Origin of the sequence: Bacillus siamensis, from assembly GCF_051628075.1 — a bacterium.
Lineage (GTDB): Bacteria > Bacillota > Bacilli > Bacillales > Bacillaceae > Bacillus > Bacillus siamensis.
The window spans coordinates 3,710,166-3,767,836 of the sequence record NZ_CP155579.1 but is presented as its reverse complement, the minus strand read 5'-3'; the positions used below and the strand labels follow the sequence as shown (position 1 = coordinate 3,767,836).

The following is a 57,671-nucleotide window of genomic DNA, read 5'->3' as shown; positions in this document are numbered from 1 at the left end:
TTCGGCTCACTGCACGCAAACGGAAAAGACAGCGTCGACTTTTATACACGTAAAAAAGTCGTGACGGCACGATATCCGTCTCCTGATTTCAATTGACAGCCGGCCCGGACGGCTTTGTGATTCCGTCCGGGTTTTCTTTTACTATCAATTAAGGAGGAATACACATGAGTCATTTGCTGCGCAAACCGCAGGCCGATGAGATTTCTCAAGGCGTGAACATCATACATGACGTCACTTCAGCTAATTCAGACCTCAAATACGTCGGATTTAAAGTCGTTGATCTCGCTCCCGGCTCAACATATACAGAAGATTTGAAAAAGACGGAGTGCTGCATCGTGGCGGTCACGGGAAAAATCACCGTCACGGATCATGATCAGACATTTGAAAGCATCGGCACCCGTGAAAGCGTATTTGAAAGAAAGCCGACGGACAGTGTTTATGTGTCCAATGACCGCTCCTTTGACATCACAGCCGTCAGCGGGGCGAGGGTCGCGCTGTGCTACTCTCCGTCCGAACACCAGCTTCCGACAAAGCTGATTAAAGCGGAAGACAACAGTGTGGAACATCGCGGCAAGCTGGCAAACAAACGAACCGTTCATAACATTCTCCCCGATTCAGATCCATCGGCAAACAGCCTTCTCGTTGTTGAAGTTTACACGGACAGCGGCAACTGGTCGAGCTATCCGCCGCATAAACATGACCAAGACAATCTGCCGGCTGAGTCCTTTTTAGAAGAAACCTATTACCACGAAACAGACCCGCCCCAGGGGTTTGTCTTCCAGCGTGTGTACACGGACGACCGCTCGATTGACGAGACGATGACCGCAGAAAATGAAAACGTTGTCATCGTGCCGGTGGGCTATCACCCGGTTGGTGTTCCGGACGGGTATACCTCTTACTACCTGAATGTAATGGCGGGACCGACACGAAAATGGAAGTTTCATAATGATCCGGCCCATGAATGGATTCTGGAACGCTGACAAGTGAGGAGTGGCAGATAACGATGAAGTATACGTTTAATGAAGAAAAAGAGTTTGATATTGTCGCGATCGGGCGCGCGTGTATTGATTTGAACGCGGCGGAATACAATCGGCCGATGGAAGAAACGATGACGTTTTCTAAATATGTCGGCGGTTCCCCTGCAAATATTGCAATCGGCAGCGCCAAGCTCGGATTAAAAGCCGGTTTTATCGGCAAAATCCCGGACGACCAGCACGGCAGATTCATTGTTTCCTATATGCAGGGAAAGGGCGTTGATACGTCACAAATGGCCGTTGACAAAGAAGGGCGCAAAGCCGGACTCGCTTTTACGGAAATTCTCAGTCCCGAAGAGTGCAGCATTCTGATGTACAGAGATAACGTGGCGGATCTGTATCTTGAGCCGTCCGAAGTCAAGGAAGGCTACATCGCAAACGCGAAAATGCTGCTCGTATCAGGCACGGCGCTTGCGAAAAGCCCGTCGCGCGAAGCCGTCCTAAAAGCGGTGCATATCGCAAAAAAACATGACGTAAAAGTCGTTTTTGAGCTCGACTACCGTCCGTATACATGGCCATCGGCAGAAGAAACCGCCGTGTATTACACGCTGGCGGCGGAACAATCCGATATCGTCATCGGAACGCGTGACGAATTTGACGTGATGGAAAACCGCAGCGGCGGAGACAACGATGAAACCGTCCGCCGTTTGTTTGCGCATTCCGCCGATCTTGTCGTTATTAAGCACGGCGTTGACGGGTCATACGCATACAGCAGATCGGGAGAAGTTTTCCAGGCGCGCGCCTATAAAACAAAGGTGCTCAAGACGTTTGGAGCGGGTGATTCCTATGCGTCTGCCTTCATCTACGGACTTGTCAGCGGCCGGGATATTGAAACGGCCTTAAAATACGGGAGCGCTTCCGCTTCCATCGTCGTCAGCAAACACAGCTCCTCAGAAGCCATGCCGGCTGCCGGTGAAATCCTCGAACTGATTGAAGCACAGCACAGCCTGAATGGTAAATAGAACGTATAAAAGGTGGGATCGTTTGTGGGCAAGACAATTCGCTTAACGACAGCACAAGCGCTGATTAAATTCTTGAACCGGCAGTACATTCATGTTGATGGGAATGAAGAGCCGTTCGTTGAGGGCATTTTTACGATTTTCGGCCATGGAAATGTGTTAGGGATCGGGCAGGCGCTTGAGCAGGACGCCGGGCACCTGAAAGTGTATCAAGGCAAAAACGAACAAGGAATGGCGCATGCTGCAATGGCATACAGCAAGCAGATGCTGAGAAGAAAAATTTACGCGGTATCGACATCGGTCGGTCCGGGTGCCGCAAATTTGACGGCTGCCGCGGGTACGGCGCTGGCCAATAACATTCCGGTGCTGCTGCTCCCGGCCGATACTTTTGCGACGAGGCAGCCTGACCCGGTGCTTCAGCAGGTGGAGCAGGAATACAGTGCCGCCGTCACGACAAACGATGCGTTAAAGCCCGTGTCCCGCTATTGGGACCGCATCACCCGCCCCGAGCAGCTGATGAGCAGCTTAATCCGGGCCTTTGAAGTGATGACGGACCCGGCAAAAGCGGGCCCGGCGACAATCTGCATTTCTCAGGATGTCGAGGGAGAAGCATATGATTTTGATGAAAGCTTCTTTGAAAAGCGCGTTCATTACATGGATCGGATGCAGCCGAGCGAGCGTGAGCTGAGAGGCGCCGCGGAGAGAATCAAGGAGAGCAGCCGTCCCGTCATTTTAGTGGGCGGCGGCGCGAAGTATTCCGGCGCGCGCGAGGAATTGATCGCGCTTTCTGAAACATACGGCATTCCGCTTGTCGAAACGCAGGCCGGCAAGTCAACGGTTGAAGCCGATTTCGCCAACAATCTGGGCGGCATGGGCATCACGGGCACACTCGCCGCAAACAAAGCCGCCCGCCAGGCTGATCTGATCATCGGTGTCGGCACACGGTATACGGACTTTGCGACATCCTCGAAAACGGCGTTTGATTTTGATAAAGCAAAATTCCTGAATATCAACGTCAGCCGTATGCAGGCTTATAAGCTTGACGCGTTTCAGGTCGTAGCCGATGCGAAAGTGACGCTCAGCAGGCTGCACGGCTTATTAGACGGATATAAAAGTGCATTCGGCACGGCGATTAAAGACTGGAAAGATGAATGGCTCGCTGAACGGGACCGGCTCGGCAAGGTCACTTTTACACGTGACGCGTTCGAACCGGAAATTAAAAACCATTTCTCACAGGATGTGTTAAACGAGTATGCCGACGCGCTCGAGACTGAGCTGCCGCAAACAACGGCGCTGTTAACTATCAACGAGACGATTCCTGAAGACAGCGTCGTCATCAGCTCGGCGGGATCTCTTCCGGGAGATCTGCAGCGGCTGTGGCATTCCAATGTCCCGAATACGTACCATCTGGAGTACGGCTATTCCTGTATGGGATATGAAGTATCAGGCACGCTCGGCCTCAAGCTGGCCCACCCCGACAAAGAAGTCTATTCACTCGTCGGTGACGGAAGCTTTCTGATGCTGCACTCAGAGCTGATTACCGCGCTTCAATATAACAAAAAAATCAATGTCCTGCTCTTTGACAACTCCGGCTTCGGCTGTATCAGCAACCTGCAGATGGATCACGGCGGCGGCAGTTATTTCTGCGAGTTCCGCACCGGGGACAATCAGATTTTAAACGTTGATTACGCGAAGGTGGCAGAGGGCTACGGCGCTAAAACATACAGAGCCAATACGGTTGAAGAGCTGAAGGCGGCGCTTGAAGATGCGAAAACGCAAGACGTATCCACTTTAATTGAATTGAAGGTTCTGCCGAAAACGATGACGGACGGCTATGACAGCTGGTGGCACGTCGGCGTGGCGGAAGTGTCTGAGCAGGAAAGCGTTCAGCGGGCATTCGAAGCGAAAGAGATGAAGCTGAAGTCTGCGAAGCAGTACTAGAGGGGAGGCATCACGATGGGCAAACAAAATATTCTGTGGGGCATCGCTCCCATTGGATGGCGCAATGACGATATGCCGGAAATCGGAGCCGGGAATACGCTGCAGCATTTGTTGAGCGATATTGTCGTCGCAGGCTTTCAAGGAACGGAAGCGGGGGGATTTTTCCCTGAACCTTCCGTCCTGAATAAGGAGCTGGCTCTCCGGAACTTGCGGATTGCGGGGAAATGGTTCAGCAGCTTTATCATTCAAGACGGTATTGAAAAAACGGCTGAATCATTTACGGAACACTGCGATTATTTGCAGAAAGTCGGAGCGGATGTCGCCATCGTTTCTGAACAGACGTACAGTGTCCAGGGCTTGGACATTGATGTTTTTAAGAAAAAACCGCACTTCTCAGATGAAGAATGGGATACGCTGTGCAATGGCTTGAACCGTCTCGGGAAAATCGCGGAGGAATACGGGCTGAACCTCACTTTTCATCATCATCTCGGCACAGGCGTCCAGACGGCGGAAGAAGTTGACCGGCTGATGGAAGGAACGGACCCCCGGTATGTCCATTTACTTTATGATACCGGCCACGCCTATATCTCCGACGGAGACTGCATGACGATTCTCAACAAGCATATGGATCGGATCAGACACATTCATTTCAAAGATGCGCGGATTGACATTATGGAGCGGTGCAGACAAGAAGGCAAGTCATTCAGGCAGTCGTTTTTACAGGGCATTTTCACGGTTCCGGGAGACGGATGCATCGACTTTACCGAAGTGTACCGGACGCTCATCCGTCATGATTATTCAGGCTGGATCGTCATTGAAGCCGAACAAGACCCGGCAGTCGCCAATCCGCTTGAGTACGCGCTGATAGCGAGAAAGTATATCGACAGTCAACTGCTTGATCCTGCAAATTAGAGGGGGGCTTATATGAATCGTGCCAAGGCGGAATCAGCTTTCAGCAAAAGGACCATCTATGGCCGGTATTCTGCTCATATGCGTGACGGCCATCGGGCTTGTCTTCACACTGAATACGTCCGGCAATCCGCTTGAACAGATTCAGGAGGAACTATACGGTGCCCCTCAGGACGGCAGCGAGAAAAGAAAGACGAGAACCATTATTTGATTATCAGAAGGAGTGGCGATCAATGAACTTACGTATAGGTGTTATCGGAACCGGTGCTATCGGAAAGGAGCACATCAACCGCATCACAAATAAGCTGTCGGGAGCGGAGATTACCGCGGTAACAGATGTGAATCAGGAGGCTGCGCAGCAGACCGTTAAGGATTTCAATTTGAACGCCTCCGTTTATCCTGATGACGAAAGCCTCCTCGCTGCTGAACATGTGGACGCCGTCTTAGTGACAAGCTGGGGCCCGGCTCACGAGTCCAGCGTTTTGAAAGCGATTCAGCACGGCAAGTACGTGTTTTGTGAAAAGCCGCTCGCCACAACGGCAGAAGGCTGTATGCGCATCGTCAAAGAAGAAATGAAGACGGGTAAACGTTTAGTTCAGGTAGGCTTCATGCGCAGATATGACAGCGGTTACGTTCAGCTGAAAGAAGCGATCGACAATCGTGCGGTCGGTGAGCCGCTGATGATTCACTGTGCGCACCGCAACCCGACAGTCGCATCGAATTATTCAACAGACATGGCCGTTGTCGATACGCTCGTTCATGAAATTGATGTCCTCCACTGGCTCGTAAATGACGAGTATGAATCCGTACAAGTCACCTATCCGAAGAAATCAAAAAATGCGCTGCCGCATCTCAAAGATCCGCAGATGGTCATCATCGAAACAAAAGGCGGTATCGTCATCAATGCCGAAATCTACGTGAACTGCAAATACGGCTATGACATTCAATGTGAAATCGTCGGGGAAGACGGTGTCATCAAGCTTCCGGAGCCATCAAGCATCAGCTTGAGAAAAGAAGGAAAACTCAGCACCGATATCCTGATGGATTGGCAGCGCCGATTTGTGGCTGCGTATGATTCGGAAATTCAGGACTTCATCGATTCGATCCGAGAAAAAGGCGAAGTCAGCGGTCCGACGGCATGGGACGGTTATATTGCCGCGGTGACAACTGACGCGTGCGTAAAAGCTCAGGAATCCGGACAGAAAGAGCCGGTGGCGCTGCAAGAAAAACCGGCATTCTATCAATCCTTTACGACTGTGAACAAATAATAGATTTGGAGTGAAAGCAATGAAACTGGCCTTAGATCCATCCATGTACCGTGATGATTTAACGTTAGAGGAAATGGTCTATAAAACGGCGGAGCTCGGATACGAGTATATCGAACTGTCCCCGCGCGAGGATTTCTGTCCTTTCTATAAATATCCGAAAGTCGATTCAGCAAAAATCAAACATCTGAAGCGTCTTTTAAAGGATACAGGCGTGAAGCTGTCCTCTCTCCTGCCGCTTTACCACTGGGCGGGACCTGATGAAGACCGCCGCCAGGCCGCCGTGCGCAACTGGAAACGGGCGATCGAAATTGCGGTTGAGCTTGAAGTGGATTTGATGAACAGTGAATTCAGCGGTTCAAAGTATGATCCGTTGACAAGTGAAGAAAAATTCATCAAATCCATGGATGAACTGCTGCCCGTCTTTGAAAAAGAAGGCGTTAAACTCAATCTGCAGGCCCACCCGTACGATTTTATCGAGACGCACAAAGGTGCGATGGATATGATCCGCGCGCTTGATAAGGATTGGATCAATCTGGTCTACTCGACGGCGCATACGTTCTTTTACGATGACGGCAAAGGCGATATTGCGACTATGTTTGATGAAGCCGGCGGCCGCCTCACACATGTTTTATTTGCAGATACCTTTAATCATAAAGCGGCTCACGGCCTGCGTTACATCGTCAATCCGCCTGACGCGAAAGTAACGGTTCATCAGCATTTGGACATCGGGCAAGGCGAGGTCGACTTTGATACGATTTTCAAAAAAATGAGAGAGATGAAATTCGACGGAATTGCGACGAATGCCGTTTTCGCTTGGGTCGGCGAGAGAGCGGATGAATCAAGCCGGTTCATGCTTAAAAAATTAAAAGAAGAATTAGGTATGGCATAAGCTTTAGTACGGAGTTCGGCGGGGCGGAAAGGCTCCTCAGCTAAACGCAGATGGGAGAGGCTGACATGAAACTTTGCTTTAATGAAGCGACAACGCTGGAGAATTCAAACTTGAAACAGGATTTAGAGCTGTGCGAAAAGCACGGCTATGATTATATTGAAATCCGCACAATGGATAAGCTGCCGGAATACTTAAAAGACCATTCACTGGCCGATCTGGCGGAATATTTTCGAACCCATCACATTAAACCGCTTGCCTTGAACGCACTGGTTTTCTTCAACAACCGTGATGAGAAGGGCTATAGGGAGATCATTTCGGAATTCAAAAGCATGATGGAAACGTGCAGAACGCTCGGCGTGAAATATGTGGTGGCCGTGCCGCTGGTGACAGATCAGAAAATCTTAAAAGAAGAGATCAAAAAGAGCAGCATAGAGGTGCTGACTGAGCTTTCGGATATCGCGGAGCCGTACGGCGTAAACATTGCCCTTGAATTTGTCGGCCACCCGCAATGCACGGTCAATACATTTGAACAGGCGTATGACATCGTGAACGCTGTCGGCCGCGATAATGTCGGGCTTGTGTTTGACAGCTTTCATTTCCACGCGATGGGCTCCAATATTGAAAGCCTGAGGCAGGCGGACGGAAAGAAAATTTTCATCTATCATATTGACGATACAGAAGATTTCCCGATCGGCTTTTTAACGGATGAAGACCGCGTCTGGCCGGGGAAGGGAGCGATTGACTTAGACGCCCATCTGTCAGCGTTAAGGGATATCGGATTCAATGATGTTGTCTCCGTAGAACTGTTCAGGCCTGAATATTATAAACTGACCGCGGAGGAAACGATCAAAACGGCAAAGGAAACAACGGAAGCCGTCGTATCAAAATACTTCATGAAGGAGGCGTGAACATGGCTTTTGTCACCATGAAACATCTTCTTGCAGAAGCGAAACGGGAGCAGTATGCAGTCGGCCAGTTTAATATAAACGGTCTGCAATGGACGAAGGCGATTCTGCAAGCGGCGCAAAAGGAGCAATCGCCGGTCATCGCCGCGGCTTCCGATCGTCTGGTCGATTATTTAGGCGGCTTTAAAACGATTTCCGCCATGGTCAGCGCGTTAATGGAGGAAATGGCGATTACCGTTCCTGTCGTGCTTCATCTTGATCACGGAAGCAGTGCGGAACGCTGCAGACAGGCCATTGACGCCGGATTCAGCTCAGTGATGATTGACGGCTCCCATCATCCGATTGATGAGAACATCGCGATGACAAAAGAAGTCGCCGATTATGCCGCTAAGCACGGCGTCTCAGTAGAAGCCGAAGTCGGCACGGTCGGCGGCATGGAAGACGGTCTGATCGGCGGTGTCCGCTATGCCGATATCACGGAATGTGAGCGGATCGTCAAAGAAACCAGTATCGACGCGCTGGCCCCCGCCCTCGGCTCCGTACACGGCAAGTATCATGGTGAGCCGAATCTCGGATTTAAGGAGATGGAAGCGATCTCCCGCATGACTGATATTCCTCTCGTTCTTCACGGGGCATCCGGAATTCCGCAGGATCAGATCCAAAAAGCCATCACGCTCGGCCACGCGAAGATCAATATCAACACGGAATGTATGGTCGCCTGGACAGACGAAACACGCCGCATGTTTCACGAAACCCGCGATCTGTATGAGCCGCGCGGCTACATGACACCCGGCATTGAAGCCGTAGAAGGGACAGTGCGAAGCAAAATGAGAGCGTTCGGATCAGCCGGAAAAGCCGCTAAGCAGCAGGTCGGCTGAATGAAACCACTAACCGCCGGAATGGCGGTTTTTTTGTGCGGTGTTGCGTCCGTATGCCCGAAACGATTATGATGATGGCAGCAGCGTAAAAACGGGAGTGGTTCAGTTTGAATAAAATCATGATAGTAGAAGACAGTGAAGACATTCGCGGACTATTGCGGAATTACCTTGAAAAATACGGCTATCAAACCGTGGCCGCCGATGATTTTACAGCTGTTCTTGATGTCTTTTTGCGGGAAAAGCCTGATGTGGTGCTGCTTGATATCAACCTGCCGTCCTATGACGGCTATTATTGGTGCCGGCAGATCCGCCAGCATTCCACGAGCCCGATCATTTTCATCTCAGCCAGAAGCGGGGAAATGGATCAGGTGATGGCGATTGAAAACGGCGGAGACGATTATATCGAAAAACCGTTTTCCTACGATATTGTGCTCGCGAAAATCAAAAGCCAGATCCGCAGGGCATACGGAGAGTACGCCGCCAAGCAGGGAGAGAAAGTGGTTGAATATGCCGGTGTGCAGCTCTTTGTGGAACGGTTTGAACTGCACTTTCACGATGAAAAAAGCGAGCTTTCTAAAAAAGAAAGCAAGCTTTTGGAGGTGCTGCTGGAGCGGGGAGAAAAGGTAACGGGAAGAGACCGGCTCATGGAAAAAACGTGGGACACCGACATTTTCGTCGATGACAATACGCTTAACGTGTATATCACGCGGCTCAGAAAAAAACTGCGGGAGCTGAATGCGCCTGTTTCCATTGAATCGGTGCGGGGCGAAGGCTACCAGCTGAGGGCGCTGTCATGAAGCTGTTTCTCCGTTCTCATGCCGTGCTGATTCTGCTTTTTCTCCTTCAAGGGCTGTTTGTCTTCTTTTATTACTGGTTTGCGGGTCTTCATTCTTTTTCCCACTTGTTTTACATATTGGGCGTGCAGCTTCTTATTTTGGCGGGGTACCTGGCCTATCGCTGGTACAAAGACCGCGGCGTGTATCATTGGCTCAGCTCGGGGCAGGAAGGGACGGACATCCCGTATCTCGGTTCTTCAGTGTTTTGTTCAGAGCTGTACGAAAAGCAGATGGAGCTGATCCGGCTGCAGCACCAGAAGCTCCATGAGACCGAAGCCAAGCTCGACGCGCGGGTGACGTATATGAATCAATGGGTGCACCAAGTAAAGACGCCGCTGTCGGTCATTAATTTAATCATTCAGGAAGAGGATGAGCCCGTCTTTGAACAAATCAAAAAAGAGGTCCGGCAGATTGAATTCGGGCTGGAGACGCTCCTTTATTCATCACGGCTCGACCTGTTTGAGCGGGATTTTAAAGTCGAAGCGGTTTCCTTATCAGAGCTTCTCCAATCGGTCATTCAAAGCTATAAACGGTTTTTTATTCAATACCGCGTTTATCCGAAAATGAACATTCACGATGATCATCAGATTTACACCGATGCGAAATGGCTTAAATTTGCGATCGGCCAAGTGGTCACAAATGCGGTCAAGTATTCGGCAGGCAAGAGTGACAGACTTGAGCTGAATGTCTTCCGCGATGAAGACAGGACGGTGCTTGAAGTCAAAGATTACGGTGTCGGCATTCCCCCGCAGGACATCAAGCGGGTGTTTGACCCTTATTTCACCGGCGAAAACGGGCGGCGTTTCCAAGAGTCTACGGGAATCGGCCTCCATCTCGTCAAAGAAATTACGGACAAGCTCAATCATACGGCGGACATCAGTTCGTCCCCCGGTGAAGGGACATCGGTTCGATTTTCATTTCTTACAAAAATGTAAGACTGCGTTAAGAAAACAACATAGCTCGTTTTGCTTCCCCTTGATAACATGGATTCATGTCAAGGGGATTTTTTATGCTGAACGCCCCGGCACTACATGAAAGCAGCCCTGATCAACAAGAATAAAACCATAAGGAGGATTCTCATGGCGAATATGCTTGAAGTCAAACAGATAAATAAAACCTATAAAGGACAAGTATCCTATCAAGCCTTAAAACACATTTCATTTTCAATAGAAGAAGGCGGGTTCACGGCGGTGATGGGACCGTCCGGCTCCGGAAAGACAACGCTTTTGAATATCATTTCAACGATTGACCGTCCGGATTCAGGCGATATCCTGATTCACGGAGAAAATCCGCACCGGCTGAAGCGGACAAAGCTCGCTCATTTCCGCCGCAAGCAGCTCGGATTTGTGTTCCAGGATTTCAACCTTCTGGACACGCTGACGATCGGTGAAAATATCATGCTGCCATTAACGCTTGAAAAAGAAGCGCCGTCTGTCATGGAAGAAAAACTGCACGGCATCGCGAAAAAGCTCGGAATCGAAAATCTGCTCAACAAACGGACGTTTGAAGTATCCGGCGGACAGCGCCAGCGTGCCGCCATCGCAAGAGCGGTCATTCATAAGCCGTCACTCATTCTCGCCGATGAACCGACGGGAAATCTTGATTCCAAAGCGTCAAAAGACGTCATGGAAACGATGCAGAGCCTGAATCAGGATGATCATGTTACGGCTTTGATGGTGACCCATGATCCGGTTGCGGCAAGCTACTGCCGCCGCGTCATCTTTATAAAAGACGGCGAACTATTTAATGAGATTTACCGCGGGGAAAACCGCCAAGTCTTTTATGAACAAATTCTTGATGTGCTGTCTATGCTGGGGGGAAACGCAAATGACCTTTCTTCAGTTCGCTTATAAAAACGTCACGAGAAACAAAAGGGCCTATCTGGCATTCTTCTTGAGCAGCGCTTTTTCCGTTTTGATTTTCTTTACCTTTGCGATGTTCCTGTTTCATCCGGCACTAAAGGAAGGCTACCTGAATAACATCGCCAGAAAAGGGTTAACCGCAGCGGAATGGATGATCTTTGTTTTTTCTTTCTTATTTGTTCTGTATTCGGTTAATGCCTTTTTGAAATCGAGAAATAAAGAATTCGGCATCCTGCTGATGCAGGGCATCACGCCTGGACAGCTGAGAAAGCTCATTACGGCGGAAAACATGATCATCGGCGTCATGTCGATCGCAGCCGGGATTATCGGCGGATTCATTTTTTCGAAAACGTTCTTTACGGTCGGCGCTTATATTTTAGAAATGGACGCGCTGCCTCTTTATATGCCTTGGAAAGCGCTCGGCATGACGGCCGGCGGATTTCTGCTCTTATTTTTCCTTTTATCGCAGTTCACGATCCTTTTTGTCAGATCAAATACGGTGATCAAATTAATAAAGGGCACTGACAAGACCAAACCGGAGCCGAAGCCGTCCGTGATTCTGTCCTTATTCGGCCTCGTCTGCCTGTGCGGCGGGTACGGCATGGTTCTGAAAGGCAATGTCCACGGGACTGAACCGTTTATCATTTTACTGCTTACCGTCATCGGCACGTATTTCTTTTTCAGCCAAAGCAGCATCTGGATTCTGCGCGCGCTGAAGAAGTGGAAAACCTTTTATCTGCGCGGCAAAAATGTCATTTGGATTTCTGATCTTGTCTATCGTTTAAAAGACAACGCCCGCCTGTTCTTTATCGTCAGCATTATTTCCGCGGTAGCTTTTACGGCGACGGGCGTGCTCGCGATGTACAAAGCGACCGTCGGGGCGGAAGAGTCCGCTTATGAGATGGAGTATGTATCTTTCAGCAGCAATCCAAAAGAAAAGACTCATTTGAAAGATATTGACCATGAATTGAAGACACACGGCTTTACGTATAAGAAAGACAAAATAGATGTTTCCTATGTCCGCTATCAGGAAGGGGATACTGTTCCGCCTGTTTACATGATCAGCGAATCGGATGCGATGAAGTACTTCCATGTCAAGCTGAACGGCCTGAAACATGGTGAGGCCGTCTACTTCCCGGGCACGTATGACCGCAATTTCAAAAACGAAGCGCCGGATCAGCTGAAGCTGCTGAACCAAAAAGGCAAGCCGTCCGGCCAAAAACTGTCGGTAAAAGAAGTCAAAAAACCGCTGATTTCATTGAATGCCATCATCGCGGTGAACGATCAAACCTTTGATCAGCTGAAATCACTCGGTGAGAAAGCGTCATTATACGGCTACAGCTACGACCATTGGAAAGACAGTCTTGGGATCAGCCAATCCTTGAAAAATGAGATTTACGGCAACTATATCGACGTGCATTCTGATTTTATGGCAAAAGCGGGCACCTACTATGATACGGTGCAGCTGCCGAGCTTGAGTTTATTCATCGGCCTGTTTATCGCGATCGTCTTCTTTGTCGCGGCAGCAAGTTTCTTATATTTCAGGCTGTTCACCGATTTAGATGACGACCGGGAGCGCTACCGTTCACTGGCCAAAATCGGTCTGAGTGAGCGTGAAATGTCACAAAGCGTGACGATACAATTGGCGATTCTTTTCTTCTTTCCATTTGTCATTGCCGTCATGCATACGCTGTTTGCCTTGAGAACATTGGCCGTGGAAGGCTATTCCGATGTAGCGGGGCCGCTCAGTCTGACCATCGGAGGATTTTTCATTTTTCAGCTTCTGTTCTTCCTCGCGGTGCGGTCAAGCTATTTGAAAAAACTGAACAAATAAGGGGAGTACAAAGATGAAAAAAGCATTGGCAATTCTGGCCGTCTTGGCGGCCGCTGCCGTCATATACGGGCTTCTCTTTTTTCATAACGATGTTACAGACAGATTTAATCCGTTTATTCACCAGCAAGATGTTTATGTACAGATTGACCGAGATGGCAAACATCTTAGCCCGGGCGGTACTGAATATACATTAGACGGATACAACGCATCCGGAAAAAAAGAAGAAGTGACCTTTTTCGCCGGGAAAGACCTTCGGAAGAATGCCTATTTGAAGGTGAAGGCGAAAGGAAAGTATGTCGAGACTTGGGAAGAAGTCAGGTTTAAAGATATGCCGGACTCCGTACAGTCGAAATTCAAGTAAATCATACAAAAACGGCACAGCGTCAGACTGTGCCGTTTTCTTATTTTTTATTTTCTTCGGCCCGTTTGATCAGCATGTCGGTGATGATGTCCATCTGTTTGCTGACGGCAATCGGGTCATACGGATAGAAAGTGTTGAAGTCGTTGATAAAGACACGATTGTTCTTTACGGCGTCGAGATTTTTCCAAACGGATGAATCTTTCAGACGCTCAAATGTTTTGCTTTCTCCATTCGGATTGTAATCGGTGATGAACATATAATCAGCCGCATATTGAGGGATGACCTCTTGGGAAACCTGTTTCATGGCGCCCGTTTTCATGATGTCTTTTTCAATATTGGCCGGCGCTTTTAATCCGAGCGCGTTATAAACGGCTTGGCCGCCGCGGCCGGAATTGTCATTGAAAATCCAGATCTCGCCTTTATCCGTCGTTTCATAAAGGCCGACTGTCTCGTCTTTGCCGATCACACGTTTGAGGCGCTTTTGATCGGCTTCGGCTTTTTTGTTGAAGTCTGCCATAAAGCTTTTGGCTTTATCCTTCGCCCCGGTAATGTCGCCGAACAGGCTGACCGTATCTTTTGTATTTTTTGCGGTGTTAAAAGGAATGACAATCGTCGGCGCGATTTTCGAAAGTTTTTCGTATTGATCATCCTTCATCAGCACGATTAAATCAGGCTTCAGCTGCATCACTTTCTCCACATTGACAGGATTGCCGACGTCCTTGACGTTTTTCAGCTGTTTTTGGATAAACGGATTTTTGAAAGCCCATGAGCCCGCTCCGACGACATTTGCGTCAACGGACAGCAGCTCACCCGCATAAAAGTCAGTGACGATCCGCTTCGGATGTGCGGGTATGTCAATTTTTCCTTTTGTTGATTGATATGTACGCATGTCTGTCTTTCCTTTGCCTGATGCGGAGCCGCTGTTTTCCTTAGCGCCGCTGCAAGCGCTTAAGGCGAAAACAAGCAGAAGTGCCAGGCCCATCAGCCATGATCTTTTCTTCATCATGATCCCCCTATTTTAGTGATAATGATTATCATTATGAATATAGCAGGAAGACCTTATTCCGTCTATGTTTTTATAGAAATCCTTTCTTGATTATCCATGTTATAGTAGTAAAGGAGGAATGAATGTTGATTACGAAAAGAGGAACTTGGTGGGAAGTGCTGCACAGCTGGTGGCTGCTGCTGACTTTTGCGCCGTTTGCGCTCACCGCTTTCTTGGCCTTTTTCTATATCGGCTACCGGGCCAAGAACAAAAAATGGCTGAAATACGGACTTATCTATTTTATTATTTTAGCAATTGCTTTTGTGCTGCCGAGCACTCCCGGCGTGTATATCGTGCTGCCTCTATGGGTCATCGCCATCATCCACGGGCTGAAGGTGCGGGCGGCTTATTTGATACAGCTTGATGTGTTTAAACAAAATGTCGAAGCGAGAGCGTATGAAGCGGTTAGGCATGAGGCGGAAGAAAAATTCGGCGGAAAACCCGCTCATCGCATTGACCTGACAAAACAGAGATAAAAACAAATGACAAAGCCGGTATCCTTGTGCTTTGTCATTTGCGTGATCGGGCTATTGCTGGTATGAATGCTGCTGGAACGGTGTGTGATGCTGGGTTTGCGGGAATGAAGAAACGTTAGCGTTTGCCATCGGTGAAGTCATGTGCCCGCTTACTTCCTGCTGCAGCTGGTTGCACACATTCACGATTTGCTGACATTTTTGGATGGCCATTTCATGACCCTGCAAGGCTTGCTGAATGGTATGAACGGCATGCTGCTCATGGTTCAGCATCTGCTGAAGCATTTGAATATTTTGCTGTTCCTGCTGGAGCATTTGCTTGTACTGCTGGCTGCTTTGCTGTGTCTGCTGAATAAGCTGCTGTGCGGTTTGGCGGCATTGCTGCAGCTGATTTCCGCTGTATTGGTTTTGGTACATCATGAAAACCTCCTGGAGTGATTGATTTTACATATTTATCATGTGAAAGAAAATGTGAGGCATTCATGCAAGAATGGCATTCAAATATTTACCTGTTATGTACAGAGCGGAATACAAGGCTCGGGAATGGCCTGTCGAGCTTTGTATTCCGGCCCTTTTTCTCAGAAGCCGCCTTCTGTAGCGTGAAATGGGATATTGAGTCTGTTTTCGACTGCGCGCAGGCGCTGATTCAAACGATTTAAGCGGCGGGTATGGATTTCAACCGCCTGGCTCAGCCGTCTGACCTGCTCACTCATCCGCGTAATTTCCCGGTTTTGGCGCTGATCTTCTTGTGAGAGGCGGGTAAGCTCTCTCGTTTGCTCGGCATTTTGTCTTTCAAGCTGGGCGACTCTTCGTTCTAAAGCAGTCGGCTGCCGTTCTTCGGACTGGTAGGGCGCATAATAGCTTTCCTGCTGATACGGCTCATACTCAACGCGGTTCACTTCGTATTCCTGCTGCTGAGGGAAATAGGCAGGCGGGGTGTAGTACTGATATGGGTTCATTCATCATTCTCCTTATCTAGTGAAGTCTTTATACACTATGTAGTCAATCGCACAGTGCCACGGCATCTGCCTAACTTACAGGCGTAAAAAAAGCTGCAAAGGAAGGTGATCATGTTGCGGGACATACGGATTTTCATCATGATGGTTCTTGTTTTCGGATGCGTCATGATAACAGGCTGCTCGCAAAAGAAAGCGGACGAGACCCCTTTTTATTACGGGACATGGGATGCGGGGCTGAAACCGGGCCCGATGGACGGAGTCAGATCTGAAACCGTCACGTTTACGAAAGACAGCGTGCTGACAAAGCAGGTCATTAAAGGCCGCGGCGAGGTTCCCATGCCCTCGGATGCTTACAAGGTGATCTCACAAAACACGGACGGAACGATAGAGATTGAATACCTCGGACGTCCGCACCCCGTCAAAAGCATGTTGAAAAGGGGAAAAAACGATACGCTCATTTGGAAGATATACGGAGAAACAAAAACAATGACAAGAATAAAAACCGGCGGGGAGGATGCACATGAGAAATAAAGCTGCCGACAGACTCGTTTTGACGGGTGTCATCGTACATATCATTCAATGGTTTTCACTGGTATGGTTATTTTTTATGCTTTTAGATCAGTTCGGGCGTTTTACTATTTATAATCCCAATGTCGTAAACGGCAGCATGCAGTCTTTTTCATTCTTTGATATGATGCGCGCTCTTCTGTTTTCCGGCACGCTCAAGAATACGCTCCTGCTGTTTCTGTTTGCGGCGCTGCTCATTTACTTATGGGTGAACGCCCTGTTTATTCTGCTGGAAATCGTTTCTTATATCATGATCAGGCGGAACAGCCGTTCATTATGGGCATACTTTCCCGCAGCGATGGGAATAAAGCTTGCCCTTCTGGACATAGCGGCCGTCCCTTTCTTTGCGGCAGGACTGATTCTCTTAAAGCAGAAAACAGATAACGGCGCAGAACAAACCGATAAGAGGACAAGACGGCCCCGTATCCGGAGACAGACCCGGTATAAGAAGAGAAGACGGAGAAAACCGTCCGTTTAATTTTTCTTTGAAACGAAAAAACGATATGATGAAAGCATAAGACGAAAAGGATACAAAGGAGATGCAGGATGTACAAGTTAATCGCAATAGATATGGACGGTACACTATTAAACGATCATCATGAAGTGACGGCTGAAGTTCGCGGGGCGCTTGATGCCGCTAAAGCGGAAGGGGTCAATATCGTCCTGTGCACGGGCCGGCCGATCGGCGGCGTGCGGCGGTATTTGGAAGAGCTGAACTTACAGGAGGAAGGCGACTTTGTGATTGCTTATAACGGCGCCCTCGTCCAAAATACGTATACAAACGGTGTCGTGGCCGAGCAGTCATTAGGTTATGAGGATTTGAAGTCCCTTTACGAGCTGAGCTTACAGCTAGACACCCCGATGCATTACTTCGACACAGCCAATCTGTACACGCCGAACCGGGATATCAGTGAATACACGGTTTACGAATCATATATCACGAAAGTGCCGCTTCATTTCCGCACGATTGATGAGGTGCCGAAGGATATTCTGATTCCGAAAGTCATGTTCATCGACGATCCGGACAAGCTGGAGAAAACGATCGCTTCCATTCCGGAATCATTCACGGAAACATACACAATGGTCAAAAGCGCGCCGTTCTTTCATGAGATTCTTCACCCGAAAGTCAGTAAAGGAAACGCGGTCAAGCTGCTGGCTGAAAAACTCGGCATTGAACAAAAAGACGTCATGGCAATCGGCGATAACGGCAACGACATGTCCATGATTCAGTGGGCCGGCTGCGGTGTCGCTATGGCCAATGCCATCCCGGAAGTAAGGGAAATTGCAAATTTTGAAACAAAATCAAACAACGAACACGGCGTAGCGCATGCGATTCAGGAGCTTGTGCTGAAAAAATAGGCACCCCACCAGAGGGTGCTTTTTTACCGCGTGTTTTGGTGATATGATAAGCGGAGAGGGGAGGCGCGATATGGATCGTGAAAAACAGCAGCTCAGCATAGAAGCGGCAAAACTATATTATCAATCAGATTACAGCCAGCAGCAGATCGCCGAACGGCTTAATCTGTCACGCCCCACCGTTTCGAGGCTGCTTCAGTACGCAAAGGAAAAAGGATATGTCCAAATTCGCGTCATGGACCCGTTTGAGGATCTGGACGAGCTCGGCGCGAAGCTGGAAGAAAAATACGGGCTGCTTGAGGCGCACGTCGTCTTTTCTCCAAGTGACGATTACCAGGCCATTACACATTACTTAAGCCGTTATGGCGCAGACTATATGCATAAAACCGTAAAGGACGGCGATATACTCGGCGTAAGCTGGGGGACGACGATGTACCAGATCGCAAGCCGCATGGAGCCGAAGCAGGTAAAAAGCGTTGAAGTCGTGCAGCTGAAAGGCGGCATCAGTCATTCCAATGTCAATACGTATTCGTCAGAAACGATTCAGCTGTTTGCCGAAGCATTTCAGACCATGCCGAGGTATTTGCCGCTGCCGGTTATATTTGACAGCGCTGATGTGAAACAGATGGTCGAGCGGGACAGACATATTAAGCGGATCATTGAAATGGGCAGACAAGCCAATATCGCGCTGTTTACGGTTGGAACCGTCCGGGATGAGGCGCTGCTTTTCAGACTCGGCTATTTCCGGGAAGAAGAGAAACAATTGCTGAAAGCGCGCGGAGTCGGCGATATTTGTTCGCGGTTTTTTGACGCGGAAGGCAGGATCTGCAGCAGCAGCATTAACGGCCGGACGATCGGCGTCGAGCTCAGCGACTTGAAAATGAAAGAACGTTCGATTCTGGTGGCAGGCGGCAGCAGAAAATGCAAGGCCATTCACGGGGCCCTGACAGGAAAATACGCCAACGTTTTGATTACCGATCAGCATACGGCCAAAAAACTCATTCAAGAATTGTGACAATTCATGAACATAATTTCAATAACCAATTTACATATGTTCAAAATTCGGTTATTCTAAACGTATCCTAGGAAAAAGGAAGTGCATACAATGTCAATTGCAAGTCAAATAGACCATACTGCTTTGAAACCGCATACACAAAAAGCAGATATTTTACAACTGATAAAAGAAGCAAAAGAGTATAAATTCGCTTCCGTTTGTGTGAACCCGACTTGGGTCAAACTCGCAGCGGAGGAGCTGAAGGGCACGGGAGTTGACGTTTGCACCGTTATCGGATTCCCTCTCGGCGCAACGACATCGGAAACAAAAGCATTTGAAACGAAGGATGCCATTTCAAAAGGAGCCACTGAGGTTGACATGGTCATCAATATCGGCGCATTAAAAGACGGTGATGATGAGGCTGTTGAGGCTGATATCCGCGCGGTAGTTGAAGCAGCTGATAAAAAAGCGCTCGTCAAAGTGATCATCGAAACATGCCTTTTGACAGACGAAGAAAAAGAGCGTGCGTGCCGTTTGGCGGTATCCGCAGGCGCCAATTTCGTCAAAACGTCTACCGGTTTTTCTACAGGCGGAGCAACGGCTGAAGACATCGCTCTTATGAGAAAAACAGTCGGACCGGACATCGGGGTCAAAGCATCAGGCGGCATCAGAACAAAAGCTGATGTTGACAGCATGATTGCAGCGGGCGCGAGCCGGATCGGCGCAAGTGCGGGCGTCTCTATCGTGAGCGGCGGAGACAGCGGCAGCAGCGACTATTAATCAGCAGTGCGGAAGCCGAAAGCTTCCGCCATCCTCTTTCTTTGTTGATGCATAAAAAATTGTAAGCGAATACAAATAAAAGGAGAACACATATGAAGTATCTCATCGGAATTATCGGTATCATTGTGTTTTTAGGTCTTGCCTGGCTCGCCAGCAACGGCAAAAAAAGAATCAGAATCCGGCCGATCGCCGTCATGCTCGTGCTGCAGCTGGTTCTCGGTTACATTCTCCTCAACACCGGTATCGGGAATTTTCTTGTCGGCGGTTTTGCAAAAGGATTTAACTATTTGCTGGAATATGCATCAGAAGGGATTAACTTTGTATTCGGCGGACTTGTGAATGCGAAACAGACGACGTTCTTCATGAGCGTGCTTCTGCCGATCGTCTTTATATCCGCTTTAATCGGGATTCTGCAGCATTGGAAGGTTCTCCCCTTCATCACGAAGTATATCGGTCTTGCGTTAAGCAAGGTGAACGGAATGGGGAAAATCGAATCTTACAACGCTGTCGCCTCCGCAATTTTAGGGCAATCAGAAGTGTTTATCAGCTTGAAAAAACAGCTCGGCTATCTTACTGAACAGCGCTTATACACGCTTTGCGCATCTGCTATGTCGACGGTCTCAATGTCGATCGTCGGTTCTTACATGATGATGCTGAAGCCGGAATACGTCGTGACGGCGCTTGTGCTGAACTTATTCGGCGGATTTATCATCGCTTCTATCATCAACCCGTACACCGTCAGCAAAGAAGAGGATTTGATCGTCGTTCCTGAAGAAGAAAAGCAATCCTTTTTTGAAGTGCTCGGTGAGTATATAATGGATGGATTCAGAGTCGCCGTTGTCGTAGCGGCGATGCTGATCGGATTTGTCGCACTCATTGCCTTGGTCAACGGCGTTTTTAACGCAGTCTTCGGCATTACATTCCAGGCGCTGCTCGGCTATGTCTTCGCGCCGTTTGCGTTTTTAACCGGTATTCCGTGGAATGAAGCGGTGAGCGCGGGAAGCATTATGGCGACGAAAATGGTATCGAATGAATTTGTGGCGATGCAGACGCTCTCATCCGGCGATTTCCATTTCAGCGCGCATACTCAGGCAGTGGTATCGGTATTCCTTGTCTCATTTGCGAATTTCTCCTCTATCGGTATCATTACGGGTGCGGTGAAAGGACTGCATGAAAAGCAAGGAAACGTCGTCGCGCGGTTCGGGCTGAAGCTGCTGTACGGCGCAACGCTCGTCAGCTTCCTGACAGCGGCGATCGTGGGATTGATTCACTGAACATAATTGAAGGACAGGTGATAGATCATGAGAATGGTAGATCTTATTGTAAAAAAACAAAACGGAAAAGAACTGACAACAGAAGAAATTCAATTTTTTATAAAAGGATATACGGACGGAAGCATCCCTGATTATCAGGCAAGCGCCCTTGCCATGGCGATTTACTTTCAGGATATGACAGATCAGGAGCGCGCCGATCTGACAATGGCAATGGTCAATTCAGGGGAAACGATTGATCTCTCCGCCATCGAAGGCATCAAGGTCGACAAGCACTCTACGGGCGGGGTCGGCGACACGACGACTCTCGTACTCGCACCGCTCGTCGCGGCGCTCGGCGTTCCCGTTGCTAAAATGTCCGGACGCGGCCTCGGCCATACGGGGGGGACCATTGATAAACTGGAAGCGATCGAAGGCTTTCACGTGGAATTGTCAAAAGATGAATTCATCAAGCTTGTGAACCGCGACAAAGTAGCCGTCATCGGACAAAGCGGCAACTTGACGCCTGCCGATAAAAAGCTGTATGCGCTGCGTGATGTAACGGGTACGGTGAACTCCATCCCGCTGATCGCAAGCTCCATTATGAGTAAAAAAATCGCCGCCGGAGCCGATGCGATCGTGCTTGACGTCAAAACGGGAGCCGGCGCGTTTATGAAAACGGATGAAGACGCCGTGAACCTCGCCAAAGCAATGGTCCGCATCGGAAACAACGTCGGCCGCCAGACGATGGCCGTGATTTCTGACATGTCGCAGCCGCTCGGTTTTGCGATCGGGAATGCCTTGGAGGTTCAAGAAGCCATTGATACGTTAAGAGGGGAAGGCCCTGAAGACTTAAACGAACTCGTCCTCACGCTCGGCAGCCAAATGGTCGTATTGGCGAAAAAAGCCGAGACATTGGAAGAAGCGAGAACGAAGCTGCAGGAAGTCATGAAAAATGGCAAAGCGCTTGAAAAGTTCAAAGAGTTCCTGAGCAATCAGGGCGGAGACGCTTCCGTCGTTGACGAACCGTCCAAACTTCCGCAGGCGGTTTACAAAATTGACGTCCCGGCAAAAGAAGCGGGTGTCGTTTCAGAAATCATCGCTGACGAAATCGGCGTCGCAGCGATGCTGTTAGGCGCGGGACGTGCGACAAAAGAGGACGAAATCGACCTTGCCGTCGGCATCATGCTCCGTAAAAAAGTCGGTGACAAAGTCGAAAAAGGAGAGCCGCTCGTCACCCTTTACGCCAACCGCGAAAACGTTGACGACGTGACCGCCAAAGTCTATGACAACATCCGCATCTCAGAAAAAGCGGAAGCACCGAAGCTGATTCATACGCTGATTACGGAATAAGAACAGAAAGGCACATACCCCATCAGTATGTGCCTTTTTTTATAGCATGGTTTTATCCAAATGAATGTCATGAACGGATTGTTTTGGCTGTTTCTTTCTCAAAAAATAAATGAGATAGCACAGGATCATACAAGGGATTCCGCAGACACGGAAAAAACATCACAGCCACAATCAAAACCCCAAAAACCATCTGGCTTAATACAAACGGCACCATTTCCGGGGAAATGAACGGAACCTGGACAATAACCGGCAGCAGCAAAGCCCGAATCAACCTGAACGGCACAAATTATGACGGCGCCTTCCTGAAAGAATGGGATTCAGAGAGGAAGAAAGAAGTCGTGACGTTCAGTGTGCTGAGCAGTGATGGGGAGGCTGTTTGGGGAGCGGAGTGATCCGGACTTAGGACCTTCTTTTAATTAAGAAGGTTCTTTTTTTTATAATATAAAAAATCACTTCAAAGTAATTAATACTCTATAATTTGCTCTAGAGGTTGTTTTATAAGTGCAGTATCTCTTAAAAAGCCTTAAATTATATTTGGGATAAAAATACTTATATTGAATTTCAGATTTAGATATAGAAACAGTGTAGAGAAGGGAACTGGGATCCGTTTTACCGGATATCCTATGTGATATTGGTGTGAGCTTAATTGGCAGGAGTTGATATTATAGCTATAGCCCATAACATGAATCTATTTAGAAGGTGACTTGATTTGTTTATAAAATATGATGAACTTGAGTTATTAGAGCTGTTTTTGAATGAACCGGTAAGTATAGCGGATAATCCAGATGCCGGAGAATTAATATATTCTGTAAAAGATACTAAAGGGTTTAAACTGGTGCTATTTGTAGATGTGTATAAGATGGAATGCGATGTAAGTCTGACTTATGATGAATCCATCGTTTTTCATTCGAAGCTGAATAATGTTACACAATTGAAGAAAGTAAACAATAATATGATCATTTGTATTAAGGATGAAGAAAAGATAAAGGTAGCTTTTGAAGAGCAATTCGGTATCTTTTTGCTGTGACAAGGAAGTTTTAAAAGCATATCAGAACAGAAAAAACTCTATTAAAAAAGCAGATTGCCGCTAGATGCTTGATTAGTGAAAACACTAATCAAGTTTCTGTTTTAAGTTATGCTAGCATTACATAAGTAACATAATATGAATCACTAAAACACAACAATTAAAATGTAAGCGTTGACACCCCATAAATCCAGTGCTAAAGTATACATATCAACCCAATATCATTCACCTAGGATTGTTACTGCAAACCGCAGGCAAAACCTAAATTGTGTCAGACAGGGGAAGACCCCCGTGTGCTGTGCAGTTTAGGTTTTTTTTATACCCTTTTTTGGAGGTGATGCTGATTTCATAACAAAAAAAGCCGGAGAAAGGCGGCCACCTTTCGTCCGGCAGTTCCCCCATTTTTAAGGAGGTATACTCATGGACTATCATAAAATATCAAAAGAGATAGTACAACTTGTCGGCGGGGAGGAGAATGTTCAGAGTGTCATCCATTGCATGACGCGGCTTCGTTTTAATCTGTATGACAATGCGAAAGCAGATCGGGACGGGCTGGAACAGGCGGAAGGCGTGATGGGGACAAATATCAGCGGCGAGCAGTTTCAGATCATTATCGGCAATCATGTGCCGAAGGTGTATCAGGCTTTGATGGAGTGCAGCGGGCTCAGCAATGAAAGCGCAAACAAAACGTCAAAGCAGAAGAAAAACGTGCTGAGTGCCGTGTTTGATGTGATTTCCGGCGTGTTTACACCGATTCTGCCGGCCATTGCCGGGGCGGGCATGATAAAAGGACTTGTCGCGTTAGCGGTGACATTCGGCTGGATGTCGGAGAAGAGCCAGACTCACAGCATTCTCACGGCTGTCGGTGACGGTGCGTTTTATTTTCTGCCGATTTTGCTTGCGGTAAGCGCGGCGAGAAAATTCGGCTGTAATCCGTACGTGGCGGCTGCTGTGGCGGGTGCGATTTTGCATCCGGATTTGACGGCCTTGCTTGGGTCTGGGAAAAGCATCTCCTTTATCGGTCTTCCTGTAACCGCTGCCACGTATTCATCGACAGTCATTCCGATTTTGCTGGCGATCTGGCTGATGTCCTATGTGGAGAAGGGAATCGACCGAATCACTCCTTCTTCTTTGAAATTGATTGCCGTTCCGATGCTTACGCTTGTGATCGTCGTGCCTGTCACACTGATCACAGTCGGCCCGCTCGGCGCGATTCTCGGAAATGATCTGTCTGTCGGCGTCAATTATTTGTTCAGTCATGCGGGGATTGCCGCAATGATTCTGCTGGCCGGCACATTTTCGCTCATCATTATGACGGGGATGCATTATGCGCTTGTGCCGATCATGATCAATAACATCGCTCAAAACGGACATGATTACATTCTGCCTGCGATGTTTTTGGCGAACATGGGGCAGGCCGGCGCGTCATTTGCGGTTTTCTTGAAATCAAAAAACAAAACCTTTAAGTCACTCGCATTTACGACGAGCATTACGGCTTTGATGGGCATAACCGAACCTGCCATGTACGGCGTCAACATGAGATTGAAAAAACCGTTCGCGGCTGCTTTAATCGGCGGCGCGGCAGGCGGAGCTTTTTACGGTGTAACGGGCGTCGCTTCCTACATTGTCGGCGGAAACGCGGGTCTGCCGAGCATTCCGGTCTTTATCGGGCCGACGTTTCTTTACGCGCTGATCGGGCTTTTTATCTCGTTTGCGGCGGGTATGGCGGCGGCACTGCTGATCGGGTTTGAAGATGTACAGTCCGAACGGGACAAAGCATCTGAAACGCCGGGTGTGACGGCAGGCGGAGAAATCATTCACAGCCCGATTAAAGGCGAAGTGAAAGCATTAAGCGAAGTGAATGACAGCATGTTTTCCGGCGGAATGATGGGTAAAGGTTTTGCGATTCTGCCTGAAGAGGGCGCGGCGGTTTCTCCCGTAGAAGGCAGGGTGACAGCCGTATTTAAAACAAAGCACGCCATCGGCATTACGAGTGCCCTGGGAGCCGAAATTCTCATTCATATCGGGCTTGATACGGTACGGCTGGATGGCAGGCATTTTGAAATGCACGTCAAAGAAGGCGATGCCGTCGCGCCGGGAGATCTGCTGATTACTTTTGATATCGAAGAGATAAAGGCTGCCGGCTTTGACGTGATGACGCCGGTCATCATTACGAATACGGATCAATATTTATTTACAGACGTGAAAAAACGCGGAATGGTCAAACCGAACGAAGCGCTTTTGGCGTTATCCTGAAAAAGAGGTGGAGAAAACATGAAGAGATTTCCGGAAGGTTTTTTATGGGGCGGCGCAACGGCTGCCAATCAGATTGAAGGAGCTTATAAAGAAGGCGGCAAAGGACTTTCTACGGCGGATGTCTCCCCGGACGGCATTATGTCTCCGTTTCATGAGACGGACGATGCGCTGAATCTGTATCACGACGCGATTGATTTTTATCACCGCTATCAAGAGGATATCGCCCTGTTTGCGGAAATGGGCTTTAAAGCGTTCCGCACCTCCATTGCGTGGACGAGAATTTTTCCGAACGGTGATGAAGCAGAGCCGAACGAAGAAGGGCTGCAATTTTACGACCGTCTTTTTGACGAATTGAGGAAACATCAGATTGAACCGGTCGTCACGATTTCTCACTATGAGATGCCGCTCGGTCTGGTGAAAAATTACGGCGGCTGGCGAAACCGCCAAACGGTCGATTTTTATGAACGGTACGCCCGCACGGTTTTCACCCGTTATAAAGACAAAGTGAAATATTGGATGACCTTCAATGAAATCAACGTCGTTCTCCACGCTCCGTTTACAGGCGGCGGTCTTATATTCCGGGAAGTCGAAAATAAACAAAACACGATGTACCAAGCAGCCCACCACCAATTTGTGGCGAGCGCGCTGGCGGTAAAAGCCGGCCATGAGATCATCCCGGATTCACAGATCGGCTGCATGATCGCCGCGACGACAACGTATCCGATGACGCCGAAGCCGGAGGATGTATATGCGGCAATGCAAAAAGAGCGGAGCACGCTGTTCTTTTCTGATGTGCAGGCGAGGGGCAGCTATCCGGGCTACATGAAGCGCTTCTTTAAAGAAAACGGAATTACGATCGAGATGAAGGAAGGAGACGAGGCGCTCCTGAAAGAACATACGGTGGATTACATCGGCTTCAGCTACTACATGTCGATGACGGCCAGCACGGCGCCTGAGGATCTGGCGCAATCTAAAGGGAATCTTCTCGGCGGCGTGAAAAACCCGTACCTGAAATCTTCGGAATGGGGCTGGCAGATTGATCCGAAGGGATTGCGCATCACCTTAAACACGCTGTACGACCGTTATCAGAAACCGCTCTTTATCGTCGAAAACGGGCTCGGCGCGGTTGATGAGCCGGAGGAAGACGGAAGCATTCAGGATGACTACCGCATCGATTATCTGCGTGATCATTTAATAGAAGCAAGAGAGGCGATTGAAGACGGCGTCGACCTGATCGGCTACACGTCGTGGGGGCCGATTGACCTCGTCAGCGCCTCAACAGCAGAAATGAAAAAACGCTACGGCTATATTTATGTTGACCGCGGCAATGACGGAAAAGGCACGTTTGAAAGAAAGAAAAAGAAAAGTTTTTATTGGTATAAAGACGTCATCGCCACAAATGGAGAAAGTCTGTAAACACAATGTTCCGGAGAAAGCCGGCAAAATTGACATTCAGCAATGAGAGGAGGACAATAAAAGCAGAAAGGCGGGATTCATATGTTTAAAAAAATTCTTGCAGCAGTAGACGGTTCAGACATGAGCAGCAAAGCTCTGGATGCAGCGATCCATCTGGCGAAAGAACAGCAGGCGGAACTCACCATTCTCTATGCGGGACGTGAAGCCGTTGTCTCCACAACAGCCTTAACCGGAATTGTCTATGTTCCGGAAAACTTCATTGAAGACATCAAACATGAAGTCGCGCAAAAAGGAGCAGCCATTCTGGAAGATGCCAAGCAGAAAGCGGCGGAAAGCGGAGTAAACGCGGAAAGCCTGTACGTTCAAGGCGAACCTGCACATCAAATTTTAAACATAGCGAAAGAACAGCATTTCAATCTGATTGTCGTCGGAAGCCGCGGAATCAGCGGATTTAAAGAAATGATGCTCGGAAGCGTGAGCCACAAAGTCTCACAATTGTCTCCTTGCCCTGTACTGATCGTTCATTAACAGACGGCCCTGCTGATGCGGGGCTTTTTTTATGAGAAAAGACCTCCGTCTTTCGAAAAATAGGATGAAATCTTCCTCTGAATCACGTAAAATGGCTGTTAGTATTTGTCTGAATAAACAGTCAATGATATGGAGGAAGCGAATCAATGCAAGCTGAACAAGCATCAAATGCCGTCATCAAAATGGTCATTTCCATGGTCATTTTCGGATCAATCGGCTTTTTCTCAGAACATACGAATGTGCCTTCAATTGAACTGGTCTTTGTGAGATGTCTGTGCGCCTCATTGTTTCTGGGCGTTTGCTGGTTTGGTTCCGGACGGTACCGCACCGAACAATGGAACCGGCGTGAGGTGCTGCAGACACTGGCCTGCGGATTTTTTCTCGTGCTGAACTGGGTGTTTTTATTTAAATCATTTGAGGAAACATCAGTGACGATAGCAATTTCCGTTTATCATTTGGCTCCGGTTCTCGTTCTTCTCCTCGGGAGTCTCCTATACCGGGAAAAACTGCATCTTGTGTCCGTCAGTTCCATCGTGATTTGTTTTCTGGGCACCGCCCTGATTTCTGGCATCAACGGAAATACGTCATTTTCTCAGCTGATGGGATCGGGGATTATTTGGGCTGTGCTGGCCGCCCTTTTTTACGCCTTTACGACACTGGCCGGGAAAGGTATCAACAGCCTCAGCCCATATGCCGTCACCTGTTTGCAGACCGGATTGGGCGTCATCATTCTTCTCCCGTTCGTCCGTTTCGGTGCTTTTTCTGATTTGTCGCAGGTGAACTGGATCATGATTGTATCGACCGGCATCATTCACACGGGAATTGTGTATTTGCTCTTTTTTGACAGCCTGCGGTTTTTATCCACCCGGTTTATTTCGATCATCGTATTTCTTGATCCGGCTGTGGCGATCGTGCTTGACACCGTGTTTACGGGATTTCGCCCCGATCTTTATCAATCTTTGGGGATTGTGATGATTTTCGCGGGGATGGCGCTGTCCTTGATTCGAAAGCATAAAGCCGTGCCGGCGGAGGCTCAGGCAGACAGCACCCGTATATAGGCGGCCGTATCGGCTGCTTTTTTTGTTTTGGGGCTTTTCAGCCACAATGAAAAAGAAGACAAACAGATCATGGAAAAAGAGGATAGTAATTGTATAATACTTCATGTACTTACAATTTAAGAGATTAAAGGAGTGAAGGGCATGATCAAGAAGACGCGTCATCTCGCTTTCTTAGCTGCACTCGGATTTGCGCTTTGTCTGGCCATCGTATGTTCCGCATCCAAGCAGGCAGAAGCGGCAGCGGCGTATCCGGATGTGATGCAGGGACTTACCGGATTTGCGGGAAATGCGAAGGATCATAACGGAAAAGCAAAATCCGCCGTATCGGGAGGCCAGGGCGGCCCCGTCGTCTACGTCAGCAATCTCAATGATTTGAAAAACAATGCGGGCGGGGCGGACCGCAAAACCATTGTCATCACAAGTGATATTTACTCCCCGGGTAAAGCTGTCGTGACAGTCGGCGCCAATAAAACCATCGTCGGCTCTTATACCAGCCACAGGCTGACCAACATCTATCTGACAACAGGCTCCGGATCAAACAATGTGATTTTCAAAAATCTCATTATCGGCCATAGTGCAGCTATTACGGGCAACAATGACATTCCGATGTACATAGCGAACGGACAGAATTACTGGATTGACCATGTGTGGTTTGAAGGGCACAGCTACAATCCGAACAGCCACAGCGATTTGGGAAAGCTTCTGTATGTCGGCGCCAAAGCGGATTTTGTGACGCTGTCTAATTCTAAATTCTCCGATCATCTGTACGGCCTGATTCTCGGTTATCCGAATGATGATAACGAAGGACGCAATTATATCGGCTATCCGCATATGACGATCACCAACAACTATTTTAATAACGTCTATGTCCGTTCACCGGGCCTGATGAGATACGGCTATTTTCACGCGAAAAACAACTATGTGACCAATTTCAATTTAGGATTTACCATTCATACAAACGCGACTGTCTTCTCAGAAGCCAACTACTTCGGCAACGGAAATGAAAAAGGCGGAATGATAGACGACTACGGGACGGCCCAATTCACTGACATCGGTTCATTCCCGTCGCTCATAGCTCCGAAATCACCGCGCACCGGCTGGAATCCGAGATCCAATTACAGCTACGGCACGCTTTCAGCGCAGGATGCCAAAAACTTCGCCCAATCCTACGCGGGAGCACAAAATACAAATCTCCGCTATCCATAATACGAAAAACCGCCCTAGCCGGCGGTTTTTTTATATGAGTAAAAGGTCATAAGTTCCTGTACTCTCTAAAATAACCTTTAATGTCTACTTATATTATGGATTTGTATTACAAGTGGGATATCTATAAAATTTTTAAAAAAACAAGTGAAAAAGCAGTCCCCCGAATGTTCCGGCAAAACGTCAGGGTAAAGCGGCGGCGTTTCGCGTATAATGAGGGGAGCCGGACAGAGAAGGAGTTTAGTCATGAATGAGTTTAATGAATACGCGATCAGCCCCGATATCCAACGGGCGCTGAAAGGATTGCAATACACCGAGCCGACTGAAGTGCAGAGGCGCGTCATCCCCGCCGCGCTGCAAAAAAAAGATCTCGTCGTCAAATCGCAGACGGGCAGCGGCAAAACCGCAGCCTTCGGCATTCCGATCTGTGAGCTTGCGGAGTGGGAGGAAAACAAACCGCAGGCCCTGATTTTAACGCCGACCCGCGAGCTTGCGGCGCAGATTAAAGAAGATATCACAAATATCGGCCGTTTTAAACGGATAAAAGCCACGGCGGTTTTCGGAAAAGCTTCTTTTGATAAACAGAAAACCGAACTGAAGCAAAAAAGCCACGTCGTTGCCGGAACGCCGGGGCGTGTGCTTGATCATATAGAGAAAGGGACGCTGCCGCTTGAACGGCTGGCGTATGTAGTGATTGACGAAGCGGACGAAATGCTGAATATGGGATTTATTGAACAGGTGGAAGCCATCATTCAGCATCTGCCGAAAAACAGAGTCACCATGCTCTTTTCAGCGACGCTCCCGGACGACGTCGAGAAGCTGAGCCGCACATATATGAAAGACCCTGAATTGATTGAAGTAAAAGCGGAAGGCCTGACGACAAAAGATATTGAGCATTTTGTCACCGGAACAGCAGAAGAGGACAAATCATCATTGCTGCGTGATGTCCTGATCACCGAAAATCCGGACAGCTGCATCATATTCTGCCGGACAAAAGAAAGAGTCATCCAGTTAACCGATGAGCTGGACAGGCTGGGCTATCCTTGCGATAAAATTCACGGCGGCATGGTGCAGGAAGACCGCTTTGACGTCATGAATGAGTTCAAGCGCGGCGAGTTCCGCTATCTCGTTGCGACCGATGTTGCCGCCAGAGGAATTGATATTGAAAACATCAGCCTCGTCATCAATTATGACATTCCGCTTGAAAAAGAAAGCTATGTGCACCGCACCGGCCGAACGGGCCGCGCCGGACACCGCGGCCGGGCCATCACGTTTGTGACGCCGTTTGAGGGGCGGTTTCTGAATGACATTGAGACATATATCGGTTTCCGCATCCAAAAGCGGGAAGCACCGTCAGAAAAAGAAACAGCGGAACGGAAAGCGGCTTTTGCGGAAAAACTGAACGCCCGCCCAGACGTCAAAACAGACAAAAGCGAACAGTTAAGCAAAGACATCATGAAACTGTACTTTAACGGCGGAAAGAAAAAGAAAATCAGAGCCGTTGATTTCGTAGGAACGATCGCCAAAATTGACGGTGTGACAGCTGACGACATCGGCATTATCACAATTATGGACAACGCCTCTTACGTTGAGATTTTAAACGGAAAAGGCCCTCAAGTTCTCAAAGTGATGAAGAACACAACCGTCAAAGGGAAAAAGCTCAAGGTGAATAAAGCGAATAAATGATGAAATGACCTGCTCCCAGTTAAAGGGGCAGGTCATTTTGCTGCTGGCTGCTATCGGCACTGTTCTCTTCAGGCACAAATGCAAGGATGGCGATGCCGATCACAAATAATAAAATCAGGCTGAACACGGCGGCTGACGAATTCCCGGTCAGCTGGGCGGTGACGGCAATCAAAAGCGGGCCGATAATCGAAGCAAACTTGCCGAAGATATTATAAAAGCCGAAAAACTCATTGGCGTGCTGTTTGGGGACAAGCTTGGCAAAGTAAGAGCGGCTCAGCGCCTGAATACCGCCTTGGGAAGTGGCGACAAGCATAGCCAAAACCCAGAAATCAAAAGCGGAATCCATAAAATAAGCATACGTGCAGACAATCATATACACGCAGATTCCGGCATAAAGCATCGTTTTTCCTTTAAACCGTTCGGCCAGCCGCCCGTACAAAATCGAAAAAGGGGCGGCGGCGACCTGAGTGACAAATAAAACAATCAGCAGATTTGCCGCGCTGATGCCGAGGTCTGCCCCGTATGACGTGGACATTGTAATGATGGTGCCAACCCCGTCGATGTAGAAGAAATAGGCGAGCAGAAACAAAAACAGCGCCCGGTACTTCCTGATCTGCTTCAGCGTGCCGGCCAGCCGTTTAAAACTGCTGATCACAAGCCGCGGCTCTCTCTCGATATAATAGCGCTGGCGGACGCGGCGAAGGAGCGGAATCGTGAACAGTCCCCACCAAGCCGCCGTAATCAAAAAGGCAATGCGGCCCGCAGCCTGGGCGGACAGCGGAATCGCCCCCGCTTGTGCTGACAGAATGACGGCAATGCTGAGGAGAAAAGGGATTGTGCTGCCGATATAGCCCAGCCCAAACCCCCTGGCCGACACCATATTCATCCGCTCCTTTGCGGCCACATCAACGAGAAACGCATCATAAAACACATTAGATCCGGCAAAGCCGATCGTGGAAATCGTATAACAAATTAACAACAGCATCCAAGATTCGCCGGGAATCAAAGCCAGCGCGGCGGTGCCCGCCACACCAATCAGAAAAAAGAAGGCAAAAAACCGTTTTTTGCATCCTTTGTAGTCGGCAATCGTTCCTAAGACGGGGCCGAGCATCGCCAACATAAAAGTCGCGGCGGCAATCGTATAGCCTAAATAAGCGGTGGAATCAGCCGCGCTGACGCCGTTTTCCGCCGCGGCCGCTTTAAAAAACAGGGGAAATACCGCCGTCATAATAATGACCGAATAAGCTGAATTGGCCCAATCATACAGCATCCAGCTGCTTTCTTCTTTCGAAAACCGTTTCATCACACACGCTCCTTCTCAAAAACCGGTTCTCTGCATTATATGCGCCTCATCCGCATCGTTGGACAAAGATTTCTGCACCCTGTTTTCTGATTGACCTGGAGATATTGACCTAGTTCAAAAAGGATGTACAATCAAGGTGTGGCAGGTAAATGGTCAGGCGGGAGGGAGACAGAATTGAAGATTGCGAAAGTCATTAATAATAATGTCGTCAGTGTACTTAAGGAAGGCAATCAGGAATTGGTTATCATGGGGCGGGGCATTGCTTTTCAAAAGAAAACGGGAGACCCTGTAGATGAAGCCCGTATTGAGAAAGTGTTCACCCTCGATAACAGAGATGTATCCGAAAAGTTCAAAACCCTTTTGTATGATATCCCGATCGAGTGTATGGAAGTATCCGAAGAGATTATCAGCTATGCGAAATTACGGCTCGGCAAAAAGCTCAACGACAGCATTTATGTGTCGCTGACCGACCATATTAACTTTGCCATCCAGCGCAATAAGAAAGGGCTGGATATCAAAAATGCTTTGCTGTGGGAAACAAAAAGGCTCTACAAAGACGAATTTGCAATCGGAAAAGAAGCGCTGATCATGGTAAAAAACAAGACTGGCGTGTCTCTGCCGGAGGATGAAGCAGGCTTTATTGCGCTGCATATTGTAAATGCCGAGCTGAATGAGGAGATGCCCAATATCATCAGCATTACAAAAGTCATGCAAGAGATTTTGAGTATCGTAAAATACCATTTTAAGATTGAATTCAATGAAGAATCACTTCACTATTATCGGTTTGTCACCCACTTAAAGTTTTTCGCACAGCGCCTTTTTAACGGCACACACATGGAAAGCCGGGACGACTTTTTGCTGGAGACAGTGAAAGAAAAATACCATCGGGCGTATGAATGCACGAAGAAAATCCAAACCTGCATGGAGAGAAAGTATGAGCACAAGCTCACTAGTGATGAGCTGCTGTATTTAACGATTCATATAGAAAGGGTAGTCAAACAAGCATAATGAGAGCGTCATCATTTATTCATTTTACATATGAGCCTAAATTACAATGAGTGCGGATTATCTCTTACTGTGCTAATGTAATTTAGGTTTTTTAAGATTCATTATTATCATTATTCTGACCGATGTTCCCTTTTAACAGAATCATGTATGATCAATAAAAAAACGCTTTCCAAGAAAGGGGAATGCCAATATGCCTTATCGTATGAAACGAGTGCTGCTGCTTCTTGTCACTGGATTGTTTTTGAGTTTGTGTGCGGTCACTTCTAGTGCTTCGGCTCAAACAGGCGGATCGTTTTTTGAACCTTTTAACAGCTATAACTCCGGATTATGGCAAAAAGCAGATGGTTACTCGAATGGAGATATGTTTAACTGCACTTGGCGTGCAAATAACGTATCCGTGACGTCATCAGGTGAAATGCGTTTGGCGCTGACAAGTCCGTCTTATAACAAGTTTGACTGCGGGGAAAACCGTTCGGCTCAAAAATATGGCTATGGACTTTATGAAGTCAGAATGAAACCGGCTAAAAACACAGGGATTGTTTCATCGTTCTTTACTTATACAGGTCCAACGGATGGGACTCCTTGGGATGAGATTGATATCGAGTTTTTAGGAAAAGACACAACAAAGGTTCAATTTAACTATTATACAAATGGTGCGGGAAATCATGAGAAGCTGGCGGATCTCGGATTTGATGCAGCCAATGCCTATCATACGTATGCGTTCGATTGGCAGCCAAACTCTATTAAATGGTATGTCGATGGGCAATTAAAACATACTGCGACCACCCAAATTCCGTCAGCGCCGGGGAAAATCATGATGAATTTGTGGAATGGTACGGGCGTCGATGACTGGCTCGGTTCCTATAATGGCGTAAATCCGCTGTACGCTCATTACGACTGGGTGCGTTATACAAAAAAATAATGTATAGAAAAGGATTTCCGCCAGCGGAAATCCTTTTCTGATTAAAACGAAATAATCCCAATCAAAAGCGCCGCAATTGTCATGACAATCGTTGTCCCCACAGCCCATTTAATGGTGAATTTTTGATGGCCGCCAAAGCTGACGCCCGCCATTCCGACCAATAGATAGGTGGAAGGCACAAGCGGGCTGAGCAGATGCACCGGCTGGCCCAGCAAGGAGGCTCTTCCGATTTCAGCGGCGTCTATTCCGTAAGCGGAAGCGGCTTCTGCGATGATGGGAAGGACACCGAAATAAAAGGCGTCATTTGACATGAAAAAGGTGAACGGCATGCTGACAATCGCAGTGATCAGCGGCAGATGCGGACCCATGGCATCAGGAATGAGTGAAACGAGAGAATGCGCCATCGCATCCACCATTTTTGTACCGGAGAGAATGCCTGTGAATATGCCGGCCGCAAACACCATGGACACAACGTTTAACGCGTTTCCCGCATGCGCCGAGATCCGTTTCTGCTGCTCTTTGACATTTGGATAGTTAACCATCAAGGCGATGGCGAACGCGGTCATGAAAAGAACAGGGAGCGGGAGCAGGCTGGTGATCAGAGCGGCCATCAGGACGACAGTCAGCAGCAGGTTAAACCATTGGAGAGCGGGATGCTTGAGCGGCGCCGCATCCGGATCGGAGGACGGCGCGTGATCGATCGAAATGACGCCGAGCCGCTTCCGTTCTTTCTTTCCGAGGAGATAAGCAACGGCGATCACCCAAAGAATGCCGGCAATCATGGCGGGAATCAGCGGAGTGAAGACTTCTGACGTGTCCAATTTCAAGGAAGCCAAAACCCTCGCCGTCGGTCCGCCCCACGGAATAATATTCATGACCCCTGAACCGAGCATCGCAATTCCCGCTAATACCAAACGGTTCATGCCGAGCCGTTTATAAAGAGGCAGCATCGCCGCAATCGTAATCATATAGGTCGTTGTCCCGTCTCCGTCGAGCGAAATGGTCATCGTCAGGACCGCTGTGCCGACGGCGATCTTTAACGGATCTCCTTTGACAAATGATAAAATTTTGGCAATGAGAGGATCAAACAGACCTGAGTCAATCATAATGCCGAAATATAGGATGGCGAATAAAAGCATGATACCGGTAGGAGCGAGGTCTGTCACGCCCTGAATCATCATCCCGCCGAGATCTTTGCCAAATCCGCTGATCAGGGCAAACACAACAGGAACGACAATCAAGGCAATAAGAGCGGAAAGCCGGTTAGACATAATAAGGTACATAAAGACAATGATCATCACAAAACCGAGTATGGCAAGCACGATAGGACCTCCCTTTTTCAACGGTTGTTTTAGTAAGCGCTTCCATGTTTTCTTTCTGTCACGAAGGCTTATTTCAAATGTGTATGACCGCATATTTAGATATAGACCTAAAATCCTATTGAGCCGATCAGCAGTTTATATAGGGAACACCGCGGGTAAATGTGCTGTAGAATGTTTCGTTTTAAAAGGGGGAACTGACATGAGTGATGATCAAAACAAACGAGTAAATGAGCACTCAAAAGACGAGCAGCTTGAGCAGTACAGGTCTGATAACAGCGGGAAGAAAATGACGACCAATCAGGGACTTCGTGTGTCTGAGGATGAGCATTCTTTAAAAGCGGGTGTCCGCGGCCCTACGCTGATGGAGGATTTTCATTTTCGTGAAAAAATGACGCATTTTGACCATGAGCGGATTCCGGAACGGGTCGTTCATGCCCGCGGATACGGCGTTCATGGGCATTTTCAGGTGTACGAACCGATGACGGAATATACACGGGCGAAATTTTTACAGGATCCGTCTGTCAAAACGCCTGTCTTCGTCCGTTTCTCAACAGTGGCGGGCTCCAAAGGGTCAGGCGACACAGTCCGTGACGCCAGAGGATTCGCGACTAAGTTTTATACCGAAGAAGGGAATTACGATCTCGTCGGAAACAATATTCCGGTATTCTTCATTCAGGACGCGATCAAGTTCCCGGATCTCGTCCATGCCTTTAAACCGGAACCGCACAATGAAATGCCGCAGGCAGCGACGGCTCATGACACGTTCTGGGATTTTGTCGCCAACAATCCTGAATCCGCGCACATGGTCATGTGGACGATGTCTGACCGCGGCATCCCGCGAAGCTACCGGATGATGGAGGGCTTCGGCGTGCATACATTCCGTTTCGTCAACGAGAAAGGAAAAGCGCGTTTCGTGAAATTCCACTGGAAGCCGGTTCTCGGCGTGCATTCTCTCGTCTGGGATGAGGCGCAGAAAATTGCCGGGAAAGATCCCGATTTCCATCGCCGCGACCTGTGGGAGACCATTGAAAACGGCGGCAAAGTCGAGTTTGAGCTCGGTGTTCAGATGATTGACGAAGAAGATGAATTTAAATTTGACTTCGATATCCTTGATCCGACGAAGCTTTGGCCGGAGGAACTGGTTCCCGTCAAGCTGATCGGAAAAATGACCCTCGACCGCAATCAGGACAATGTCTTTGCGGAAACGGAGCAGGTCGCATTCCACCCGGGAAATGTCGTGCCGGGCATTGATTTCACCAATGACCCGCTTCTGCAGGGACGGCTTTTCTCTTATACGGACACACAGCTCATTCGTCTTGGCGGACCGAATTTTCACGAGATTCCGATCAACCGCCCGGTCTGCCCGTTTCATAACAACCAATACGACGGCTACCACCGGATGACGATCAATAAGGGCCCTGTCGCCTATCATAAAAACTCTCTGCAGAACAATGATCCGTCGCCGGCCTCAGAAGAAGAAGGCGGATACGTTCATTACGAGGAAAAAGTAGAAGGCAGAAAAATCCGCCAGCGCAGCGAGAGCTTCAATGACTATTTTTCTCAGGCGAAGATGTTCTGGAACAGCATGTCTCCCGCCGAGAAGGAACATATCATCTCCGCGTTCAGTTTTGAGGTAGGAAAAGTGAAAAGCAAGGATGTTCAGCAGCAGGTGATTGATGTCTTCAGTCACGTCGACGCCGGTCTTGCCGAGCGCGTTGCGAAAGGAATCGGTGTGAACCCGCCGCCAAAGGACCGTGAATCTGATGAAACGTTCACTTCCCCAGCCTTAAGCCAGGAAAATACGGTAAAGACGGCAGCCACAAGGCAGGTCGCGGTTTTAGCCGACCACGGGTTTGCCGATGAGGAAGTCAAACAGTTGCTTGACGCATGCAAACAGGCGGGAGTCAGAGCCGATATCATCAGTCCTGTGCTTGGAACCATCAAGGGAGAAAACGGCACGGAGCTCGAAGCGTCAGCCACTTTCCTGACAGCGGATTCCGTCCTGTATGACGCTGTTTTCATTCCGGGCGGACAACATAGCACTGACAGCCTCAAAGCCCAAAAACCGGCTAAAGATTTCGTCAGTGAAGCCTTCAGCCATTACAAAGCGATCGGCGCCTCTGGTGAAGGAAAAGAACTTCTCGCCCTCGCCGCCGGAACCGAAAACGGCCCCGGCCTTGTTCCGGACGGAAACCATGAACAATTTCTGAAGGCCGTGGCTGAGCATCGGCATTGGGACAGAAAAATATAAGAATGACAAAGCGCCTTTCTATGAGGGGACTGACCCCATAATATGAGACAAACAAAAAACACCTTCAAGTTTGAAAACGGATCGTTGTTATCCGAAATTAGACTTGGAGGTGTTTTTCTATGAGGACAAGAGTGAGTTATCCGGTTGAAGTCAAACAGAAGACTGTAGAAATGAGATTGGCGGGCGTGCCTGTGAAGGAGATCATGCAGGAATTGAATATAAAGAATAAGACGCAGATTCAGACATGGGTCAGGTGGTATAAAGCTGGGGATACACATCGATTCGAACAACCCGTCGGAAAGCAATATTCTTATGGAAAAGGTCCAGAGTATTCTTCCGAATTAGAGAAACTGCAGGCAGAAAATTGTTATCTGAGACAACAGAATGAAGTGTTAAAAAAGTACAACGAATTGGAAAGGAAGCTGATAGCGAAACGCCAGTCGAGCTTGTAGAAGCATTGCGCGGCACAATGACCATAAAGGATATCTGTATTCATTTAGGTATCTCACGAGCATCTTATTATCGTTGGAAGAAGAATCTGATGAAAGATAACCCTAAATACCATTTAGAAAAACAAATCGGCACGTTGTGCCGAGAACACAAGTATCGATATGGCTATCGGAAAATCACAGCCATATTAAAAAAGGAAATGCGTATGAATCATAAAACGGTTCAGCGCATTATGCAGAAGAATCAGTGGCAATGCCGGGTTAAGGTGAAAAAGCGCAAGAAGAATGGGCAGCCATATGCCGTGGCCGAGAATATATTGGATCGAAACTTTCAGTCTGATCGCCCTCTGGAAAAGCTAGTAACGGATATCACATATTTGCCTTATGGGCAGAAACAATTGTATCTTTCCAGTATATTGGATTTATACAATGGAGAAGTGATTGCTTTTACGATTGGCGATAGACAGGACACAGACTTTGTCTTACACACACTTGATCAGCTGCCTGCACTGCCAGAGAACTGCGTGTTACATAGTGACCAAGGTTCTGTTTATACATCTTATGAGTATCAGAAAGCTGTTAAAACAAAAGGCATTACCATGAGCATGTCCCGCAAAGGGACGCCCGCTGATAATGCCTCCATCGAATCGTTTCATTCCTCACTAAAGTCTGAAACGTTCTACCTCGACAGGTTGGAAAGCACTACGACGACCATCGTAGAACAAACTGTCGAAACCTATATACACTATTATAACAACATTCGTATTCAAACGAAACTAAACAACCAGCCGCCGGTCACATACCGACAGCTGGCTGCTTAAAGGTGTTTTGATCCCTGTCTCAAAAACGGGGGTCAGTCCCGAGAGGGGCGCTTTTTTTCTTATGAAAGTGAACTATCGGAACGAAGCATTAATATGGGAAGAAAACGAAAATCGCTTCCGTGCACATCCGCACTTCCCGCTGTGAAATAAATGTTTCACCCTCTTTGGTTTACTTCCGCTCTGTGTTTGTGTATCTTAGGGATAGATTTTCTGGAGGAGCGAATGATAGTGAAGCCGTTTACTGAAAAACAACTCGAAGAATATTACCGGCGTGACGAAAACATGATGATTTTGGTGTTTGCCCAATGGTGCGTCAATCATGACCTTGATCCGATGGCGATTTACAGCAGGGCCTATCCCGGACAGCCTTTAAACGAAGAGCTGCGAAAAACGGCTGAAGAGCTCGTCGTGCCGAAGGAGGAATCAGAACCGATTCCTGATCAAACCGTCATCGGCGTTTTGGAGATGTTCGGCAACTCTGATCTGGAGGAAGCCGTTTATGAAGCCATTGCGCAAAGACCTTCCCGGTAAAAGAGGCATGGATGATCCATGTCTCTTTTTTATGGAGAAAATGTGAGAGAAGGCCCAGAAACAATTTCCTGATCTGCGCTGTCTATAGTGTGTAACCCGTTTTCAAAAAGGGAACGGGTAAATGAAAAGGAGGAGTTGTGATGAAAAAGACATTCAAAATGATGGCGGCCGTGCTTTTGGCAGTGCTGACAGCCGCGCCGTTCGGAGGTTTCACCCCTTCAGCCGAAGCTGCACAAACCGCAAAGCCCGTTGTCAAAAGCCATACGTATAAGCATGTAAAGCAGCTGACATACCCCGAGGTCACAAATACGGGAAACGCATCTTTTGAAAAGAAAATCAATCAGGACTTCAAACGCTATATTGAAAACTCGTACAAAGAATATGTGAAAAACAAACAAGACGGTGAGAAACAAGGCTATAAAGCGGAATACCAAGCAGACTTCAAGGTGAAGTATAATCAAGACGGCAAGCTCAGCATTCTGACGGAAAACTACATTTACACAGGCGGCGCACACGGGCTGACATCCGTTCAGACCTTTAATTACGACCTGGCCGCAAAAAAACGGGTCACACTCCAAGATGTGCTGAATACGAAAACGAAAGGTAATAAAACGAGAGACTATCTTTACGGCTACATCAAGAAACATGACGATCTGTTCGATCAGGACTTCAAAAAACAGGAGATCACCCTGAACAACGAAAGACCTTTCTTCTTTACGAAAAACGGCATTGCCGTTGTGTTCGGACAATACGATCTCGGGCCGTATGCGGCAGGAATCCGGGACGTCTTCGTGCCTGCATCCGTCTATCAATAAAAAAAAGCGATATCACTCCAGAACGGGGCGGTATCGCTTTTTTCTTTTACCAGACAAACAATCCGACAATCGCCGCGCTCAATAAGGAAACGGCAATTCCGCTGACAAGCAGCTTCCAGACGTTTTTCCCGATGATGGCTGATTTTTCACCATCAAGCAGAGATTGATAAGATCCGTAGATCATACCGATGGTGCTGAAGTTTGCGAATGATGTCAGGAATGTCGTCGCCACGGCAATCGTGTGCGGCGGAAGTGAATTCAGATGCCCTTTCAGATCGGCCATCGCCACAAACTCGTTCGTCGCGAGCTTGATGCCCATCAGCTGTGCGACATACATCGCGTCATGTACGCCTAATCCGAGAAGGAAGGCAAATGGACTGAAAATGTATGAGAAAATCTTTTGAATGGTCAAACCGTGCACGAACAGTCCGAGCACGCCGTTTAATGCGGCCGTTAACGCCACATATCCGATTACCATTGCTAAGATGACAATCACCATGTTCATGCCGACAAGCATACTGTTAGAAATCGTAGAGAAGAAGTCTTTTTTCTCCGCTTTTGAAGGTACGTAAATGATATCGTCCTCTTTAGAAACGTCAACGGGATTCAGCATATTTGCGATTAAAAGCGCGTTTAAGCAATTCAGCAGGATGGCTGTAAACACATAAGTGGACGGAACCATCGTCAAGTACGATCCGATGATCGAGCCGCTGATGCTGCTCATGCTCATCAGCCCGAATGTAAGAAGCCGGTTGTTGTTGACGGCGGCAAGCTGCTGGCGGATGACGGCTAAGGCTTCCGTATTTCCTAAAAACATCATCTGAATGGAGAAAAAGCTCTCCAGCTTCGGCAGACGGGATATTTTAGAAATCAGCCAGCCGATTTTATCAATGAGCCACGGCAGAATACCGAAATACGACAGCATATCAAAGAAGGTCACGACGAAGATAATCGGCAGCAATGCGCTGAAGAAAAAATCAACCGTCGGATTGGCCATGACAGACGGAAAAGCGAACGCAATCCCTTGACTGGCGCAGGAAATCAGCCATGTAAAGAACGCGCCGATCTTCCCGATGACAAAGCCGCCGACTTTTGTCCCTAACATAAACCAAGTAATCAGAAACTCAAAGACGAGGAGCATGACAATCGGGCGCCATTTAATCTTCTTCTTGTTGGGAGAGCATAAGAAAACAACAGCCATGACAACAATGAGACCGACAATGTTCAATAAAAAGTACATGTGAGCAACTCCTATAAGGGTATTATGGAAATAAAAAAAGCTCTTATTCGTCACAAATTCCTGAAAGCCAGAAAGTGTGATAAATAAGAGCCAAAAGAAAAGAATAGACTGACAGCATCATATGCTTTTCACTCGTTCAAATTTATGCAAACTTTCTTGTAGTCTAGTCTTTTACGGCACTAGGTAGAAACAATCAGACCATATTACTGATCATATACAAGAATAACGATATTACATGAGATAGCAGTATTTTATCGTTTCAATTTTTGAAAATCAACCTTTTTAGATATTTTCAAAATAATAAATTTATATTATAAATAAAGAAAATAAAGGATATGTAAAAGTAATTGGATAATAAAGGTATAAAACGCCCCTGAAATCCGTTCCGGTTCATTGTAAAGACTGGATGCAGCTGGTAAAATGGATCTGAGGGCACAGCCTTCAAAAGGCGGCAGAAAAGGGGTCATTTTCGTGATCATCCAGTTCATTCGTTACAGATAATGAGAGGTATAGATAAATAGGTTAAACCTTCCAATTTGGCAAGGTTTATTTGTCTATGCCTTTTTCATTTCATCAAAATAACGAATGAATGAGGTGTTTTTTTGGCGTCGATGAAAAGAAAACGCGCGGAATTACTGCAATCATGCCAGTCCGTATTCAGATGTCCGCTATGCCGTACGGCCATGGCGGTCTCCCAAAATCAAAGCTTGATATGCGCAAACGGGCATACATTTGATATATCAAAACAAGGATATGTGAATTTCCTCAATAAAGCGGTCAAAACACGCTATGACAGGCAGCTGTTTGAAGCGAGACGCGAGCTTTTTGACAGCCGGGAGTTTTTTGCGCCGGTTCAAAAAGAGATCGCCGGCATCATCAGCCGTACGCAATCTCCGCAAAAACAGGCGGCGGTATTGGATGCGGGATGCGGAGAGGGCTCTCATTTAGCCGCCGTATGCCGATTGCTGCAGCCCGCTTTTTCTGTGACGGGAATCGGCATTGATCTCTCGAAAGAAGGTGTGCTGCATGCGGCAAAGGGCTTCGGGGATCAAATGGTTTTTGCCGTCGCTGATGTGGCGGATGCGCCGTTTGCCGACAGCCGTTTTGATGTCGTGATGTCTGTTTTATCACCTTGGAATTATAAAGAATGCAGCAGGCTTTTACGAAAGGGCGGCACAGTCATTAAAGCGGTGCCGCGGCGTGATTATTTGAAGGAAGTAAGGGAATTCTTTCCCGGAGACAGTCCCCGGCGGAATGACACCGCCGATTCAGCGGCCTGCCGTTTCCAAGCGGGCTTTCAAACCTTTGATCGCAAACGGCTGCGTTACACGAAGACGTTATCGCAGCCTGATCTTGAATGGCTTGTGAAAATGACGCCCTTAACATGGAAATGTACTGAAGAAAGCATTCAGCGGTTTATCGGCCGAAAAGCGGCTGATATCACGATAGATATCGAAGTTTTAATCGGGACCGATCCGCTGTAAAACGGAAAAGACACGCTTATAGCGTGTCTTTTTTTTATTTCCAGACTTCACCGGCGATGTCGACGACATGGCGCAGTTTTGCCCATTGCTGTTCTTCTGTGATCAGGTTTCCTTCCTCAGTGGAAGCGAATCCGCATTGCGGGCTGAGGCAAAGCTGATCCAGGCTGACATATTGAGAAGCTTCTTCAATCCGGCGTTTAACCGCGTCCTTGTCTTCGAGATCGCCGTGTTTCGACGTAATCAAACCGAGCACAAGCTGAAGATCAGAGCGTTTGACATAACGGAGCGGTTCAAAGCCGCCGGAGCGGGAATCATCATATTCCAAGAACAATCCGTCAAGGTCAAGCCCGTCAAAAATCGTTTCCGCCGCCGCATCATATCCGCCTTCAGCCGTCCATGTGGACTGGAAGTTGCCGCGGCAGATATGCATCGTAACCTTCAAGTCGGCAGGACGATCCTTAATGGCGTCATTAATAGAAGCTGCGAACAGCCTGCGCAGCTCATCCGGCGTCGTTCCGAATGCTTCAATCTGGCGAAGCCCCGCTTCCGATAAGAAAACGGCCCATGCGGTGTCATCGAGCTGAAGATAGCGGCATCCGGCGTTATAGAAAGCTTGAATCGCTTTTTTATACGCCTTTGAAACATCATGCTGAAATTGTTTGTAATCATTCTGATACGCTGCTTTTTCCAATTTTCCGCGGAAAAACAGCATATTCGGGCTTGGAATCGTCATTTTTGGAACAGCATCGCCGGCAATGCTGTGAAGAAATTTATAATCTTCGAGCATCGGATGCTGAGAAAAATCAATATCTCCCGTTACTTTAATGCCGCGCGCTTTCGTCTGTACATTGTGAAACTGAATGCCGCTATCTGGCGTAAACGCTTCGACGCCGTCTAAGTTTTCGAGAAAATCAAAATGCCACCAGGCCCGGCGGAATTCGCCGTCAGTCACGACATTGAGGCCGGTTTCTTTCTGCTTTTTCACGCTGCGGATGATTTCTTGGTTTTCGATTTCGCGCAGCTGTTCTGCCGAAATCTCACCCGCCGCTCTTTGCAGGCGGGCTTGCTTCACAGCCGCCGGCCGGAGCAGGCTTCCGACCTGATCCGCGCGAAACGGCGGGTTTTTTCTAAGAAGAGTGTGCAATGGTTGTTCTGTGTTTTGCTGTGACATGAACGATTCCTTCTTTCCTCAATGAAATATAAAAAGCTCTTCCCTTGGATAGGGAAGAGCTTGCGTCCGCAAATCTCAACCTTATCTTCAGGATTTAGCACCATTCTGCTGAACAGCGGTTGCCGGGTATCATAGGGCCAGTCCCTCCACCTCTCTTGATAAGGAAATATGCTATTTTTCAGAATAAACTGTAATACTCTTAATCTTAGTATATTATCTTATATTGTCAATATATTTCGATAAATATTTTTATTTATCACCCTCAAATAGAATCATATCTATTACGATTGCGATCGCAAGACAAAGAACAATATCCTCTTCATTTTCAATCTCCAAATGATAAGAATCGCCCCAGCTCATCCATGATTTGGTGACGGTCATCCGGTTTGATTTCCCGTCTGTCACTTGAAAATTCCGTCCCCACACATCGCCGGTAATATCCCAGCCGACTCCGGAAATTTCAAATTTCGGTTTGAAAAACGTCATTTTCTTGATGACTTGGCATACAGGCTTGCCGCCGACGGAAATTTCGTAACGGGGAACGAGCGACATCAGTTTCTGACTGACGCTGGCGAGCGTGCGGCCGTCCAAATCAGTCAGCTTCAATTCATCACCGAAAGAAAACAGCTTTCCTTCAACATTGTAGACTTCTTTTCCGCTTTCAAGAAACACTTGAAACCGATTCTTAAACGTAAACATCCGCTCTTTGATATAAAAATGATACATAAAAAAACTCCTTTTTTATGTTGTACGTAAAAAGGAGACGGATGGTTTCATATTGGAGGGGTGCACAAAAAAAGGCTGCCGATTTTGCGGCAGCTGTCGTTTTTATGATAGCGGCATCCGGCGTTTCTGACGGATCGCATTTAAATCAATGATGTTATTCGTGTCGGCAGCTGTCACCAGCGGGCTTGTCTTTGGCGTTTTCCGGCGGTTGTCCTTACTGAAAGAGAAAACCAGGTATCCTGTCAAAGCAGCAAAAATAAGTAGCATCATTTTACATACCTCCCAAAAAAAGTTTTGGTATTATTATTGTACGAAAAAACAAACGAAAAGTATTCAAACAATTGTCACTTTTTTAAAAAATAAAGACATTTTCCGTAAAAATGACTATGATCTGCGGTTGATTTTGCTCTTGTTGTGGTTCTATAGATTGTATCGGCTGCTAAGTGATGATCGTTTATATAACTTTTCGACTATTTTTTGACAGTGCCGAATTAACTAATACAGTGTTTTCGTTTGCCTTGTGTTATTCAGTACCCTAAAAAATCCTGCGATATGCAAAATAACTGCTTCTAACGGAAGATTATGATTTGATAGCGCTTTCCTTATTTTTTGTAAGAAAACGAGATGTTATCTCACAAAAAATCGTCTGAACATTTTCCGCAGCTTTTTAAAAGGGTTCGATTTCGTCTCCAGAACGCGGGGGTCTTTTAAGGTTTTTTTTAATTCATTTGCTACAGTGCCTCTTGCCATAGTCTTCACTCCTTCTTTCCATTTCATACCTTATATACGGAAAGAAAGAAGGAAAGGTTTCATGTGAAAGAAAAAAACCAAAGCAGGGAGCTTTGGTTTTACGCGCGTTCTTCAAACAGTCTGGCGATCTCAATAATGACGTTTACCGCCTTTTCCATATGGTCGACGGAAATGTATTCATATTTTCCGTGGAAGTTTTCGCCGCCCGTGAAGATGTTCGGTGTCGGCAGTCCCATGTAAGAGAGCTGTGATCCGTCAGTTCCGCCCCGGATCGGTTCGATAATTGGTTCGATGCCGAGGTTTTTCATGGCTTGATAGGCGATGTCGACAATTTCTTTGACCGGTTCGATTTTTTCTCTCATGTTGTAATATTGATCATGCAGTTCAAGCTTGATGCTTTCCTTGCCGTATTTAGCCGCAAGCGCGTCGGCGGTTTTCTGCATAAATTCTTTTCGTTCTGTAAAGCGGTCTCTGTCAAAGTCTCTGATGATGTACGACAGGGCGGCTTCAGAAACGTCTCCGTTCATTGAATTTAAGTGATAGAAGCCTTCATACCCTTCCGTATATTCCGGCGCTTCTTCTTTCGGCAGCGCGTGATGAAATTCCATCGCGATTTTTGAAGCGTTGACCATTTTGTTTTTCGCCGTTCCGGGGTGAACGCTTTTTCCGTAACAAGTAAGCTTTGCGGAGGCTGCATTAAAGCTTTCATATTGCAGTTCTCCGAGGGGGCCTCCGTCTATCGTGTAGGCGAATGCGGCGTTGAAGCGGCCGACATCGAATTTGTGAGGCCCTCTGCCGATTTCTTCATCCGGCGTGAATGCGACCCGGATCGTCCCGTGTTTGATGTCCGGATGTTTGATCAAGTACGCCATTGCCGTCATGATTTCGGCAATGCCCGCTTTGTTGTCGGCTCCGAGCAGCGTCGTGCCGTCGGTTGTAATCAGCGTCTGGCCTTTATAGCGGGAAAGCTCCGGGAACTGCTCAGGCGACAGGATGACGTTGAGTTTGTCATTCAGAACGATATCATGTCCGTCATAGCTTTCAATAATCTGAGGATTCACATTTTTTCCGGTGAAATCAGTCGCTGTATCTACGTGGGCCAGAAAACCGATCGTCGGCACGTCTTTATCCGTATTTGCCGGAAGAGTCGCCATGACGTATCCATTGTCATCGACTGTGATTTCTTTCATGCCGATCGACTTTAATTCATCTGCCAGCATGTTGGCCAATGTGAGCTGTCCGGGGGTGGATGGGCAGTTTTCATTGTTTTCGTCAGACTGTGTATCGACTTTTACATAAGAAGTAAAGCGTTCAATGATTTCGTTTTTCATACCGTCATCTCCTTTGTCTTATCTTACCATGTGCGGGGGAAGGATTTCTATTTCACAACCCGTTTGAATTACGCGAATGAAAACAAAATATGAAGAAACAATGACTAAACGATTAAACTTTCTGAAAATGGATGATAGAGGAAGAAAAAACCGATATAATATGGTCAATTCATTCAATAGGGAGGCTTTCTTCATGGCGATTTTAGTGACAGGCGGAGCGGGTTATATCGGAAGCCACACATGTGTCGAGCTGTTAAACAGCGGCTATGACATCGTGGTTCTGGATAATCTGTCAAATAGTTCACCGGAAGCATTGGAGCGTGTGAAAGACATTACCGGAAAAGGGCTTGTGTTTTATGAAGCGGATCTCCTTGACCGTGACGCCGTTCACCGGGTGTTTGCTGCAAATGAGATTGAAGCCGTCATTCATTTTGCGGGTTTAAAAGCGGTCGGTGAGTCTGTGGCTGTTCCGCTCCGTTATTATCATAATAATCTGACGGGGACGTTTATTTTATGTGAAGCCATGCAGGCACACGGTGTGAAAAAAATCGTCTTCAGCTCATCAGCGACGGTTTACGGCGTTCCGGAAACAACGCCGATCACCGAAGATTTTCCGTTAAGTGCGACCAATCCTTACGGGCAGACCAAGCTGATGCTGGAACAGATTTTGCGCGATCTGCATAAGGCGGACCCTGAATGGAGCATTGCGCTGCTCCGCTACTTTAATCCGTTCGGCGCGCATCCGAGCGGCCGGATCGGAGAAGACCCGAACGGCATCCCGAATAATTTAATGCCGTACGTCGCCCAAGTCGCTGTCGGCAAGCTTGAGCAATTGCAGGTGTTCGGCAATGATTATCCGACAAAGGACGGCACCGGCGTGCGGGATTACATCCATGTCGTTGACCTTGCCGAGGGCCACGTCAGAGCGCTTGAAAAGGTGCTGGACACAACGGGCGCCGACGCCTATAATCTCGGCACGGGAAGAGGCTACAGCGTTCTTGAGATGGTCAAGGCGTTTGAAAAAGTATCGGGAAAAGAAGTGCCGTACCGTTTTGCCGACCGGCGCCCGGGAGACATTGCCGCATGCTTCGCAGACCCGGCAAAAGCGAAGGCAGAATTAGGCTGGGAAGCAAAGCGAGACCTTGAAGAAATGTGCGCCGACTCTTGGAAGTGGCAGTCCTCCAATGTGAACGGGTATCAAAAGGTGTAAAAGGAAAGAGACCTTCAAATGGTGGAGGTCTCTTTTGTTATGATCATTATTTAACTTTTACTTCAACATCGTTGCTGAATTTTATTTTCCAAGTGCCTTTAGAGTATGCGTCTTTATCAACTTCAAAGGCTTTCACTCCAGTGACCTTAATGTTCGGGTTCAAGTCACTTAAAATTTTACTGTTGTTCACTTTTGTTTCCGTTGCATAAGTCGATGAAGCGTCAATATCCGGATCATAGGAAGTTCCTTTAGAATCTACTAATTTCACGCTCGGAATGGAGAAAGAGCTTAACGGCTTGTTTGACACATTTTTAACTGTGTATTGTACAGCTACGATAACGCCGCCGTCAGATGCTTTTTTCTCAATATATTGTGTCCCTACTGAGTCTCTTTTTTCTACTTTTGTAAGAGTCACTTCTGTTTTTTCAGTTTTAACAGTGTCACCGATGTTATACAGTTTTTCCTTGGACTCCGCCGCTTTTGAGGACGCAGTTTTAGATGATGAAGATCCGCCTCCGCCGCCGAGATTTACGAGAATGATAATAACCACTACTGCCAGAAGCAATGTGATGATTTTATGTCTCATAAAAAAGTTTCTCTGATCTTTACCGCAGTTTGGGCATTTTTTAACGCCTTTAGCGATTTCTTTGCCGCATGCCTTACAAGACACTAAGTTGCCTGCCATAATATTTCCTCCTATGTAAACTATTTCTTGAAAACTACATACTATAATGCCTGTAAAATAACCTATAGTCAATACAATTTTGAGAAAAATAGTATTTTGATGATTTTTTAGTCATATATTTTAAGGGCCTTTATTAGTATCGGCAGGTCGTTCGAATTTTTCATAGGTTTATGGAAAAAAGAGTGGTTGAACATGCTCGTGATTTCCCGTATAATTTTGAAAGAAATACAAAAACTGAACATAAAAAACAGTGGTTTTCTAGGGTTCCGCAATGCTGAATTGGTCTGGACCGAGAGAAAACACACAGCAGGTTTTTTGCTGTGACACGGTGGGATAAAAGCCCGGGAGTTTCTGCTCTTTTGATGAAGAGTGCTCTCCCGGGCTTTTTTGATTTTATAAAAAGGGAGTGTCTGGGATGAAAAAGAGGTTGCTGGATGTGCTGATGCTGATGATTGGGGCTTTTATCTTCGCATTGGCCGTTAATTTATTCGCCATTCCGAATGATCTTGGAGAGGGCGGGGTAACGGGGATTACCTTGATCTTGTATTATGTGTTTGAATGGTCGCCCGGGGTGACGAATATCATTTTGAACGGGATCTTATTGATCATCGGATATAAGTTTTTAGACGGTAAAACAACGCTTTATACGATCATTACCGTTGTCGCCAACTCGCTGTTTCTGCATCTGACGCATGACTGGCACTCGCCGTCACATGAACTCATTATTAATACTATTTTTGCGGGCGTGTTTGCCGGTGTCGGAATCGGAATCATTATCCGAGTCGGAGGCACGACTGCGGGATCTGCCATTTTGGCGAGGATTGCGAACAAATATCTCGATTGGAATATCAGCTATGCGCTTTTGTTCTTTGATCTGATTGTCGTCTTCAGTTCTTATTTCATCATCGGTGCGGAAAAAATGATGTTTACCATTGTGATGCTGTACATCGGAACGAAGGTGATGGACTTTATCATTGAAGGGCTGAATACGAAAAAAGCGGTGACGATCATATCTGAGCATAAGCACGAAATCGCTGAGCAGGTCAACACGCTTATGGACAGAGGGGTGACGCTGCTGTCGGGTAAAGGGAATTACACGGGGCAGTCGAAAGAAATTTTATATATCGTCATCCAGAAACAAGAGCTCTCCATGCTCAAGAAAATTATTAAAAGCTGTGATACAAAGGCGTTTGTCATTGTTCATGATGTGCGAGACGTCTTTGGTGAAGGATTCGTCGATATCTCTAAATAAAAAAGATCCCTCTGCCGGTGCGGAGGGTTTTTTATATACCGGGGAGAAACGGTAATGATCCGTTTCCCGGGAAATAGCCGGAAAGCTGTTTCTAAAATGAAGTAGATACAACCCGCCGGACGTTTTATACTGAAAATATAATAGAGCGATAGAGAGGAGCGCATATGAACCCGTTATTGGCAATTTACCCGAGGGCTGTGCTGTCTGATACGTGCTGTGCGGCAGAGGATGTCTTTTGTTTTTATGATGAGAAGAGGCGGGTCTATGTCGCCATTCCGAAGGAGGATATCACCCCGAAGGAGAAACTGCTTCTGGAATCGTTTTTGACACCTGCTGAAGAGAAAGGCGTTTTTTTTGCAGAGACGGCGGAAGCAAAGAGGTGGCGGCGTTTTCTGCTGGAAGAGGGTCCGGTTCCTGACGTCAAAGAGTTTCGTGTCCGTTTTATTCATTATGACTTAATGGGGGAACGGAACTGGGGGGCGTTTACGGAAGCGTTGCGCTATTTCTGGCCGATTCCGTATATGGTTGTCCGGACGGGAAGGGATCAGGGCGTGATTGTAGAGGAAGAAAAGCTTGAAGCCCCTGATCCGGGTGATATCGCATCTTTTGTGAAGGTTTCTGAATGCGATTTTTATTTCAGTGTCCGTTTCTTCATCGGGAGGTATTACGGTGCCGGGGAACGTCTGCGCCTTCATTATCGGAGGGAACAGCAATATTTTCAGATTGGAAGGCGTCATCTCCCGCAGCTGAGCACGCTGACCGCGGAAACGGTATTTCCGGCCATGCTCTCGGAAGAAAGCCGAGATAAGCTCTCTGCATTGCTTCACGAAGAGGCTGTGTTGCTGTTTCAGAAAGAACCGGGGCTGAAGCATACGATTCAGACTTTTATTGAACATAACTCAAACATGTCGCTCACATCGAAAAAACTGCATTTGCACCGCAACAGTCTTCAATATCGGATTGATAAATTTGCGGAACGCTCAGGTATTGATATTAAGACATATCGGGGCGCCCTGCTGGCTTATTTCATTTGCCTGCAGTATGAAAAATCACAGTAAATGGGAAATGTGCACGAAGGCTGCCGGCTTTTTTTATGAACATTGCCTATACACGCCGCCGCCGGAGGCTGTTACAATCCTATTTAAGAAAGCGTTTACAAATAAAGGGGGATATACATGGCGGAACTTCGGCTCGAGCATATTTATAAGTATTACGATCAAAAAGAAGCGGCTGTCGATGATTTTAACCTTCATATTAAAGATAAAGAGTTTATCGTGTTTGTCGGTCCGTCGGGATGCGGAAAGTCGACAACATTGCGGATGGTTGCCGGGCTGGAAGACATCTCGAAGGGCGATTTTTATATCGGAGACACGAGGGTGAATGATATCGCTCCTAAAGACAGGGATATCGCCATGGTGTTCCAAAACTATGCGCTGTATCCGCATATGACGGTCTATGATAATATCGCTTTCGGTCTGAAGCTGAGAAAGATGCCGAAACCGGAGATTAAAAAACGGGTCGAAGAAGCAGCGAAAATGCTGGGGCTCACAGAGTATCTGCACCGCAAACCGAAGGCGCTCTCCGGCGGGCAGCGGCAGCGTGTTGCATTAGGACGGGCGATCGTCAGGGACGCCAAAGTGTTTTTAATGGATGAGCCGCTGTCAAATCTGGATGCAAAGCTTCGGGTGCAGATGCGGGCTGAAATTATTAAGCTCCATCAAAGACTGCAAACAACTACGATCTATGTGACGCACGACCAAACAGAGGCGCTGACGATGGCGACACGCATTGTAGTCATGAAGGATGGGAAGATTCAGCAGATCGGCACGCCGAAAGAAGTCTATGAACATCCGGAAAACGTTTTTGTCGGCGGGTTCATCGGCTCCCCCGCGATGAACTTTTTTAAAGGAAAGCTGACTGACGGCGCTATTCAGATCGGTTCAGCCGCTCTCAGCGTGCCGGAAGGGAAAATGAAAATGCTCCGGGAAAAAGGCTATGCCGGTAAAGATGTGATCTTCGGCATCCGCCCGGAAGACATACATGACGAGCTGATTGTGGTAGAATCCTATAAGAATTCATCCATCACAGCTAAAATCAATGTCGCGGAATTGCTCGGGTCAGAAATTATGGTTTATTCCCGGATCGGGGATCAGGATTTTATCGCCCGGATTGATGCCCGCCATGACATTCATGCCGGTGAGGAATTGACTGTCGCTTTCGACATGAATAAAGCTCATTTTTTCGACAGTGAAACAGAAATCAGAATCCGCTCATGACGCAAAGCCGGACAGCTGAATGTCCGGCTTTTTTGATGTAACAATTTTTGCCCGTCGACCGATATAAAAAGTAAATAGTAGACAGAAAGCAGGAAAACCATGAAACGCATGATTACGTGCATGTGCCTTTTGGCTGCTCTGTTAACGCTTGCCGCCTGTTCGGACCATGAGGCAAGTGCCGAAGAGAGCATTCCGAAGGCAGAAGCGCACCACGATGAAAAGTCTGTAAAGCGCCAAATCAAAAAGGAGCCGGATACGTCCGCCTGGGTTAAAACGAAAGGAACGGCGAGACTGCCGATTCTGATGTACCACAGCATTTCTGAGGGAAACAGCCTGCGTGTGCCGAAGGAAGAATTTCAGCAGCATATGAAGTGGCTTCATGATCACGGCTATTATACGATGACTCCGGAAGAAGCCTATCTGATGCTGACGGAGGATAGAGAGCCGCGTGAAAAATGCGTGCTGATCACATTTGATGACGGCTATACCGACAATGTGAAAGCGGCGTATCCCATTTTAAAGAAATATAAGATGAAAGCGACCATCTTCATGATCGGTAACTTTATCGGACATAAAAATCACCTGACTGAGAAGCAGATGAAGGAGATGGCCGCACACGGCATTTCCATTCAAAGCCATACGATGAACCATCTCGAATTGAACGGGCTCACGCCTCAGCAGCAGCGACGCGAAATGGCGGACTCTAAGCGTTTATTTGACCAAATGTTCGGGCAGCGGACGTCTGTAATCAGTTACCCTGTCGGACGATATAATAAGGAAACTTTAAAAGCCGCAGCTGCTGCAGGCTACCGTATGGCGGTCACGACGGAGCCGGGAGCGGCATCGAGAGATCAGGGGCTTTACTCGCTTCACCGTGTCCGTGTATCGCCGGGCATGTCCGGTACGGCATTCGGCTCTTATATCCAAAATGTGATGAAATAACAGAGCCTCCGCATATGGCGGAGGCTTTTTTCCGTTTAATAGAATTGATGAAGCAACAGGAGGGTGACGCTCACGGTAATCGCCCCGCCGATTCTGGTCGACACTTGGGCAAACGGCATAAGCTCAAGCCGTTCAGCGGCGCTTAAGATCGCGACGTCGCCTGTGCCGCCCTGACCGGAATGGCAGGCATTGATGACCGCCGTCTCAATCGGGTACAGATTCAGCCATTTACCGGTCAGAAAACCGACGGCTATCATCGTAATGACTATGGATAAAATGGTAATGATATTGCTGATATTAAAAGCCGCAATCAGTTTGTCCCACGGTGTCATTGAAACGCCGATCGCAAATAAGAGCGGATAGGTCACGGCCGTCGAGAAAAAACGCGAAACGCCGAAAGCTCCGTTTTCAATCGAGGCCGGCGCCAGCCTGAACAGCTTAATAAGCACGGCAAGGACGAGCATCACGACAGGAGCCGGAAGCTGAAAGAAATCATGCGCCAGCATGCCGACTAAATACAGGGAAACCGCTAAAATCCCCCCCGAAGCGAAAAAAGACAGATTAAACGCATTGTCATTGGCCGGCTGTTCCAATACAGGAGCGGATTGATCAGACTTATCAACCTTCCCGTTGCCCGTCCATTCCGGCCTGCGTTTCCCGATGACGTTCAGCAAACCCGATAACATAATGGCGCACAGGCTGCCGAGCATGATGGACGGCAGCACAAGCGCAAAGGCGTCTCCCTGGGACATCGGCATCATATCGGAGTAGCCGATGGATAAAGGAATCGCGCCCTCGCCGACACCTCCCGCCATAATCGGGACGACAATATAAAGCAGTGTGTGCTGAAAACCGAGCCCGAGCAGCGTCCCGACGCATAAGCCGACGATGGCGGCCGCGATCGAACCGGCAATCAGCGGAATGAAAATCTTGACGAAAGCCTTGACGAGAGTCTCTCTTTTCATTCCCAGAATACTGCCGACGACGATACCGGCAATAAATAGATAGAGAAAGTTAGAGTTTTCCGTGAATTTTGTTGTTGATGTAATAATGTCTTTCGGAAGCAGATGGTAGTAGACGACAGCGGACGGAATAAAGGTTGCGAGGATCGCAGGGCCGCCGATGGAACGCACGATCGGAATGGATTTTCCGATCTGGCCGAAGGTAAATCCAAAAAAACTCATGACCGCAATCGATGTCAGGATGTCGCTTTTTACATCGTGTTTCATGACAAACACCGTAATAAGCAAGAAGAGCAGGATATAGATAGGAAGAGGAATAATGCCGATTCTTATATTCATTGCTCTGGCAAACCAATTATCAGTCCGTTGCTGTTTTTGGAGTGAATCCGTTTGCAAATTTGGTTGAAGTTCTCCCATGCTTGTTCCCCCAGTCGTTATGTAGTGAAAAATATCCCCATTTAAAGTATACTAAAAAATTTAAATTGTTCATATATTAAGAATTTACTAGAAAACTTACTTTCCTCTCATTTTCTTTCTCAAAAAGGCGATATGGCGGCCTTTCTCGCTGAATAAAGCATTTTGTTCGCCACACGAATAAAAAAGAGGTACGATATGGAAGGGACAAAAATCCTAGGTGCCGACATAAAATCTCTACAAATTCGACATTAATCGGTCACAATTTCAGCCTATTTTTAGGTATATCGATCTTTTTTTTTAGGCGGAATCGTTGTAAAGTAATGATATTGAATCATTTCTATGACAGCAGCTGCCCCCTAGGGAGTGCAGGCTGATAATTCATTAGTTTTGACAAATTTGTGAAACATTGAGCAAATATATCATTTCTTGTGAAATACCGAGCAATGGTTTTGTCGTGTTTGTGAAATGTTGAGCAATTTACCAGATTGGAGGAAAAACATCATGAGTGAGTTGGTTTTAGCCCGCATACAATTTGCATCTACAACATTGTTTCACTTCCTGTTTGTGCCTATGTCTATCGGGCTTGTGTTTATGGTTGCTTTGATGGAGACGCTTTATGTTGTCAAAAAACAAGAGACCTATCTCAAAATGGCTAAATTTTGGGGACATCTCTTTTTAATTAACTTTGCTGTCGGCGTCGTCACAGGGATTCTTCAGGAATTCCAGTTTGGATTGAACTGGTCTGATTATTCTCGTTTTGTCGGAGACGTATTTGGAGCTCCGCTTGCGGTTGAAGCGCTTTTGGCGTTTTTTATGGAATCTATTTTTATCGGATTATGGATTTTCGGCTGGGACCGTTTATCTAAAAAAGTGCATTTGCTTTGCATTTGGCTTGTATCCTTCGGGACGATTATGTCATCTTTCTGGATTTTGACGGCAAACTCATTCATGCAGGAGCCGGTCGGCTTTGCGATTAAAAATGGCCGCGCGGAAATGAATGATTTCGGGGCGCTTTTGACAAACCCTCAGCTTTGGGTTGAATTCCCTCACGTCATTTTCGGGGCGCTTGCAACTGGTGCTTTCTTTATCGCCGGTGTCAGCGCATATAAATTATTGAAGAAAAAAGAAGTGCCTTTCTTCCATAAATCTTTCAAGCTTTCAATGATTGTCGGTCTGATCGCCGGTATCGGCGTTGCGTTCAGCGGACATATGCAGGCTGAGCATTTAATGGAATCACAGCCGATGAAAATGGCCGCCAGTGAAGCGCTTTGGGATGACAGCGGTGATCCTGCCGCATGGACGGCTTTTGCGAACATTGATACGAATAAAGAAAAAAACACATCAGAAATTTCAATTCCTTACGCACTCAGCTACTTGGCTTATCAGAAGTTCAGCGGCAGTGTTAAAGGGATGAAAACTCTTCAAAAAGAATACGAAAAAACGTACGGAAAAGGCGACTATATCCCGCCTGTTAAAACGACGTTCTGGAGCTTCCGCATCATGGCGGGTGCAGGCGCGCTTATGATTTTCGCCGCGATTGCCGGCTTTATTCTGAACCGCCGCAAAAAGCTTCATACAAGCAAGTGGTATTTACGGGGCATGATCGCACTGATCGCATTCCCGTTCATTGCGAACTCTGCCGGATGGATTATGACTGAAATCGGGCGCCAGCCGTGGACGGTCATGGGGCAATTGACGACCGCACAATCCGTTTCGCCTAACGTAACGACAGGATCTCTGCTGTTTTCAATTATCAGCTTCGGCGTCATGTACTTGATTTTAGGCGCGCTGCTTGTTTTCCTATTCGTTCGTGAAATTAAAAAAGGTGCGGACCATGATGATCACAAGGATGTCCCTGTATCAACAGATCCGTTCAGTCAGGAGGTCTACCATGGGGTCACTTCATGATCTTTGGTTTATACTCGTTTCGATTTTGTTTGTCGGATTTTTCTTTTTAGAAGGTTTTGATTTCGGTGTCGGCATTTCGACCCGATTTCTTGGCCATAATGAATTAGAACGCAGAGTGCTGGTTAACACCATCGGCCCGTTCTGGGATGCGAATGAGGTGTGGCTGATCACAGGTACGGGAGCGATTTTCGCAGCATTCCCGAACTGGTATGCAACGATGCTCAGCGGATATTACATTCCGTTTATCATCATTCTTCTTGCCTTGATGGGC

Annotated in this window: 55 protein-coding genes, 2 pseudogenes and 3 riboswitches (2 of these 60 cut by a window edge); of the genes and pseudogenes, 45 read left to right on the top strand and 12 right to left on the bottom strand. The window is 47.5% G+C overall.

The genetic code is table 11. The features are described 5' to 3' along the window. The 15 genes and pseudogenes from iolA to ABDB98_RS18640 all read left to right on the top strand — a co-directional run. Positions 1-96 carry the final stretch of a methylmalonate-semialdehyde dehydrogenase gene (iolA, locus tag ABDB98_RS18710; RefSeq protein ID WP_438420963.1) on the top strand. 1,368 nt of this gene lie to the left of the window's left edge, so the window shows 96 of its 1,464 coding nt (coding positions 1,369-1,464); its start codon lies beyond the left edge, outside the window; its stop codon occupies positions 94-96. A gap of 68 nt (positions 97-164) precedes the next feature. Next, a complete protein-coding gene (iolB, locus tag ABDB98_RS18705) occupies positions 165-980 on the top strand; it encodes a 5-deoxy-glucuronate isomerase (RefSeq protein WP_438420962.1) in 816 nt (271 codons plus the stop codon). Between the two features lie 23 nt (positions 981-1,003). Then, entirely contained in the window at positions 1,004-1,996 is a 993-nt protein-coding gene (gene iolC, locus ABDB98_RS18700) for a 5-dehydro-2-deoxygluconokinase (RefSeq protein WP_438420961.1), read from the top strand. Positions 1,997-2,020: 24 nt separating this feature from the next. Beyond that, the gene (iolD, locus tag ABDB98_RS18695) at positions 2,021-3,934 is read left to right on the top strand and encodes a 3D-(3,5/4)-trihydroxycyclohexane-1,2-dione acylhydrolase (decyclizing) (RefSeq protein ID WP_438420960.1); all 1,914 of its coding nucleotides are present in this window, start codon (positions 2,021-2,023) and stop codon (positions 3,932-3,934) included. Between the two features lie 15 nt (positions 3,935-3,949). Beyond that, the gene (gene iolE, locus ABDB98_RS18690; protein ID WP_438420959.1) at positions 3,950-4,846 is read left to right on the top strand and encodes a myo-inosose-2 dehydratase; all 897 of its coding nucleotides are present in this window, start codon (positions 3,950-3,952) and stop codon (positions 4,844-4,846) included. A 58-nt stretch (positions 4,847-4,904) separates the two neighbouring features. Then, positions 4,905-5,054, top strand: a pseudogene (locus tag ABDB98_RS18685) (MFS transporter); the annotation flags it as partial. A gap of 22 nt (positions 5,055-5,076) precedes the next feature. Further along, positions 5,077-6,111 carry a Gfo/Idh/MocA family protein gene (locus ABDB98_RS18680; RefSeq protein ID WP_438420958.1) on the top strand — a complete coding sequence of 345 codons (1,035 nt, stop codon included), beginning with the start codon at positions 5,077-5,079 and terminating at the stop codon, positions 6,109-6,111. A 19-nt stretch (positions 6,112-6,130) separates the two neighbouring features. Next, a complete protein-coding gene (locus tag ABDB98_RS18675; RefSeq protein ID WP_438420957.1) occupies positions 6,131-7,000 on the top strand; it encodes a sugar phosphate isomerase/epimerase family protein in 870 nt (289 codons plus the stop codon). Positions 7,001-7,065: 65 nt separating this feature from the next. Then, positions 7,066-7,908: a 2-keto-myo-inositol isomerase gene (gene iolI, locus ABDB98_RS18670; protein WP_438420956.1), complete on the top strand. Its 843-nt coding sequence runs from the start codon at positions 7,066-7,068 to the stop codon at positions 7,906-7,908. Positions 7,909-7,910: 2 nt separating this feature from the next. Then, positions 7,911-8,783, top strand: a complete 873-nt coding sequence (gene fba / locus ABDB98_RS18665) for a class II fructose-1,6-bisphosphate aldolase (protein WP_438420955.1) — start codon at positions 7,911-7,913, stop codon at positions 8,781-8,783. A gap of 107 nt (positions 8,784-8,890) precedes the next feature. Continuing rightward, a complete protein-coding gene (gene yxdJ / locus ABDB98_RS18660) occupies positions 8,891-9,580 on the top strand; it encodes a two-component system response regulator YxdJ (RefSeq protein ID WP_438420954.1) in 690 nt (229 codons plus the stop codon). After that, complete coding sequence (gene yxdK, locus ABDB98_RS18655; protein WP_438420953.1) at positions 9,577-10,554, top strand: two-component system sensor histidine kinase YxdK; 978 nt, start codon at positions 9,577-9,579, stop codon at positions 10,552-10,554. Before yxdJ ends, yxdK begins: the two co-directional genes overlap by 4 nt. A 144-nt stretch (positions 10,555-10,698) precedes the next feature. Next, on the top strand, positions 10,699-11,472 hold the full coding sequence (gene yxdL / locus ABDB98_RS18650; protein WP_438420952.1) for an ABC transporter ATP-binding protein YxdL: 774 nt from the start codon (positions 10,699-10,701) through the stop codon (positions 11,470-11,472). Then, complete coding sequence (gene yxdM, locus ABDB98_RS18645; protein ID WP_438420951.1) at positions 11,447-13,315, top strand: ABC transporter permease YxdM; 1,869 nt, start codon at positions 11,447-11,449, stop codon at positions 13,313-13,315. Before yxdL ends, yxdM begins: the two co-directional genes overlap by 26 nt. A 13-nt stretch (positions 13,316-13,328) precedes the next feature. Beyond that, on the top strand, positions 13,329-13,676 hold the full coding sequence (locus ABDB98_RS18640) for a YxeA family protein (protein ID WP_438420950.1): 348 nt from the start codon (positions 13,329-13,331) through the stop codon (positions 13,674-13,676). A 40-nt stretch (positions 13,677-13,716) separates the two neighbouring features. Here the strand turns inward: ABDB98_RS18640 and ABDB98_RS18635 are convergent, their stop codons facing one another. Further along, positions 13,717-14,679, bottom strand: coding sequence for an iron-hydroxamate ABC transporter substrate-binding protein (locus ABDB98_RS18635; protein ID WP_438420949.1), 963 nt, complete (start codon positions 14,677-14,679; stop codon positions 13,717-13,719). 125 nt (positions 14,680-14,804) lie between these two features. Here ABDB98_RS18635 and ABDB98_RS18630 point away from each other — a divergent pair, with 125 nt between their 5' ends. After that, positions 14,805-15,197, top strand: a complete 393-nt coding sequence (locus ABDB98_RS18630) for a hypothetical protein (protein WP_060963892.1) — start codon at positions 14,805-14,807, stop codon at positions 15,195-15,197. Positions 15,198-15,248: 51 nt separating this feature from the next. Here ABDB98_RS18630 and ABDB98_RS18625 read toward each other — a convergent pair whose 3' ends face one another. Beyond that, positions 15,249-15,611, bottom strand: a complete 363-nt coding sequence (locus ABDB98_RS18625) for a hypothetical protein (RefSeq protein ID WP_438420948.1) — start codon at positions 15,609-15,611, stop codon at positions 15,249-15,251. A gap of 161 nt (positions 15,612-15,772) precedes the next feature. Continuing rightward, a complete protein-coding gene (locus ABDB98_RS18620) occupies positions 15,773-16,153 on the bottom strand; it encodes a hypothetical protein (RefSeq protein ID WP_060963894.1) in 381 nt (126 codons plus the stop codon). 111 nt (positions 16,154-16,264) lie between these two features. On the opposite strand from ABDB98_RS18620, the gene ABDB98_RS18615 reads away from it, so the two are divergent. The 15 genes and pseudogenes from ABDB98_RS18615 to ABDB98_RS18545 all read left to right on the top strand — a co-directional run bounded on the left by ABDB98_RS18615 (position 16,265) and on the right by ABDB98_RS18545 (position 31,624). Further along, positions 16,265-16,684, top strand: a complete 420-nt coding sequence (locus ABDB98_RS18615) for a DUF3255 family protein (protein WP_438420947.1) — start codon at positions 16,265-16,267, stop codon at positions 16,682-16,684. Next, on the top strand, positions 16,674-17,198 hold the full coding sequence (locus ABDB98_RS18610) for a hypothetical protein (RefSeq protein ID WP_438420946.1): 525 nt from the start codon (positions 16,674-16,676) through the stop codon (positions 17,196-17,198). The genes ABDB98_RS18615 and ABDB98_RS18610 overlap by 11 nt, the downstream gene beginning before the upstream one ends. Positions 17,199-17,266: 68 nt before the next feature. Further along, positions 17,267-18,079 carry a sugar-phosphatase gene (yidA, locus tag ABDB98_RS18605; RefSeq protein ID WP_016937439.1) on the top strand — a complete coding sequence of 271 codons (813 nt, stop codon included), beginning with the start codon at positions 17,267-17,269 and terminating at the stop codon, positions 18,077-18,079. Between the two features lie 70 nt (positions 18,080-18,149). Beyond that, entirely contained in the window at positions 18,150-19,091 is a 942-nt protein-coding gene (locus ABDB98_RS18600) for a sugar-binding transcriptional regulator (protein ID WP_060963897.1), read from the top strand. Between the two features lie 90 nt (positions 19,092-19,181). After that, positions 19,182-19,850, top strand: a complete 669-nt coding sequence (deoC, locus tag ABDB98_RS18595; protein WP_016937441.1) for a deoxyribose-phosphate aldolase — start codon at positions 19,182-19,184, stop codon at positions 19,848-19,850. A 92-nt stretch (positions 19,851-19,942) separates the two neighbouring features. After that, positions 19,943-21,124, top strand: coding sequence for a NupC/NupG family nucleoside CNT transporter (locus ABDB98_RS18590; RefSeq protein ID WP_045925564.1), 1,182 nt, complete (start codon positions 19,943-19,945; stop codon positions 21,122-21,124). 27 nt (positions 21,125-21,151) lie between these two features. Next, on the top strand, positions 21,152-22,453 hold the full coding sequence (locus ABDB98_RS18585) for a pyrimidine-nucleoside phosphorylase (protein WP_438420945.1): 1,302 nt from the start codon (positions 21,152-21,154) through the stop codon (positions 22,451-22,453). Between the two features lie 137 nt (positions 22,454-22,590). Beyond that, a pseudogene (locus ABDB98_RS18580) lies at positions 22,591-22,845 on the top strand (lipocalin-like domain-containing protein); the annotation flags it as partial. Between the two features lie 317 nt (positions 22,846-23,162). Continuing rightward, entirely contained in the window at positions 23,163-23,480 is a 318-nt protein-coding gene (locus ABDB98_RS18575; protein ID WP_071182073.1) for a hypothetical protein, read from the top strand. A gap of 417 nt (positions 23,481-23,897) precedes the next feature. Beyond that, positions 23,898-25,733 carry a beta-glucoside-specific PTS transporter subunit IIABC gene (locus ABDB98_RS18570; RefSeq protein ID WP_438420944.1) on the top strand — a complete coding sequence of 612 codons (1,836 nt, stop codon included), beginning with the start codon at positions 23,898-23,900 and terminating at the stop codon, positions 25,731-25,733. A gap of 18 nt (positions 25,734-25,751) precedes the next feature. Beyond that, positions 25,752-27,149 carry a glycoside hydrolase family 1 protein gene (locus ABDB98_RS18565; RefSeq protein ID WP_438420943.1) on the top strand — a complete coding sequence of 466 codons (1,398 nt, stop codon included), beginning with the start codon at positions 25,752-25,754 and terminating at the stop codon, positions 27,147-27,149. Between the two features lie 81 nt (positions 27,150-27,230). Further along, on the top strand, positions 27,231-27,677 hold the full coding sequence (locus ABDB98_RS18560) for a universal stress protein (protein ID WP_049627663.1): 447 nt from the start codon (positions 27,231-27,233) through the stop codon (positions 27,675-27,677). Between the two features lie 146 nt (positions 27,678-27,823). Further along, positions 27,824-28,735: a DMT family transporter gene (locus tag ABDB98_RS18555; RefSeq protein WP_438420942.1), complete on the top strand. Its 912-nt coding sequence runs from the start codon at positions 27,824-27,826 to the stop codon at positions 28,733-28,735. A 141-nt stretch (positions 28,736-28,876) separates the two neighbouring features. Continuing rightward, complete coding sequence (locus ABDB98_RS18550) at positions 28,877-29,941, top strand: polysaccharide lyase family 1 protein (protein ID WP_438420941.1); 1,065 nt, start codon at positions 28,877-28,879, stop codon at positions 29,939-29,941. Between the two features lie 243 nt (positions 29,942-30,184). After that, positions 30,185-31,624, top strand: a complete 1,440-nt coding sequence (locus tag ABDB98_RS18545) for a DEAD/DEAH box helicase (RefSeq protein ID WP_438420940.1) — start codon at positions 30,185-30,187, stop codon at positions 31,622-31,624. A 19-nt stretch (positions 31,625-31,643) separates the two neighbouring features. On the opposite strand, the gene ABDB98_RS18540 is transcribed toward ABDB98_RS18545, so the two are convergent. After that, complete coding sequence (locus ABDB98_RS18540) at positions 31,644-32,930, bottom strand: MFS transporter (RefSeq protein WP_438420939.1); 1,287 nt, start codon at positions 32,928-32,930, stop codon at positions 31,644-31,646. A 171-nt stretch (positions 32,931-33,101) separates the two neighbouring features. Here ABDB98_RS18540 and licT point away from each other — a divergent pair, with 171 nt between their 5' ends. Together licT and bglS are read left to right on the top strand one after the other, a co-directional pair. Further along, complete coding sequence (gene licT / locus ABDB98_RS18535) at positions 33,102-33,935, top strand: BglG family transcription antiterminator LicT (protein ID WP_438420938.1); 834 nt, start codon at positions 33,102-33,104, stop codon at positions 33,933-33,935. A 190-nt stretch (positions 33,936-34,125) separates the two neighbouring features. Continuing rightward, positions 34,126-34,857, top strand: coding sequence for a beta-glucanase (gene bglS / locus ABDB98_RS18530; protein ID WP_438420937.1), 732 nt, complete (start codon positions 34,126-34,128; stop codon positions 34,855-34,857). Positions 34,858-34,898: 41 nt separating this feature from the next. Here bglS and citH read toward each other — a convergent pair whose 3' ends face one another. Continuing rightward, positions 34,899-36,179 (bottom strand): citrate transporter CitH, encoded by a 1,281-nt coding sequence (gene citH, locus ABDB98_RS18525; RefSeq protein ID WP_438420936.1) that lies wholly within the window; start codon positions 36,177-36,179, stop codon positions 34,899-34,901. A 199-nt stretch (positions 36,180-36,378) separates the two neighbouring features. On the opposite strand from citH, the gene ABDB98_RS18520 reads away from it, so the two are divergent. The 4 genes from ABDB98_RS18520 to ABDB98_RS18505 all read left to right on the top strand — a co-directional run bounded on the left by ABDB98_RS18520 (position 36,379) and on the right by ABDB98_RS18505 (position 41,046). Further along, a complete protein-coding gene (locus ABDB98_RS18520; protein WP_438420935.1) occupies positions 36,379-38,430 on the top strand; it encodes a catalase in 2,052 nt (683 codons plus the stop codon). Positions 38,431-38,549: 119 nt separating this feature from the next. Then, positions 38,550-39,700 (top strand): IS3 family transposase gene (locus ABDB98_RS18515; RefSeq protein WP_438420799.1). Its coding sequence is split into 2 segments (ribosomal slippage): positions 38,550-38,823 and positions 38,823-39,700, totalling 1,152 coding nucleotides; the frame shifts between segments, so codons are not numbered across the junction. 222 nt (positions 39,701-39,922) lie between these two features. After that, on the top strand, positions 39,923-40,231 hold the full coding sequence (locus tag ABDB98_RS18510) for a hypothetical protein (protein ID WP_438420934.1): 309 nt from the start codon (positions 39,923-39,925) through the stop codon (positions 40,229-40,231). Positions 40,232-40,371: 140 nt separating this feature from the next. After that, on the top strand, positions 40,372-41,046 hold the full coding sequence (locus ABDB98_RS18505; RefSeq protein ID WP_438420933.1) for a DUF3298 and DUF4163 domain-containing protein: 675 nt from the start codon (positions 40,372-40,374) through the stop codon (positions 41,044-41,046). A 46-nt stretch (positions 41,047-41,092) separates the two neighbouring features. On the opposite strand, the gene ABDB98_RS18500 is transcribed toward ABDB98_RS18505, so the two are convergent. Next, entirely contained in the window at positions 41,093-42,286 is a 1,194-nt protein-coding gene (locus ABDB98_RS18500; RefSeq protein ID WP_060963925.1) for a NupC/NupG family nucleoside CNT transporter, read from the bottom strand. Positions 42,287-42,425: 139 nt separating this feature from the next. Further along, positions 42,426-42,526, bottom strand: a riboswitch (purine riboswitch). Between the two features lie 362 nt (positions 42,527-42,888). Between ABDB98_RS18500 and ABDB98_RS18495 the strand changes: the two genes are divergently transcribed. Beyond that, positions 42,889-43,770 carry a putative RNA methyltransferase gene (locus ABDB98_RS18495; protein WP_438420932.1) on the top strand — a complete coding sequence of 294 codons (882 nt, stop codon included), beginning with the start codon at positions 42,889-42,891 and terminating at the stop codon, positions 43,768-43,770. A gap of 34 nt (positions 43,771-43,804) precedes the next feature. Here the strand turns inward: ABDB98_RS18495 and ABDB98_RS18490 are convergent, their stop codons facing one another. The 4 genes from ABDB98_RS18490 to pepT form a co-directional block, all read right to left on the bottom strand. After that, on the bottom strand, positions 43,805-44,941 hold the full coding sequence (locus ABDB98_RS18490) for a 5-methyltetrahydropteroyltriglutamate--homocysteine S-methyltransferase (RefSeq protein ID WP_438420931.1): 1,137 nt from the start codon (positions 44,939-44,941) through the stop codon (positions 43,805-43,807). A gap of 78 nt (positions 44,942-45,019) precedes the next feature. Next, positions 45,020-45,106: riboswitch (SAM riboswitch) on the bottom strand. An 84-nt stretch (positions 45,107-45,190) separates the two neighbouring features. Beyond that, positions 45,191-45,667 (bottom strand): LURP-one-related/scramblase family protein, encoded by a 477-nt coding sequence (locus ABDB98_RS18485; protein ID WP_438420930.1) that lies wholly within the window; start codon positions 45,665-45,667, stop codon positions 45,191-45,193. A 102-nt stretch (positions 45,668-45,769) separates the two neighbouring features. Continuing rightward, a complete protein-coding gene (locus ABDB98_RS18480; protein WP_003150808.1) occupies positions 45,770-45,937 on the bottom strand; it encodes a hypothetical protein in 168 nt (55 codons plus the stop codon). Between the two features lie 578 nt (positions 45,938-46,515). Next, positions 46,516-47,748 (bottom strand): peptidase T, encoded by a 1,233-nt coding sequence (gene pepT / locus ABDB98_RS18475; RefSeq protein ID WP_438420929.1) that lies wholly within the window; start codon positions 47,746-47,748, stop codon positions 46,516-46,518. A gap of 193 nt (positions 47,749-47,941) precedes the next feature. On the opposite strand from pepT, the gene galE reads away from it, so the two are divergent. Next, entirely contained in the window at positions 47,942-48,958 is a 1,017-nt protein-coding gene (gene galE / locus ABDB98_RS18470; protein ID WP_438420928.1) for a UDP-glucose 4-epimerase GalE, read from the top strand. Positions 48,959-49,004: 46 nt separating this feature from the next. Here galE and ABDB98_RS18465 read toward each other — a convergent pair whose 3' ends face one another. Next, positions 49,005-49,544, bottom strand: a complete 540-nt coding sequence (locus tag ABDB98_RS18465; RefSeq protein WP_438422177.1) for a DUF4352 domain-containing protein — start codon at positions 49,542-49,544, stop codon at positions 49,005-49,007. A gap of 346 nt (positions 49,545-49,890) precedes the next feature. Beyond that, a riboswitch (guanidine-I (ykkC/yxkD leader) is annotated at positions 49,891-49,993 on the top strand. Between the two features lie 65 nt (positions 49,994-50,058). Between ABDB98_RS18465 and ABDB98_RS18460 the strand changes: the two genes are divergently transcribed. The 4 genes from ABDB98_RS18460 to ABDB98_RS18445 all read left to right on the top strand — a co-directional run bounded on the left by ABDB98_RS18460 (position 50,059) and on the right by ABDB98_RS18445 (position 54,113). Then, positions 50,059-50,895, top strand: coding sequence for a YitT family protein (locus ABDB98_RS18460; RefSeq protein ID WP_016937469.1), 837 nt, complete (start codon positions 50,059-50,061; stop codon positions 50,893-50,895). Positions 50,896-51,059: 164 nt separating this feature from the next. Then, positions 51,060-51,953 (top strand): PucR family transcriptional regulator, encoded by an 894-nt coding sequence (locus tag ABDB98_RS18455; RefSeq protein ID WP_438420927.1) that lies wholly within the window; start codon positions 51,060-51,062, stop codon positions 51,951-51,953. 117 nt (positions 51,954-52,070) lie between these two features. Next, entirely contained in the window at positions 52,071-53,171 is a 1,101-nt protein-coding gene (locus ABDB98_RS18450) for an ABC transporter ATP-binding protein (protein WP_047475985.1), read from the top strand. Positions 53,172-53,270: 99 nt separating this feature from the next. Next, positions 53,271-54,113, top strand: a complete 843-nt coding sequence (locus ABDB98_RS18445) for a polysaccharide deacetylase family protein (RefSeq protein ID WP_438420926.1) — start codon at positions 53,271-53,273, stop codon at positions 54,111-54,113. A 35-nt stretch (positions 54,114-54,148) separates the two neighbouring features. Here ABDB98_RS18445 and ABDB98_RS18440 read toward each other — a convergent pair whose 3' ends face one another. Then, positions 54,149-55,492: a 2-hydroxycarboxylate transporter family protein gene (locus ABDB98_RS18440; RefSeq protein WP_438420925.1), complete on the bottom strand. Its 1,344-nt coding sequence runs from the start codon at positions 55,490-55,492 to the stop codon at positions 54,149-54,151. Between the two features lie 501 nt (positions 55,493-55,993). On the opposite strand from ABDB98_RS18440, the gene ABDB98_RS18435 reads away from it, so the two are divergent. Both ABDB98_RS18435 and cydB read left to right on the top strand, forming a co-directional pair. Further along, positions 55,994-57,400, top strand: a complete 1,407-nt coding sequence (locus ABDB98_RS18435) for a cytochrome ubiquinol oxidase subunit I (protein ID WP_016937474.1) — start codon at positions 55,994-55,996, stop codon at positions 57,398-57,400. Continuing rightward, positions 57,384-57,671: the 5' end (the start) of a cytochrome d ubiquinol oxidase subunit II gene (gene cydB, locus ABDB98_RS18430; RefSeq protein ID WP_060963936.1), read on the top strand. The gene runs 729 nt beyond the window's last position; only the first 288 of its 1,017 coding nucleotides appear in the window; it begins with the start codon at positions 57,384-57,386; its stop codon lies off the right edge, out of view. Before ABDB98_RS18435 ends, cydB begins: the two co-directional genes overlap by 17 nt.

Excerpts from the sequence above, each read along its gene's own strand:
- ABDB98_RS18590 (WP_045925564.1), top strand. The coding sequence starts at position 19,943 with ATGAAGTATCTCATCGGAATTATCGGTATCATTGTGTTTTTAGGTCTT.
- ABDB98_RS18620 (WP_060963894.1), bottom strand. The coding sequence starts at position 16,153 with ATGAACCCATATCAGTACTACACCCCGCCTGCCTATTTCCCTCAGCAG.
- fba (WP_438420955.1), top strand. The coding sequence starts at position 7,911 with ATGGCTTTTGTCACCATGAAACATCTTCTTGCAGAAGCGAAACGGGAG.
- ABDB98_RS18680 (WP_438420958.1), top strand. The coding sequence starts at position 5,077 with ATGAACTTACGTATAGGTGTTATCGGAACCGGTGCTATCGGAAAGGAG.
- ABDB98_RS18675 (WP_438420957.1), top strand. The coding sequence starts at position 6,131 with ATGAAACTGGCCTTAGATCCATCCATGTACCGTGATGATTTAACGTTA.
- ABDB98_RS18520 (WP_438420935.1), top strand. The coding sequence starts at position 36,379 with ATGAGTGATGATCAAAACAAACGAGTAAATGAGCACTCAAAAGACGAG.
- bglS (WP_438420937.1), top strand. The coding sequence starts at position 34,126 with ATGCCTTATCGTATGAAACGAGTGCTGCTGCTTCTTGTCACTGGATTG.
- ABDB98_RS18585 (WP_438420945.1), top strand. The coding sequence starts at position 21,152 with ATGAGAATGGTAGATCTTATTGTAAAAAAACAAAACGGAAAAGAACTG.
- ABDB98_RS18570 (WP_438420944.1), top strand. The coding sequence starts at position 23,898 with ATGGACTATCATAAAATATCAAAAGAGATAGTACAACTTGTCGGCGGG.
- ABDB98_RS18465 (WP_438422177.1), bottom strand. The coding sequence starts at position 49,544 with ATGAGACATAAAATCATCACATTGCTTCTGGCAGTAGTGGTTATTATC.
- ABDB98_RS18505 (WP_438420933.1), top strand. The coding sequence starts at position 40,372 with ATGAAAAAGACATTCAAAATGATGGCGGCCGTGCTTTTGGCAGTGCTG.
- yidA (WP_016937439.1), top strand. The coding sequence starts at position 17,267 with ATGTACAAGTTAATCGCAATAGATATGGACGGTACACTATTAAACGAT.
- ABDB98_RS18615 (WP_438420947.1), top strand. The coding sequence starts at position 16,265 with ATGTTGCGGGACATACGGATTTTCATCATGATGGTTCTTGTTTTCGGA.
- ABDB98_RS18640 (WP_438420950.1), top strand. The coding sequence starts at position 13,329 with ATGAAAAAAGCATTGGCAATTCTGGCCGTCTTGGCGGCCGCTGCCGTC.
- ABDB98_RS18565 (WP_438420943.1), top strand. The coding sequence starts at position 25,752 with ATGAAGAGATTTCCGGAAGGTTTTTTATGGGGCGGCGCAACGGCTGCC.
- ABDB98_RS18480 (WP_003150808.1), bottom strand. The coding sequence starts at position 45,937 with ATGATGCTACTTATTTTTGCTGCTTTGACAGGATACCTGGTTTTCTCT.
- ABDB98_RS18600 (WP_060963897.1), top strand. The coding sequence starts at position 18,150 with ATGGATCGTGAAAAACAGCAGCTCAGCATAGAAGCGGCAAAACTATAT.
- ABDB98_RS18635 (WP_438420949.1), bottom strand. The coding sequence starts at position 14,679 with ATGAAGAAAAGATCATGGCTGATGGGCCTGGCACTTCTGCTTGTTTTC.
- ABDB98_RS18500 (WP_060963925.1), bottom strand. The coding sequence starts at position 42,286 with ATGTACTTTTTATTGAACATTGTCGGTCTCATTGTTGTCATGGCTGTT.
- ABDB98_RS18610 (WP_438420946.1), top strand. The coding sequence starts at position 16,674 with ATGAGAAATAAAGCTGCCGACAGACTCGTTTTGACGGGTGTCATCGTA.
- ABDB98_RS18445 (WP_438420926.1), top strand. The coding sequence starts at position 53,271 with ATGAAACGCATGATTACGTGCATGTGCCTTTTGGCTGCTCTGTTAACG.
- ABDB98_RS18555 (WP_438420942.1), top strand. The coding sequence starts at position 27,824 with ATGCAAGCTGAACAAGCATCAAATGCCGTCATCAAAATGGTCATTTCC.
- ABDB98_RS18455 (WP_438420927.1), top strand. The coding sequence starts at position 51,060 with ATGAACCCGTTATTGGCAATTTACCCGAGGGCTGTGCTGTCTGATACG.
- pepT (WP_438420929.1), bottom strand. The coding sequence starts at position 47,748 with ATGAAAAACGAAATCATTGAACGCTTTACTTCTTATGTAAAAGTCGAT.
- ABDB98_RS18450 (WP_047475985.1), top strand. The coding sequence starts at position 52,071 with ATGGCGGAACTTCGGCTCGAGCATATTTATAAGTATTACGATCAAAAA.
- yxdL (WP_438420952.1), top strand. The coding sequence starts at position 10,699 with ATGGCGAATATGCTTGAAGTCAAACAGATAAATAAAACCTATAAAGGA.
- yxdM (WP_438420951.1), top strand. The coding sequence starts at position 11,447 with ATGACCTTTCTTCAGTTCGCTTATAAAAACGTCACGAGAAACAAAAGG.
- ABDB98_RS18630 (WP_060963892.1), top strand. The coding sequence starts at position 14,805 with ATGTTGATTACGAAAAGAGGAACTTGGTGGGAAGTGCTGCACAGCTGG.
- iolB (WP_438420962.1), top strand. The coding sequence starts at position 165 with ATGAGTCATTTGCTGCGCAAACCGCAGGCCGATGAGATTTCTCAAGGC.
- ABDB98_RS18485 (WP_438420930.1), bottom strand. The coding sequence starts at position 45,667 with ATGTATCATTTTTATATCAAAGAGCGGATGTTTACGTTTAAGAATCGG.
- ABDB98_RS18560 (WP_049627663.1), top strand. The coding sequence starts at position 27,231 with ATGTTTAAAAAAATTCTTGCAGCAGTAGACGGTTCAGACATGAGCAGC.
- ABDB98_RS18440 (WP_438420925.1), bottom strand. The coding sequence starts at position 55,492 with ATGGGAGAACTTCAACCAAATTTGCAAACGGATTCACTCCAAAAACAG.
- galE (WP_438420928.1), top strand. The coding sequence starts at position 47,942 with ATGGCGATTTTAGTGACAGGCGGAGCGGGTTATATCGGAAGCCACACA.
- ABDB98_RS18435 (WP_016937474.1), top strand. The coding sequence starts at position 55,994 with ATGAGTGAGTTGGTTTTAGCCCGCATACAATTTGCATCTACAACATTG.
- ABDB98_RS18550 (WP_438420941.1), top strand. The coding sequence starts at position 28,877 with ATGATCAAGAAGACGCGTCATCTCGCTTTCTTAGCTGCACTCGGATTT.
- iolC (WP_438420961.1), top strand. The coding sequence starts at position 1,004 with ATGAAGTATACGTTTAATGAAGAAAAAGAGTTTGATATTGTCGCGATC.
- ABDB98_RS18510 (WP_438420934.1), top strand. The coding sequence starts at position 39,923 with ATGATAGTGAAGCCGTTTACTGAAAAACAACTCGAAGAATATTACCGG.
- iolI (WP_438420956.1), top strand. The coding sequence starts at position 7,066 with ATGAAACTTTGCTTTAATGAAGCGACAACGCTGGAGAATTCAAACTTG.
- yxdK (WP_438420953.1), top strand. The coding sequence starts at position 9,577 with ATGAAGCTGTTTCTCCGTTCTCATGCCGTGCTGATTCTGCTTTTTCTC.
- ABDB98_RS18625 (WP_438420948.1), bottom strand. The coding sequence starts at position 15,611 with ATGTACCAAAACCAATACAGCGGAAATCAGCTGCAGCAATGCCGCCAA.
- ABDB98_RS18545 (WP_438420940.1), top strand. The coding sequence starts at position 30,185 with ATGAATGAGTTTAATGAATACGCGATCAGCCCCGATATCCAACGGGCG.
- iolE (WP_438420959.1), top strand. The coding sequence starts at position 3,950 with ATGGGCAAACAAAATATTCTGTGGGGCATCGCTCCCATTGGATGGCGC.
- ABDB98_RS18490 (WP_438420931.1), bottom strand. The coding sequence starts at position 44,941 with ATGTCACAGCAAAACACAGAACAACCATTGCACACTCTTCTTAGAAAA.
- deoC (WP_016937441.1), top strand. The coding sequence starts at position 19,182 with ATGTCAATTGCAAGTCAAATAGACCATACTGCTTTGAAACCGCATACA.
- ABDB98_RS18460 (WP_016937469.1), top strand. The coding sequence starts at position 50,059 with ATGAAAAAGAGGTTGCTGGATGTGCTGATGCTGATGATTGGGGCTTTT.